The organism is Paenibacillus sp. FSL R7-277 (assembly GCF_000517965.1).
GTDB lineage: Bacteria > Bacillota > Bacilli > Paenibacillales > Paenibacillaceae > Paenibacillus_AQ > Paenibacillus_AQ silagei.
The window spans coordinates 115,344-173,014 of sequence record NZ_ASPX01000034.1 but is presented as its reverse complement, the minus strand read 5'-3'; the positions used below and the strand labels follow the sequence as shown (position 1 = coordinate 173,014).

General features: G+C 53.7%; 35 protein-coding genes and 1 tRNA gene (2 of these 36 cut by a window edge). 32 read left to right on the top strand and 4 right to left on the bottom strand.

Going from position 1 to position 57,671, the window contains the following annotated elements; all coding sequences use genetic code 11:
• The 11 genes from C173_RS12935 to C173_RS12885 form a co-directional block, all read left to right on the top strand.
• Positions 1–3,189, top strand: partial view of a hypothetical protein gene (locus C173_RS12935; protein ID WP_036725374.1) — the 3' portion only. 2,364 nt of this gene lie to the left of the window's left edge; 3,189 of the gene's 5,553 nt are visible here — the last part of the coding sequence; its start codon lies off the left edge, out of view; its stop codon occupies positions 3,187–3,189.
• A gap of 27 nt (positions 3,190–3,216) precedes the next feature.
• Positions 3,217–10,989 carry an S-layer homology domain-containing protein gene (locus C173_RS12930; RefSeq protein WP_036725371.1) on the top strand — a complete coding sequence of 2,591 codons (7,773 nt, stop codon included), beginning with the start codon at positions 3,217–3,219 and terminating at the stop codon, positions 10,987–10,989.
• A gap of 86 nt (positions 10,990–11,075) precedes the next feature.
• Complete coding sequence (locus C173_RS12925) at positions 11,076–19,802, top strand: chitobiase/beta-hexosaminidase C-terminal domain-containing protein (RefSeq protein WP_036725370.1); 8,727 nt, start codon at positions 11,076–11,078, stop codon at positions 19,800–19,802.
• Positions 19,803–19,832: 30 nt separating this feature from the next.
• On the top strand, positions 19,833–20,522 hold the full coding sequence (locus tag C173_RS12920) for a S1 family peptidase (RefSeq protein WP_036725368.1): 690 nt from the start codon (positions 19,833–19,835) through the stop codon (positions 20,520–20,522).
• Between the two features lie 166 nt (positions 20,523–20,688).
• Entirely contained in the window at positions 20,689–21,051 is a 363-nt protein-coding gene (locus tag C173_RS12915; protein ID WP_051478017.1) for a LytR/AlgR family response regulator transcription factor, read from the top strand.
• A gap of 88 nt (positions 21,052–21,139) precedes the next feature.
• Complete coding sequence (locus C173_RS12910) at positions 21,140–22,321, top strand: MalY/PatB family protein (protein ID WP_036725367.1); 1,182 nt, start codon at positions 21,140–21,142, stop codon at positions 22,319–22,321.
• Between the two features lie 148 nt (positions 22,322–22,469).
• Complete coding sequence (locus C173_RS12905) at positions 22,470–23,429, top strand: nucleoside hydrolase (protein WP_036725366.1); 960 nt, start codon at positions 22,470–22,472, stop codon at positions 23,427–23,429.
• Positions 23,430–23,570: 141 nt separating this feature from the next.
• Entirely contained in the window at positions 23,571–24,821 is a 1,251-nt protein-coding gene (locus tag C173_RS12900) for a stalk domain-containing protein (RefSeq protein ID WP_036725364.1), read from the top strand.
• Between the two features lie 171 nt (positions 24,822–24,992).
• Complete coding sequence (locus tag C173_RS12895; protein WP_036725362.1) at positions 24,993–25,946, top strand: radical SAM protein; 954 nt, start codon at positions 24,993–24,995, stop codon at positions 25,944–25,946.
• 79 nt (positions 25,947–26,025) lie between these two features.
• Positions 26,026–27,051 carry a bile acid:sodium symporter family protein gene (locus tag C173_RS12890; RefSeq protein WP_051478016.1) on the top strand — a complete coding sequence of 342 codons (1,026 nt, stop codon included), beginning with the start codon at positions 26,026–26,028 and terminating at the stop codon, positions 27,049–27,051.
• A gap of 477 nt (positions 27,052–27,528) precedes the next feature.
• Positions 27,529–29,559, top strand: coding sequence for a methyl-accepting chemotaxis protein (locus tag C173_RS12885; RefSeq protein WP_036725360.1), 2,031 nt, complete (start codon positions 27,529–27,531; stop codon positions 29,557–29,559).
• 134 nt (positions 29,560–29,693) lie between these two features.
• Here the strand turns inward: C173_RS12885 and C173_RS12880 are convergent, their stop codons facing one another.
• A complete protein-coding gene (locus tag C173_RS12880) occupies positions 29,694–30,287 on the bottom strand; it encodes an ankyrin repeat domain-containing protein (RefSeq protein ID WP_036725358.1) in 594 nt (197 codons plus the stop codon).
• Between the two features lie 365 nt (positions 30,288–30,652).
• Here C173_RS12880 and C173_RS12875 point away from each other — a divergent pair, with 365 nt between their 5' ends.
• From C173_RS12875 to C173_RS12830, 9 genes are all read left to right on the top strand, one after another.
• Positions 30,653–30,928 (top strand): CD3324 family protein, encoded by a 276-nt coding sequence (locus C173_RS12875; RefSeq protein ID WP_036725355.1) that lies wholly within the window; start codon positions 30,653–30,655, stop codon positions 30,926–30,928.
• Between the two features lie 449 nt (positions 30,929–31,377).
• The gene (locus C173_RS12865) at positions 31,378–32,379 is read left to right on the top strand and encodes a phosphotransferase enzyme family protein (RefSeq protein ID WP_051478015.1); all 1,002 of its coding nucleotides are present in this window, start codon (positions 31,378–31,380) and stop codon (positions 32,377–32,379) included.
• 129 nt (positions 32,380–32,508) lie between these two features.
• The gene (locus tag C173_RS12860; RefSeq protein ID WP_036725351.1) at positions 32,509–33,804 is read left to right on the top strand and encodes an ABC transporter substrate-binding protein; all 1,296 of its coding nucleotides are present in this window, start codon (positions 32,509–32,511) and stop codon (positions 33,802–33,804) included.
• A gap of 81 nt (positions 33,805–33,885) precedes the next feature.
• A complete protein-coding gene (locus tag C173_RS12855; protein WP_051478014.1) occupies positions 33,886–34,779 on the top strand; it encodes a carbohydrate ABC transporter permease in 894 nt (297 codons plus the stop codon).
• The gene (locus tag C173_RS12850) at positions 34,780–35,613 is read left to right on the top strand and encodes a carbohydrate ABC transporter permease (RefSeq protein WP_036725349.1); all 834 of its coding nucleotides are present in this window, start codon (positions 34,780–34,782) and stop codon (positions 35,611–35,613) included. It abuts the gene before it with no gap.
• Positions 35,614–35,635: 22 nt separating this feature from the next.
• On the top strand, positions 35,636–37,414 hold the full coding sequence (locus tag C173_RS12845; RefSeq protein WP_235191879.1) for a family 43 glycosylhydrolase: 1,779 nt from the start codon (positions 35,636–35,638) through the stop codon (positions 37,412–37,414).
• 44 nt (positions 37,415–37,458) lie between these two features.
• A complete protein-coding gene (locus C173_RS12840; RefSeq protein ID WP_036725347.1) occupies positions 37,459–38,772 on the top strand; it encodes an ABC transporter substrate-binding protein in 1,314 nt (437 codons plus the stop codon).
• Between the two features lie 26 nt (positions 38,773–38,798).
• Positions 38,799–40,610 (top strand): cache domain-containing sensor histidine kinase, encoded by a 1,812-nt coding sequence (locus C173_RS12835; RefSeq protein WP_235191878.1) that lies wholly within the window; start codon positions 38,799–38,801, stop codon positions 40,608–40,610.
• Positions 40,603–42,273 carry a response regulator gene (locus C173_RS12830; protein WP_051478013.1) on the top strand — a complete coding sequence of 557 codons (1,671 nt, stop codon included), beginning with the start codon at positions 40,603–40,605 and terminating at the stop codon, positions 42,271–42,273. The genes C173_RS12835 and C173_RS12830 overlap by 8 nt, the downstream gene beginning before the upstream one ends.
• 367 nt (positions 42,274–42,640) lie before the next feature.
• Here the strand turns inward: C173_RS12830 and C173_RS12825 are convergent, their stop codons facing one another.
• The gene (locus tag C173_RS12825; RefSeq protein ID WP_036725343.1) at positions 42,641–43,921 is read right to left on the bottom strand and encodes a histidine--tRNA ligase; all 1,281 of its coding nucleotides are present in this window, start codon (positions 43,919–43,921) and stop codon (positions 42,641–42,643) included.
• 120 nt (positions 43,922–44,041) lie between these two features.
• Between C173_RS12825 and C173_RS34980 the strand changes: the two genes are divergently transcribed.
• The 3 genes from C173_RS34980 to C173_RS12815 all read left to right on the top strand — a co-directional run bounded on the left by C173_RS34980 (position 44,042) and on the right by C173_RS12815 (position 46,404).
• Positions 44,042–44,194 carry a hypothetical protein gene (locus C173_RS34980; protein ID WP_235191877.1) on the top strand — a complete coding sequence of 51 codons (153 nt, stop codon included), beginning with the start codon at positions 44,042–44,044 and terminating at the stop codon, positions 44,192–44,194.
• Positions 44,195–44,207: 13 nt separating this feature from the next.
• The gene (locus tag C173_RS12820; RefSeq protein WP_036725340.1) at positions 44,208–44,861 is read left to right on the top strand and encodes an HD domain-containing protein; all 654 of its coding nucleotides are present in this window, start codon (positions 44,208–44,210) and stop codon (positions 44,859–44,861) included.
• A 91-nt stretch (positions 44,862–44,952) separates the two neighbouring features.
• The gene (locus tag C173_RS12815) at positions 44,953–46,404 is read left to right on the top strand and encodes a DEAD/DEAH box helicase (RefSeq protein ID WP_036725338.1); all 1,452 of its coding nucleotides are present in this window, start codon (positions 44,953–44,955) and stop codon (positions 46,402–46,404) included.
• A 66-nt stretch (positions 46,405–46,470) separates the two neighbouring features.
• Here C173_RS12815 and C173_RS12810 read toward each other — a convergent pair whose 3' ends face one another.
• A complete protein-coding gene (locus C173_RS12810) occupies positions 46,471–47,175 on the bottom strand; it encodes a hypothetical protein (RefSeq protein ID WP_036725335.1) in 705 nt (234 codons plus the stop codon).
• A 204-nt stretch (positions 47,176–47,379) separates the two neighbouring features.
• Positions 47,380–49,095 carry an ABC transporter ATP-binding protein gene (locus C173_RS12805; RefSeq protein ID WP_036725333.1) on the bottom strand — a complete coding sequence of 572 codons (1,716 nt, stop codon included), beginning with the start codon at positions 49,093–49,095 and terminating at the stop codon, positions 47,380–47,382.
• A 219-nt stretch (positions 49,096–49,314) separates the two neighbouring features.
• On the opposite strand from C173_RS12805, the gene C173_RS34975 reads away from it, so the two are divergent.
• From C173_RS34975 to C173_RS12765, 9 genes are all read left to right on the top strand, one after another.
• Positions 49,315–49,419, top strand: coding sequence for a YjcZ family sporulation protein (locus C173_RS34975; protein ID WP_209874443.1), 105 nt, complete (start codon positions 49,315–49,317; stop codon positions 49,417–49,419).
• 192 nt (positions 49,420–49,611) lie between these two features.
• Complete coding sequence (locus C173_RS12800) at positions 49,612–50,844, top strand: CynX/NimT family MFS transporter (RefSeq protein ID WP_036725331.1); 1,233 nt, start codon at positions 49,612–49,614, stop codon at positions 50,842–50,844.
• A gap of 158 nt (positions 50,845–51,002) precedes the next feature.
• The gene (locus C173_RS12795; RefSeq protein ID WP_036725329.1) at positions 51,003–52,013 is read left to right on the top strand and encodes an ABC transporter substrate-binding protein; all 1,011 of its coding nucleotides are present in this window, start codon (positions 51,003–51,005) and stop codon (positions 52,011–52,013) included.
• 124 nt (positions 52,014–52,137) lie between these two features.
• Positions 52,138–53,748 carry a helix-turn-helix domain-containing protein gene (locus tag C173_RS12790; RefSeq protein WP_036725327.1) on the top strand — a complete coding sequence of 537 codons (1,611 nt, stop codon included), beginning with the start codon at positions 52,138–52,140 and terminating at the stop codon, positions 53,746–53,748.
• Positions 53,749–53,851: 103 nt separating this feature from the next.
• Positions 53,852–53,935, top strand: a tRNA-Leu gene (locus C173_RS12785).
• Positions 53,936–54,372: 437 nt separating this feature from the next.
• Positions 54,373–54,618, top strand: coding sequence for an acyl carrier protein (locus C173_RS12780; RefSeq protein ID WP_036725325.1), 246 nt, complete (start codon positions 54,373–54,375; stop codon positions 54,616–54,618).
• Between the two features lie 12 nt (positions 54,619–54,630).
• Positions 54,631–55,959: a hypothetical protein gene (locus C173_RS12775; protein ID WP_036725323.1), complete on the top strand. Its 1,329-nt coding sequence runs from the start codon at positions 54,631–54,633 to the stop codon at positions 55,957–55,959.
• A 33-nt stretch (positions 55,960–55,992) separates the two neighbouring features.
• A complete protein-coding gene (locus C173_RS12770; protein WP_036725320.1) occupies positions 55,993–57,102 on the top strand; it encodes a hypothetical protein in 1,110 nt (369 codons plus the stop codon).
• Positions 57,056–57,671, top strand: the 5' portion of a protein-coding gene (locus C173_RS12765; protein ID WP_036725319.1) for a radical SAM protein. Its footprint extends 563 nt past the window's final position; 616 of the gene's 1,179 nt are visible here — the first part of the coding sequence; its start codon is at positions 57,056–57,058; the stop codon falls past the right edge of the window. The genes C173_RS12770 and C173_RS12765 overlap by 47 nt, the downstream gene beginning before the upstream one ends.

The window sequence follows — 57,671 nt, the reverse complement described above, 5'->3', positions numbered from 1 at the left end:
GGTGTCAAAAGTGTACAGTACCAATGGGTGAAGGACGGGGATTCTCCGGCGAGCGACAAGTGGGCGGATACGACCTACACCGGTTCAACCGTAACCCGGTCTACCTATGAGGATATTGATGAGGACGGATCATACTGGCTCTATCTGAAGGCGCTGGATCATGCGGGCAATGAGACGATTAAGACTCCGCAGGAAAGAGCGGTAGTCGTGAGTTCTGAGGCGGCCATTCCGACACAGTTCACACCGGAAGCCAATCCTAACTATGTGAAAAGTCATGATGTCACCTTCCAGATCAGCGGTGTGCATCCCGATTATGCGGGCTATGCCATCAGCGACAGCTCTCTTCGTCCAAAGGATAGTGATTTCACCGGACTGGAGGTTTCCGAGTCATCTGGCATATCTCCACTGTCTGAGAAAAGCCTGATTGAAGACGGCTCGGAACCGGCACCGACTGGTGCTCCTACAGAGCCTAGTGCCCCGGCTGAGCCAGAGGTTACAGCAAGCATCGGGCCGGTAGTCATTATGAAATTCTTGTCCTCCGGGCCGGCAGCGCCTTCGTTGACGCCGCTTGAATCGGAAGAGACTCCGGCACCGGATAACAATGCCGAGCCAGCAGCAACACCTGCTGCTTCAGCAGAAGCTACTGAACCGGCAGCGACACCAACTGGCTCAGCAGAAGCAACTGAACCGTCAGCGACGCCTGCTGCTTCGCCAGAAGCCGGCACCGATGCCAAGCTGGCAGCTAAAGGTCTTGGCGCTTCTGTAAGTGAAGCCACTTACAGCTATATTATTCCTGCTGAAAAATTAAAATTGAACGGAACGCAATACATTCATCTTATGGTGAAGCACAGCGACAAAACGTACTACTACTCGAAGGCTTATTATTTTGATAATGAAGCACCGGCAGTGTATTTCAGCCCTGATAGTGTTGCTTACCCGCTGCCGCTGCAGAAGACGAAGATTAGCGTGTCAGAGTTCTACAGCAAAACAGGACTGGTCAGCAAGTATCAATGGGTCAGACAAGATGCAGGTGCAAAAGTGCCTGACGAGTCTTCCATAGAATGGAAGGATGTTCCAGCAGGCGGCTCAGTCTCCATCGACGACAAATCGCTGGATGCAGGACAAATCTCGGAGTTCCGCTTATATGTACTCGCGGTTGACGGAGCAGGCAACAGCACGATCAAGGCAAGTGCAGGAACCTTCAAGGTCTCGGCAACGACCAAGCCGGATGCGCCGGTGTCGGATGCCAAGTCTTCTCTGATCTATCTGTCCGGTGATACAGCGGACGGCTACACAGCCATTGTGAAGCTGAGTCTCGAAACAGAGGACAAGACCGGTTATGAATATTCGGTCTCACCGGATAACGGAGTGAGCTGGCTGAACTGGAAGCCATATACGAACTTCGTAGCCGTGAAGGTTCCGACGAGTAAGGCTGAGGAGCTGCAGGTATGGGTGAAGTACAGAACGCCGGGCGGTCTGATCAGCAAACCGGCCAAGCTTGATGTCGATGGAGCTTCTACCAGCGTACAGCCGGTCTATGCGCTTGCTACGCTCAGCGTGAACAGCCCGGTCAATGCCAAGGTTGGTGCGGATATTGAGATTACGCTCCCGCCGGGTATCCGCGTAACGCCTTCGAAGATTAACCCTTCGGTGCCTGTGCGGACCGGCAATTCATTCAAGATCTACGAGAATGGCTACTACAGCTTCGATCTGACCGATCTAAGTGATCCGGACCGGACAGATACGCTGTATCTGGTTGTGAAAAATATTGACGGCACTAAGCCTGAAGGAACCGTTGAATATTCATACATGGAGAGTACGAACGGTAATGTGGTTGCCCTCCTCCAGAGCACCTCTGAGCCGGTGACGGTGGTGAACAATGGCGGCAAGACAGCCTACACCTTCACTGAGAACGGCAAGTTCGAATTCGAAATTAAGGATGCGGCCGGAAATGTCAATACGGTTGAAGCAACGGTTGCGAACATTAACAAGGAAGTGCCTAGAGTAAAAGTAGTCCGTTCCTACCAATATGGCGAGAATGGAAGCCAAACCTTCGGCACCCTGAAGGATAACAGCGGCAATGTGCTGTTCTCCACAGGCGTTACGGTTACGGTAGAGAAGGCGGATGCTTCGGCTAAAGCGTTCAACATTATCAGTCCCGATAAGAGCATTACACTCATGGAGAATGGAACGGCTTCATTCACTGTGGTGGATGTATACGGCAATACGACAGTTATCAAAGAAAAGGTAACGAATGTTCTCTCTGCGCCGCCAGTACCGGACAAAGTGGCCTATACCTTTGTAGATGCCGAAGGCAAAGCGGTTCCGGCCGATCAGATTGTGACCATCGGCGGACAGAAATATGCCAAAGGCAAAGTGAAGGTTACGCTTAGCGGCACAGTAGCTGCCCCTAACCACATGTTCTCGGGCGTAAGACCTATTTCAGACGGAGCCGCGTATACGAACCAGATCAGTAAAGCGGATGGAACGTACAGCTACTCGCGTGCTTTTGAGAGCAGCGGTTCAGCGGTCATTGCCATCTCGGATCTGCTGGGCAATGTGAACAAGGTTCCGGTGACCATTGCAGGACTTGATAACACAGCACCTGAGCTGACACTGAACAAGGAAACCGTAGGGATTGTTCAGAACAAGAAAGACTTTAACTTCCGTACGGATCTCGGCGGGTTCACCGTTTCTGATAATGTATCGGCTGAAGCTAACGTGAAAGTATCGGTCAGCGGGCTGGATCTGAGCAAGCTTGGACGCCAGCGCGTAGCTTACACAGCAGTTGATCAGGTAGGCAATAAGACGGTGGTCTATCAGGATGTGGTGGTCGTGAAGGACGGCGGATTGCTGGTCTTCGGTAACGATACCTTAATCTCGGCTTCCTCCGGCGAATCTGCGTTGTTCAATACCAACACCATTACCTTCAAGGTATCCGACTTCAATCTGATGAAGGTAGGCGGAGTAGACAAGGTCAACCAGGCTGGAACATTCGATATTCTGTATTACCCTGGTCTGTACCGCGAAGGACAGCTGAAGCTGGTGAAGCAGAAGCTGACCTATGCTGAACTGGTGAGCAGTAATTTCAAGGTCACCTTCCCGAAAACAGGCTGGTACACCATTGTGGTGAGAACCCAGGAACGTGACCGCGAATTTGCTACCTTCTTTGTCGGCAATCTGAAATAGTTGAAACAAGAACAGGGGGAATACTTGGTGAAGTTGTTGAAACGCACAGTAGCGGTAATGCTCACCTTAATCATGGTATTTCTGTCCACCTCCGAGAGCTTCCATGCTCTCGTCGAGGCGGCCAGCAGTACCAAGACAACCATGATCCAGAATGACTTTATTAAGGTCACCGTGGATAACGAAACGGGCCGCTACGGCATTCGCACTGTAGAGGGTCAACCGATCCGCAAGAACGACAATAATGTAAACCTGCTGTTCCAGGGAGATGACCCGGAGACGTCGTTCACGACGTTCCGGATCGATGGAACGGATTATATCTACGGTAATAAATACAAGTTCGACGCCAGCCACTATTCAGAGACTAGTGCACCTAAAGTGGTGGAGAATTCAAATGGCACCAAGCAGCTGGAGATGATCTGGAAGATTAAAGGCGTAGAGATCAAGCAGATTCTAATGCTCTACACCGACAGCAAGGATGCTGTGAATTCCGGGAATGTCAACATCCGTTATGAAGTGAACAACAAGAGCGGTGCGCAGGTGCAGATCGGCAGCCGGATTCTGCTGGATACGATGGTCGGCGGCAACGACGGGCCGCAGTTCCAGATTGGCACAGCCTACAAGTCACCGCTGCAGGTGGAGCGGAAGCTGGTCCACAATCCGGAGGACGATAAGGGGATTCCCTTTGAAGATAGAGCTTACTTCAAGATTCCTGCTTATTGGGTGATGCGCGACAAGCTGGATCTGACGAATCCTCAGGCAACCAATGTGGTGGCCTACGGCTTCAATAACTTTGCCGAACAGAATATTAATATTGTGGATGAAATGATCGTCGGGCACTGGAACGGCCTGGCGAATACGAAATGGGATTATAAAATTAATCCGAATCTGGACTTCACCAGAGATACCAATGATTTCGGCACAGCGGATTCTGCGGTTGCCTTCTATTGGAACCCGGAGAAGCTGGCGCCGGGAGGCTTCCAGAGCTTCGAGACTGTATATGGTCTCGGTGAGCTGACAGCCCCTGATAAAGTGTTCTCGATCCGTTATGTAGATCAGGTACAGCAACTGGCTACCGAGCCGGTTGAAGGCGGAGGAGTGCCGACGAAATATGAGAAAAACGGAGTCTTCGACGTTATAGCAGAAGTAGAGAACCTTCAGGCTTTCAATATGGAGCACTCCAAAATTGAAGTCGAGATGACCCTGGAGAGCGGCCTCAGCTTCGTCAGGCAGAATGAAAAGGGAGAAACTGTCCTGGATGCAAACGGGAATCCGGTCCTGGAGAATTCCCGCAGCAAAATGCTGGAGTTCAAAAAGTCAGCCACACCTGATGAAGCAGCTATGGGCATTGAGCCGAAGTACAAGCCGGGTGACGCGATTACCGCAACCTTCCGTGTTCAGGCTAAAGGCAGACCTTGGCCGGTTACCCGGGAGTATATGATTTCCGCGAGAAGCCCGGAAACGCAAGGCAAAATCGAAGGCGTGAAGGATGAGGGCATTAAAGCCCAGTATGAATCGACCCGCACTAATTTCATTCTTTTGCCGCCGGTGGGAGAAGCAACAGCTACGTATTCCTATGCACTAGCACCGGCAGAGCTGTACAGCACAGATGTGAAATATCTGACAGTGAATCTGTCAAATATTGAAGCTTACAATACAGGTAATGCAACGACCGCGCCGAACTTTGACCTGTACCTCAAGAATAAGGCAAACGGTAACCGGTATAAGGTCAATGTCCAGGACGCAGTGGTGATGCAGCCGACCGATGACGGATTCTCCGGCGCCATGCGGATTACGTACCGCGGCGGTGATCAGGTGGATTCAGGCGGCAATGTGGTGGAAGCCGGACTTGGGCCTGAATTGCCGCTTGGCGAGTATCAGGTGGAGATTGATTACAAAGGCGATGCCGGCGGAGATGAGGAAGTAGCGGCTCTCTATGATATGACAACTCCGCAATCGTTCCTGGTCACTGATAATAATGACACGCGTATCCGTGAAGCCGGAGTAATGGCGGTCTACAAGGAAGCTGTAGATATCAGCGGTCTTGCGAACGGCGCTACGGTAAAGGATGAGCTGCTGGATCAGCTGAACTCTCTGTTCCCGGGCAAGCCTTTCAAGGACGGTTCGTTCCTGTACAAGGCTGTTACCGAGTATAAGAAAACCAAAGCCTTGTTCGGTGCAGCGAGCAAAGCGGTGGATCCGAAGTTCGACATCAGTGAATTCATGGATGAAGAAGCGCTGAAAGAGACTCCAATGTATGCTTACAAGTTATTTGCAACGGAAGAGGACTTTGAGGAATTCAAGGAAGAAGCGGAAGCCAAGGACCCGGAATTCGACCGTGAGATTCTGGTTACCGTCCGCGGCATGATCAAGCAGGTTGGCACAGGTGACGAAGAGCAGGTCATCGTGGATACCAAGACAGAACCGGCAATTATTAATGATGCTGTAGCTTATAAAGGTAAGGACCTGTCTTTTGTACGCGGTAAGCTGGATATCTTCGGAAACACCCTTCCCGGCGATCTGCCTTTCCTGGATACCCTGTTCGTCAAGGGTGAAGGAACGCTGAGCGTAGCGAGCAGCGGGTTCGTCTTCCATAAAGGCGAATGGACACTCGACTTCTTCAACGGCTTCAACAAGTCGCTTGGAGAAGAAGACTTCGATCCGGAGAAGGAGCAAGAAGAGGACGAAGACAAGGATGACGACAAGAAGGATGAGAAAGGCAATGACGGCAACCCGGAAGATGATACACAGAACGGCAGCCTGAAATGGGCGGTTGGCGGTGTAGGTGACCGGTTGAATCCGCTGCGCCAGATTATGATTGAGGATGTGTACTTCAACAAGCAGTCTCTGTTCGGAGCACCAAGCTTCTCCATTGACGGCTTTGGCTTCTCCTTCAATGACTTCATTCTTAGAGAGAATGGGATTTCCTTCGGAGGCTCATTGTCCCTGAAGATCATTAACTCCGAGATCAAGAATGTCATCTTCAACAGTGCCGGCTTCTATGGCGTCGATGCCTCCCTGGGCTTCGATCTCAATCAGGAGATGGGCTTATTCGGACCGGATAAGAAGAAGGATGCGGATAAGAAAAAAGGTCCGGATGCTCCAAGCGGCAAAGTTACAATTAAGCACGCTGTGCAAGGCGGGGGCATAGGCAATGAATACGGCCTGGAGTTCGCAGCACAGCTGAAGAATATGATGGGCGTGGAGATTGAATTCTCGCTCAAAAAAGTAAAAGACGGCCGGATTCTTCCGGATGTGATTGCCTTCGGGGCAGAGCTTCCGCAGCCGGGTATCCTGGTGACGGGTGCAACGTACCTGACAGCCATCCGGGGAGCAGTACGTGAACTGGCGGACACTATTGCCGGCGGCACGGCAGAGGACCCGTTCCCGTTAACCATTCAAGCAGGCGTAGGCATGCGGTTCGGGATTGCTCCGGCGTATTTCTTCGGCGATGTGGACCTGACAGTGAAGCGTACCGGCCTTAAGGTGGAAGGCAGGCTGGATTTCGCTGCCAAAGCCGATGCGGAGAAAGATGACCGGCTTCCGATGCTGACTAAAGCGCTGCTCGAGGCGCAGTGGGTAACCCCATGGTTCGTGCGCGTGGAAGCAGAGATGGATATCGGCGGATGGGATATCATCATCGGGAAGGCGGGTATCTTCGTCGGACAGAATCTGGAGAAGAACCGCACTGATTTTGAAGGCTATATCAGCTCCAAAGTGCAGATTCCGAACGATGTACCGGTTGTCGGCGGCATGCCGCTGTCCAGTATGTTCCTTGGCGTCAACAATGATAAGGTCTGGGGCAGCATCGGTATTCTGCTGATCTCCTTAGGTATTACTTACTACTGGAGTGGCGGCATTGAATTCGGTACTTCGACCGATCAGCTGCCGGAAGGAATGATCCATCTGGTGGTGGATGATCCAGAGCTTGGACCTCGTCTCATGGTGATTGGTGCGGGCGTGCAGACGCTGGCCACCTCCAAGGTAGCTTCCGAGGAAGAGAATCAGGAAATTATCTACCGTGAGGTAGAAGAAGGCGTCAAATATGTCGAGAACGGATCAATCAATGTCGGTGTAGGCGGCATTACGGTCAAGAACGGTGGCAGAATCCATGAGATTCCAATGGACGGCGTAGCCGGTAATGCCATTATTGAAATGGAGTACAGCAGCAAAGAAATGCCGGAATTCAAGCTGCAGGATGCCTCAGGCAAAAATTATCCGGTGAAATTCGACAACACGAACACTGATCCTACGGCAAATGCTTTTACACAATATATTCCTGCAAGCTATAAAACGGAGAATGGGCCTAAGCTCAGCAGTGAAGTGGATATTCGCAGAGCGTATATCATTATTCCGGAGAATGAAGCCACAAAGGGCGGTACCTGGAAGCTGACAGCCGTCTCGGCGGTTGACACCAAGCTGCTCAACGTTCCTACGCTGCCTACGCTGAATGAAGTCAACCTGGCGAATGACAGCGCGAATGCGAATAAGTTCACAGCCTCCTGGAAAGTTGCCAATGCAGCCGAAGGCGATACTGTGAACCTGTATCTGGCTGAGGATGCGGTGACGAACCGCAAGGAAATGCTGAATGGTCAAGAAATTCTGCAGACGGGTGATCCAGGTATGCTGATCGCCAAGGATGTGCCGGTCGGAGCCGGCGGCTCGGTTAGCGGCGGAATTACGAGCGGCAGCAAAGTGATCGATGTCACCAATGTAACATTGATGGGCAATCCCGAGGATATCCGCGGGCTGCTCAGACAAGGCAATTACTACCTGCGGGCCGAGCTGAAATCCAGCTCGAACTTCGGGACGAAGACTTCGCCGCAACGCTTTGAAATCATCGATCCGCTGGCACCACAGAGTGTGAGTGAGGTCAAGGTTGAGCCTGCCGGCAACGGATTGTTCTCACTCTCCTTCAAGCCGGGAGCGAAGAAATCGGGACACAGCGGCTTCGAGCACAGCTACGTGGTCGATGCGAAGCTGGATGCTGAAGGCAAACTGAGTGAATATGCTCCGTTTGGAGAGCTTTTGTATACCGAACAGGAGCTTAAGCCTTACTGGAATGCATCCACAGGCACATACGAAGGTCTGTTGATTGGCGGCTGGAAGGCTGTATCTACAACAGATGAAGTCTATAAGGGCAGCCTTGAAGGCTCAGTGATTGATCTGAGCAAGGTGAAATATGTCGGCCTGGAAGTGAAGAAGAATTACGTCATCGGCGTCAGTGCCGCAACGGTTCCAACCGAGGATGCCGACAAGCATCAGAACTATCATTATGCCGAGCGGCGTGAGAGCAGCAGCACCTTGCTGCCAACTCCGAATCTGCCGGATCTGACGGTATTGAGTTCATCGGGGACGGTAGATGCCTCCTCCGGGAACTACGTGAACCTGTTAACGAATGAAACGAAGCAGAAGCTGACGCTCTCTTCCAAACAGTCCAATGTGACGGTGGAAGCATTCTATGCTGACAAATCCATTGGGACTGTAGCCCTGACGAACAAGGCCGGCGGTGGAAGTGAAGGTATACTGAATCTCGACCAGTTCCAGACGGACGGTCCGTATGCGATTGAACTGAGAGCCAGAAATACGGTGACCAAGGATATCTCAGTGACCATGCTCTATCTGACGGTAGACACGATCGCACCGGTCCTGTATCTGACGGAGCCGGTAACGGGCGAACGTACCGCACAGGGTGCCATTCGTGTAGCCGGAACGACAACTACAGGCACTACACTGGCAGCAGAGTATACGGTGAGTCAGTTACAGCCTGACGGCAAATACAAAGACAAGGTTATCTCCAAGACGCTTACGGTAGATCCGAAGACGGGAGATTTCAATGGAATGGTGGAAGTGAATTCGGAGGAGCCTTCAGTGGCGCTAAGCATTGTCGCAACTGACGGTGCCACCAATCAGAACACAGCCATTGTGGATATTACGAATGCCGGCTTCAAAGTACCGGTTGCCCTCGTTCTGAAGGGAGCGGAGACGCTGACGCCGGGTGCGGCAGGCCAAATTCAGGCCTATCTCAAGGTGTCGGATGGCAAGGACGGGAACGGCAAGCCGAAATTCAAGGAAGAGCCGATTACCGGCAAGGATCTGGCCAATCTGACTTATGAAGTTGCCGTAGGTGATGCAGTATCCCTGTCGGCACAAGGCAATGTTACTGCACTGGCTACAGGCTCCAGTCTGATTGAAGCCGAGTACAAGGTGTCTGAGGGTGTTACGCTCAAAGGCATGGCTGTGACGACTGTAGCTGTACCTGAATCGAATGATTTGGGTACTGTGCAAGCCGTATCCTCTCCGATTAACGGAGACAGCAACCATACGAAGATTACGGTGACTTCCGCCGGAGATATGACCGGACAGCAGATCGCTTACAAGGTCTTCTCGTCGAGTCCGGCAGAACTGAAAAGGGATGACAATGTAAGCTCATGGAGTCTGCTTCCACTCGATGGTATCGTGTCCGCTCATCCGGGCGCTACTGTTGTGCTGGCCAAGCGTACCTCCTTGGACAAGCTGGTTAGGGCTTCCGGTAGTGTAGCTGCATCGGTCTGGACCAGCAGCGGTTCAGGCGGTGGCGGCGGAGCTGGCGGTGGTGGCGGAGGCGGCGGTGCCGTGCCGGGAATTGTTGAAGAACAAGCTCCGGAGCAGGCAGCCGAGGTTACCGTCAACGGCCAAGCCGTGAAGACAGAGTGGAATGGACTTACAGCGATCGTACACATTACGGATAAAGAAGCTGCGGCTGGCAGTGACCTCACGGTAAGCTCCACCGATAAGAATGCCAAAGCATTCAGTATCCGTGTAGACCAGAGTGTGGTCCAGCAGCAGCTGACCGCGAAGAAGAAGATTGTGATTGAAGTTCCAATGGGACAACTGGTCATTGCTCCTGAGAATCTTGCAGGTGTAACTGCCGGACTTACCATCGGTATTGGTGCCAATAGTGATGCCGATCAGCAGGGCATGAAGGCTATCGCCGATCAGCAAGGCTTCACCCTGATGGGGGCAGGCCAAGGTGTAACGGTTAACGTTAATCTGCCGAAGAGCAGCTGGACACCGGCGCTTGCAGCCAAGATTGCCATTCCTGCGCCGCTTGCGGCCAAGGAAATTACAGCTATGGTGCTTAAGGACAAAGACGGCAACTGGACAACGGTACCGTGGAAGCTGGACAGCAGCGGTACGGCAGTGAATGTACAACTGACCGGTGAAGGCAGCCTCTTCTTCATCCGCAACCAGAAGACCTTCAAGGATATGCCTTCAGGCTGGGGCAAGGAAGGCATTGCGGCTGCATCCGCCAAGCTGTTCGTACTAGGGAAATCTGCGGAACTGTTCGATCCGGCAGGCAAAGTGACCCGGGCAGAATATCCAACCATTCTGCTGCGCGTTGCAGGTCTCATGAACAAGCAGGCAGCTTCGGCAGGCTTCAGTGATGTCAGCGGCAGCAGCTGGTATAACCGCAGTGTCTCCATTGCCGCTGAAATGGGTATTGTTACCGGACTCGAAGGCGGAAAGTATGCGCCTAAGGATACGCTGACAAGAGTTGAAGCGATGACGATGCTAGGAAGATTGCTGAATCAGGTTAATCCGGGCAGTGAACTTAGCGAGGCTGAAGTCACTTCGATCCTCAGCGGTTTCACTGACAAGGGTAAGGTTCCGGCATGGGCAAGACAAGCAGTGGCAATGAGCATCAAGAACGGCATTATTCTCGGGGAAGGCAACAAGGTGAACCCGTCCACTCCGCTTACGCGTGAGCAGGCGGCAGCCATTGCCATCCGTCTGGATCAATTCATTACAGCTAAGCAATAACAAGGATGTGCCCGTTCGCTCGTAAGCGGGCGGGCACACTCTGCTGGGAAATCCTTAAGTCACAATACTATTCAGGTGGTGTCAACATGGCTTTGAAGCGAAGATCATGGATAGGTTATCTTATAGCACTGGCGGTAATTGTCGTTGCCGCAGTTGCCGGAGGCATCATGGCCAAGGCTGATCCGCAGACCTGGGACAGCACGGCCGATACCAGTTGGTACGTGCCGACGAATGATACTTTCAAAATTAACAATGCTAGAGAGCTTGCTGGTGTAGCCAAACTCGTGAATGAAGGCACTGTAAATGGACTCAGCGGTAAAATTATGGAGATTACGGACGACCTGGACCTTTCTGCTTACCAGTGGGTGCCCATCGGTACGGCCGAGAATCCCTTCCGGGGAACTTTAATCACGGAAGGCGGATTAATCAAGAAGATTTACGGTTTGAACGTAGTGGCGAACCGTTCATACCAAGGCTTGGTAGGGAATATGCAAGGCGGTACAGTAGGCGGCCTGAGTTTTGAATCAGGCACCATCTCTGTGACCGGAGTAACCTATGATGTCTATGCCGGCTCTGCCGTAGGTAAAATGAGCGGCAGCAGCATTGTGTTTGACATTACCAACAAGATCAATATCACTTCGGACGCTTCCCCGTATCACTCCTACACGGGCGGTATTGTCGGGATGGGCGAAGGGATGATCTCGAACTCAATCAATAACGGAACCGTTACAGCGTTTGGTTCAGCCGATGTGGGAGGAATTATGGGCTATGGCGACTCCAGAGGCATCATCATCAAAAAAATAGTCAATAATGGTGCGGTTCTTGCCCAGGGGACGGACAGCTCCGTGCTTACCGCAGGCGGGATTGCAGGTCATACCACAGGACCGCTCAGTCTAAATGATGAAGACACTCCTATCATCAATACGGCGGCGGTTACCATCGCTGGCGGGAATCAGGTTGCGGCAGGCGGGATTGTCGGTAAAGTAGACAATACCATCGTGTTCTCCAACATGACTACCAATAATGGTGCAATTACCGTTAATGCAGCAACGGCAGTGAACTCGGCAGCCGGGGCGCTGGTAGGTGCGACAGGAACAGTAGCCAGCCGTGAGGTTTCCATTACATTTGTGAATACGGCGCCGGTTACCAATAACGGTGGCAAAAACGTATATACTGGCGGCATTGCCGGATATACGGGCAGCAAATTCACCTGGACGCATCCTTATGTGAATACACAAAAGATTACAGCATCAGGGTCAGAGAATGTAGCTACCGGCGGATTCGTCGGATACGCCGTAGGCGGTCTGGTTACCAGCAACGCTACAGCGGGAGTATTCGAGAATAAAGAGCTGATCTCGGTTAACGGCGGCACAGGCGTCTACACCGGCGGGATTGCCGGTTATGATGCAGGCGGGAACATCACCCAGACCTCTTCAACAGGCGAGCTGAAGGTTAAAGGGACTGCGGATGTATATACCGGCGGTACCGTGGGTTACGAAATCGGCGGAACCATTGCATCATCAGTGACCGGCAAGACGGAAGGGCAACATCTGGCAATCACTTCCGATGGTACAATCGGCGGAATCGTTGGCTATCTGGAAGGAACCTTGAATAATTCTTCTATTAAATATGCTACACTGCAGGTTACTTCGGCAGGCGGTGTTATCGGCGGGATTGCCGGTAACGCACAGGGTACAGTAAGCGGAGTTACGGCCGGAGATGCTGAATCGGCAGGCTACAGCACTTTGGTGCTTCAGGCTGCAGTAGCGGATGCGGCAGACGGGCAGGACAATATCACGTTCGGCGGACTCGTGGGTGTGAACACCAAGCCGTTGACGCTGACCGGCGGTAAGGCCTCGCGGATCAGCTTCCTGAATGAAGCCGGAAGAAGCGGGTACACCATCGGCGGCGCCGCTGGCAAGCTGACGGCGGATGCGGTCATCGGATCTGCAGCCGTGCCTGTGCAAGTGCAGGATCTCCGCACAGAGCTGAAGGCTGATAAGGTAAGCTTCGGCGGCGGCGCAGGGCATAACTCGGCTGCCCAGTTCAACGGGCACACGAATCGTATCGAGATTAAGGCTACAGGCGCTACAGTAAAAGCTGGCGGCATGCTCGGTGAGAACCATTCAGCCGCAGCCGCTCCGTTCAATCATGCGGAGAATGTTATCATCACCGCAAGCGGTGCAGATAATCAGCTTGGCGGGAATACCGGCTTCAATGCCGGACAACTGGTTAACGCTACAGTGACCCAGTTGTCTATTGAAGCCAGCGGTGTCCGTGCTGAAGCGGGCGGAATCGCCGGACATTCGGAAGGGACGGAGACTCCTGCTACACGTGCAGGGATTACGTCCGCTGTGCTGAATGTTCCCGGAGCTGACCCGATGATTACGCTGACTGCGGCGGATGCCAAAGCGGGAGCGATCGTTGGAGCAGCGGCAACGACAGATATTACAACGCCGGAAGTGAACGCGCAAGACGGTGCGCTGATGCTCATTCAGGCGCAAGCGGCGAAGCCGTCTGTCGGCGGCTTGGCAGGTACCCTTACGAACGGCAGCATCAGCAGTGACAGCAAAGTGGTCAATGTGGAGAATATGCTGATTCTGGCAGGACCAGCGGCTACAGATGCCTATGTTGGCGGGATTGTAGGCTACAATGAGTCCTCCAGGCTGGAACGTCTGGTAGGTTCAGCGGTGAGTCTGACCCTTAATGCACCGCGCGCTACTGCAGGCGGGGTGGCCGGATATAACCACGGCAGTGCTACAGGTATTATTGTGGACACTTATATCAGCGGTCTGAATCTGAAGGCTAACAACGGGGCAGTGTCCTCGTATGCCGGGGGGATTGTCGGCCTCAATGCGGCTCAGAGTATTGATCCGGTACTGAATCCTGTGACCTCGGTCAGCACGATTCAGAATACCCGGACACTGGGTACGGTCTCCGCTACATCCGCCAATGCCATTGTGGGCGGTATGGTTGGTGAGAACCGCACGCTGATTGCCAACAACAGCATTACCGATAAGATCTCGGTGATCGCAAGAGGCAATTCCTCCATCATCGGCGGTCTGGCCGGTGTGAATACAGCATCGGGAACACTCTACTACACGTATTCCAATGCGAACCTGACCATTGAAGGAACAGGTACACATGCCGGGGGATTAGCTGGCAGCAATGCCGGTGCTGTCATTGGCTCTTATGTAGATATTGATGTGACAGGAGATGCTCAAGGAACCTCGGGCGGTTCTGTTTACCTGGGCGGACTCATCGGCAGAAATACAGCCGGTACGGTGGAGCAATCGTATTCTGTTTCCAAGGTTACCGCGAAGAACGTCTACACCATTGTCGGCGGTCTGATCGGAGAACTGTCCGGCGGAACGGTCAAGAATTCCTATGTAGCGAAAAGTGTTAACGCTGCGAACGACAATTCTTATGCGGGCGGCTTCGTTGGGCGAATTACAAACGGTAAAATAAGCAACGTCTACTCAGCAGCAGAGGTTAATGTAGACGAGAAAAAGACTGCTTATGCCGGCGGCTTCGCCGGACGTTATGATAATGCAAGTAAAGAACTGCTCTATAAATCCTACTATATTAAAGATGAAGGACTGAATATCAACCGCGATCTGCCTGATTTCGCAGAGGGCAATCACCGCTGGCTGAATGTGCATGTCCGGCTGACCACCATTCTGTCAGAGACACTGAAAGACAGAACGGTATTCCCGGGCTTGTCGGGCTGGGATTTCGAGGGAGCCTGGAAATACGGCTCGCTCAGTGCGGCCTACCGTTACCCTGAAGTCAACCGCATTGCCAATACCGGCGGCGGAGACAACGGCAATAACGTGAATGCCAATATCAACTGGTACACGAAGGATAAGGATGCAATCGGCTTCGAGATCACCTCGGAGGCTGAGCTGGCCGGTCTGGCGGGAATTGTCAACGGCACCATTGCCGGTGTAGAGCAATTCAGCTTTAAGGACAGAACCGTGACTGTGATGAATCCGGTCCATATCCAATCCAAGCAATGGGTACCTATCGGTGATAAGGAAGTCAATCCTTTTGAAGGAACATTCGACGGGAAAAGCCAGCTGATCGATGGTCTGACCCTGCAGCCTGTCTATACGCATTCCGGGTTGTTCGGAATCATTGGAGCGAATGCTACAGTGCAGAACATGAATCTGGAGCCGCTCACGGTTGCCGGCAACGGCTACACCGGCGTTCTGGCCGGAACGAACCTGGGTACAGTCAAGAATGTGGACCTTAAGCTGCTGGACGGCGTGAAGGTCAGCGGCGGTATTGTCGGCGGCATCATCGGCCAGAACTCAGGCAGTGTTGCCGCTCTGCAGCTTACGCTCGACGGCGGAAGCCGGATTGAGACGGTAGCTGAAGGCGGCATCGCCGGCGGCCTTATCGGCGACAACACAGCGGATATTACAGCTGACACTTATGTCATCCACGATAAGGATGGCAGCATCGGCAGCGCGGCTGACCATGCCGTTATCGGCGGAATTATCGGGGTGCAGAATGGTAATGTGACGGGCCTGGCCCTTGAAGTGAACTCAAGATACCGGATCTCTTCAACAGGAATGGAAGCCACTGTTGGCGGACTGATTGGACATTACCAGACAGGTCAAGCTGAAGGGCTGACCGTGAGCTTTGCAGACGGAACCCTGGAAGCGCGGGGGCTTGGCTCCATCCTGGGCGGAATGATCGGTCAATCCGATCAAGGGAACAGCATCCGCAATGTTACAGTTACCGGTCCTGGAAGCGGTGTGCAGCTGACAGCTAATGGTACGGCTGGCGGTGTTGTGGGCGCGAAGGAAGGCAGACTCGGCGGAATGCTGACCCGTTCTGTGGATAACGGCAGCAGCTTCGATATTGAACATGCAGCAGTATCAGGCGTGAAGCTGGCTACAACAGGCGACAGCTTGAAGGCTGTGCTCGGCGGGATTGCCGGATCAGCTTCCCGGACGGCGATCAATGACGCCAAGTTCAAGGCTTCTCTTACGGCCGCTGGTGAAGTAATCACTGCCGGAGGGATTATTGGAGATAGCGATAATTCCATCATCTACAATGCAGATTCGTCACCTGAGCTTCAAGCGGCAGCGAAGAGCGGTGAGGTTGCCGTCGGCGGGATCGCCGGAACAATCTCAGCGGACGATATCAATCAAGGCTTTGATTTTGGCAAGGCGTACCCGCTGTATAAAGGGATTTACATTGCCAAGGTTCATGACGGCCAGATTACCGTCACCGGAACAGACCATCGTGCTGACCTGTATGCAGGCGGTCTGACCGGCAAGAATACGGATGCCTCCATCTATAGCTCCGAGGTTGCCTCCGGTCTGAAGGTAACCGGCGGCAATACCGTGAGTGCAGGCGGAGTTGCCGGATACAGTAACGGTATCATTGTGGATACCATTGTCAGAAGCGGTGTGAACGCAGATAACAGCAGAGTAATCAATGCCGGCGGGCTTGTCGGCTGGGGAGACGGCGGCGAGATTCATTACAGTAAGGTGATCTCCGGCTCCGGCCAGTCCATCAACGTCGGATCAGCAGTTACTCTGGGTGAATCAGTACCGAATACACGCGTTGGCGGAGTGATCGGTATGGCCGATCATGTCCTGATTACGAATACCCATACGGATATTCCGGTAGTGATCACAGATACCAATCAGGATAACACGATGTATGCAGGCGGCTTTGCCGGACTCCTGGGTGAGAACGGTACACTTGCCGGACAGATTCAGAAGTCTTATGCCACAGGCAAGCTGAATGTCAGCGGCAGATTAGGCTCCTATGTCGGCGGATTCGCCGGGTCTGTAGATCATTACTCGATCACAGATTCCTATGCCTCCGGTGACATCAGCAATACCGGCTTTGACACACGCAGCGGCGGGTTCGCAGCCTCCGTGGAGAGAAGCGGCAGCATCAGCAAGTCTTATGCTTTGCAGAATAAGCTGTCTACCGTCGGAGTGAAATCTTCAACCCGCTCCTATAACGGCGGCTTCGCCGGTTATAATGACGGAACGTTAACCAGTGTCTATGCCAATGTACCGCAGATTACCGTGGCGGTTGCGGGGGACAATGTCTCCAAAGGCGCACTGGTCGGCTATAACTTCCGGGACGGCAAAATCATTAGCTCATCCTACACAGGCACATTGGCTGCTGTAGGGCGTAACACAGGCGCGGCTGCAGCAGCCGTAAGTACAGCAGCAGTTGATCCGCTGACTTCAGGACTGTGGCGTATCGATTATGATACTACCTTCCTGAACGACTTGAAGGATGGGGCCATTACTGTACAGACTCCGCTGCAGCTCGCGGGGGCAGTCATGTTCTATAACGAGACAGGGTTGAATTATTACAAGCTGTTCAACAGAACAGCTGAGAACAAGCCGGAGCTGGCAACAATCCTGCTTGGGGCGGATATTGATCTTGCCGGCCGCTTCTGGACCGCGTTCGACAGCTTTACAGGTGTGTTCGACGGCCAAGGCCATACGATAAACGGATTGTCTCTGAAAGCCTCCGGCCAGCAGACCGCCGGATTCATCAAGGATAACCGTGGCCAGCTCCTGAATGTGAACTTTACCGGAGCGGAACTCTCCGGCGCAGTGAATTCAGGTGTCGCTGCCGGGATCAACCACACTGGTGCAGTGATCCGGAATGTGAAGGTCAGCGGCTCCGTGGCGGGAAGTGCTGCCGCAGGCGGGGCAGCTGGTGTGAATCAGGGCACTCTGGAGAAGGTCACGAATGAAGGAGTGAAGCTTGCCGGAGCAGGCCGGATTGGCGGAATTGCCGGAAGCAACGCTGGTGTGATTCACCAGGCTGTATCGAAGGGCAACATTGATGTATCATCTGCACTGGCCGCAGGCGGAATTGCCGGTGAGAACAGTGCAGAAGGCTCCATCACTGAATCGCTTGTCTATGGCGATATCCGTGTAGCTTCAGCCCAGGCGATCGCTGGCGGGATCAGCGGACTGAATGCTGGAGAGATCAAGAACAGCTACTCTGCCGCAACGGTCCTCGCCGAAGGCATGTCTACTGCATGGGCTGGCGGTATTGCCGGTCTGGCAGAGAGCGGGTCGATTATTACTTCCCTGAACACCGGAGAAGTGAAGGCTGGAGTGAAGGGCAAGATTCAACCGCTGCAAGCCTTCTTCGGCGGGATTGCCGGACAGAAATCGGACAATGCCACGATCAGCGGCTCCTTGTTCAACAGACAAATGCTGAAGGATAATATTGCGTACTACAATCTGAATGGCCAGGCAGTATCCGGCAATAACAGCAGTGCCATGGGGCTGCCGGGTGCAGAGCTTACTGGCGCGAATCTGCCGGCAGGCCTGGATGCCGGAATCTGGACAGCCCGGAACACATTCTATCCGCTGCCTCAGGCCTTTAACGGAACAAATGAAGGGACTCTGGCTTCAGCCGCTGTTATCCTGAACTCGCAGGATCTGATTAACCGCGTGGGTTCGGCATTCCACATGAGCAGCGGCGGAGCACTCTCCTGGAGCGCTGATCCGTCCAAGGCTGTAGTGAACGGTACAACCGGCAGCCTGATATCAGGTGGCAGTGCAGTGCTGAAGGCAACCGCTGGAGGACAGAGCAGAAGTATTGCTATTAATACCGCTGCATTCCAGTACCCGAGCGCAGCAGTTGCACCAACTGCAACTCCTGCAGATAAGAATTTCACTACTGAAGTGAAGGTGGAGCTGGCAACAGGCGAGCAGGGAGGAAGCATATACTATACACTGGACGATACAACACCTACAGAGACCTCCCAGCTGTACAGCGGACCTATCGATCTTAAGAGCACAACAACGGTTAGAGCCATTACGATTGTATCCGGCAAAGAGTACAGCCCGGTTGCAGCCTGGACCTGGACGCTTGTAGTCCCTAATCCGAGCCCTAATCCAAACCCTGGTACCGGCAATGGCGGCGGTGGCGGTGGCGGTCCAATTGCTCCGCTTCCAAGCCCGACACCTGCACCGGCAGCTCCGTCGATCACAGCGGTCGCTGGAACATCGACAGTAACTGGTGACAGTGAAGCTCCGGTCAAGATCGCTAAGAACAGCAAGCTTGCGCTGAAGGCTCCAGAAGGGCAGACGATCTATTACACAACGGACGGTAGCATTCCGACTGTCAAGAGCACGAAGTACACCGGTGAGCTGCTGATTACCAAGAGCATGACGGTCAAAGCCATTACGGACAAAGACGATAAAGTCATTACCATCGAGTATGCGGTGGAGAATGCGAAGTACAGCCTGAAGAGTAACAGCGGTGAGATCAAGTATATGGCAGCCTATCCGAACGGTCTGTTCATGCCGAACGCAGCCATCACCAGGTATGAGCTGATCCAGTCGCTTGCACCGCTGCTTGACATGGAAGAAGTGAATGTAGGCAATCTGTTCAATGATGTCAATGCCGAGAATGAAGGACTGACCGGATTCTTCGCATCGGCCGGCATTATTGAGGGCTTCCCGGATGGCGGATTCGGCGGAACGAAGGGCTTAACCAGAGCCGAGTTCTCCAAAATCATGACAACTGTGCTGAAGCTTGATGTAACTGAGACAGGCGTAACGAAGCAGAAGGATCTGAAGGGACACTGGGCAGAAAAATATGTCAATGCCCTGTCGCAGGCAGGTTATGTGCAAGGCTTCCCTGACGGAACCTTCAAGCCGGGAACACCGATTACCCGTGCGCAGGCCGTAGTGCTGATTAACCGGATTGCCGGCACGAAGAAGCTGACGGTAACGGCTGTACAATTCAAGGATCTTCCGGCTACCCACTGGGCTTATAAAGACATCATGTCGGTTGTGAAATAACAGAAATTCATAAGTGAAGGAGATCGGCGGATGAAAACAAAGCTGCTTGCCGTAAGCCTGGTCCTCTCATTGATCTCGGCGATACTCTTCTATTCCGGCCCCACCAGTGCGGATACACCTGAGACGTACAACGCTGAACAGAGCTATGGAATAGCGAGTAAGGCGATCTTTTATCTGCGGGTGCTGAAAAGCGACGGTACTGCAAGCTCCACCGGAACAGGAGTGATCCTGTCTCCGGCCGGTACTGCAGCAACGGCGTATCATGTGGTCAAAAACGCACAGCGCATTGAAGGAGTCATGGCGGATGGAACGGTGATCAGTCCGATTAAAGTCACGAAGTCCGACGAGTTGAAGGATGTGGCCATTCTTGAACTGCCAACTCCTGCTGCGATGAAGCAAAAGGATAATGCCTATGCTTTTCTGCCGCTGCGGGGGGACAAGCTGAGACATGGTGAAGCGGTGTATGCCCTGGGCTATCCGCTCAAGAATACAGCGATCATCACGGAGGGGATTGTGAACACTCCGGCAGCCGACATTAACGGCAGAAGCCGGATTCTGACCTCGGCCCAGGTGGCAAGCGGAATGTCCGGTGGTCCTCTGCTGGATACGCATGGCGAGCTGGCGGGTATTATCTCCGGTTCCCTGCGGACGATGACTAACATTCATTTGATTGTGAATACGGAGGATCTGCGCAGCCTGCTGCCAGCTTCCTTCAACTAAAAGCAATACCAGAAGCAGCTTACACTTGAGGCTGCAATATAATACCGACTATGGCTGTCCTCAGGCGTTTCTTGGCAAACGCGGGGACAGCACTTTTTTTACAAACAAGAATGTATAAGCAGCTCGATGATCGTAATTCACCCCTATGGAAGGAGGAGGAACCCATGTGATTACGGCCTATTTGCTGGATGTGAACCAGAACGATCTATTCAAGCTGTCATCGATGCTTCAGCATACTGGCAAGGTGAATGTGATCGGCATGTCTGCTTATCCCGACAATGTTGTGGACCAGATTGTCCTGCTGCAGCCCGATGTGCTGTTTCTGGATCTTCAGCTGCCCGGCCATCAAGGAGTCGTTGTAGCCGAGCTGGTGAAGAAAAGGCTGCCGGATATTCAGATTGTGGTGGTCACAGAGACGAAGCAGCATGCCCTGTGGGCCTTCGACCAGGACATTGTGGATTATGTGCTGAAGCCGCTGGAGGAGGTCCGGCTGGGCCAGTCTCTGGAACGGCTGCGCAAGGGGAGCTGAAGCAGGCTGGCGGACGGAATCAGGGATGCCGGATGTTGTCTGCCCATGGTACAATGTACGGACAAGTAGAAAGGATGGGTGATTTTAGTTGAAGTATGATTTTAACCGTATCATTGACCGCCGCAATACCCGTTCCTACAAATGGGACCAGTCCGAGAAGCTGTTCGGAGACAAGGAGATTCTTCCGCTGTGGGTAGCAGATATGGACTTTGCAAGCCCTCCTGCGGTACAGGAAGCGATTCTGCGCCGCGTACAGTCAGGAATATACGGCTATAGCGTGACGGGCGACTCTTACAAAAAGGCGATTACCGGCTGGTACCGCAGACGCCATGACTGGGAGATTCAGGAGGAGTGGATCTCGGATTCTCCGGGGATTGTAACCTCACTCAGCCTGTCGGTGGAGCTGTTCAGCTCGCCGGGAGATCAGGTGATTCTGCAGTCGCCGGTCTACTATCCTTTCTATGATGTGATCCGGATGAATGACCGCAAGGTGGCGGTGAATCCGCTGAAGCTGGAAGCAGGCCGTTATGTCATGGATTACGTTCAGCTGGAAGAGCTGATGGCCGGCGGCGCGAAGCTGTTGCTGCTGTGTAATCCGCATAATCCGGGAGGCAGAGTGTGGGAACGGGAGGAATTGCTGCTTCTGGGCGAGCTATGCCTGCGGTACGGGGTAACCGTGATCTCGGATGAGATTCATTGCGATATGATCATGCCCGGACACAAGCATATTCCGTTCGCTTCCCTGTCACCAGAATTGTCAGACATTACGCTGACTACACTGGCGGCTACCAAAACCTTTAATCTGCCGGGGCTGCAGACCTCGTATATCGTCACCTCCAGCCCGGAGCTGAAACGGAAGTTCGACTATAAGATTAAGACGCTCAGCCTGCATATGTCGGCGTTCTTCTCGCCGGAGGCTGTGGAAGCGGCGTATAACGAAGGCGGAGAATGGCTGGATGAGCTGATCCTGCATATTAACGGCAATGCTGACTACGCCATCTCCTACCTGGCCGAGCATCTTCCGCAGGTGAAGCCGATGCAGCTGGAAGCCACCTATCTGCTGTGGATCGACTGCCGGGCGCTCGGACTCGATGCGGACGGGCTCAAGCAACTGATGTACCGCGAGGCTAAAGTAGCATTCAACGAAGGGTCTGTGTTCGGTGCGGAAGGCCAGGGTCATCTGCGGATCAATCTCGCCTGCCCGCGCTCCCTGCTGACTGAAGCGCTGGAGCGGTTCGTCAAGGCTGCGGCTACTTATGTGAAGAATTAAGGCTTAATAAAGAATCCGCTGGCTTATGAAGCTGGCGGATTCTTTGTTGTGTGGAAACCATATTGAGCCGCAGGTAGCCCCATGTTAAGATGAGCAGTGCGACTAAGCCGAGAGAGCAAAGTAAATATAGAGAGTGGGAGAGATAGAGATGAGCAGCAGCAATACGACCCGGATAATTATAGATTGTGATACAGGAATAGACGACGCACTGGCCATATTGTACGCGCTCCGGGCACCGGATGTTGTGGTAGAGGGGATTACGACGGTGTTCGGCAACATCGATGTGCAGCAGGCGGCGGATAACACGCTGCGCCTGCTTGAGCTTGCGGCTCCGGGCTATGAAATCCCGGTAGCGCTCGGAGCTTCCCGGGCGCTGGTACGCGAGCTGACCGGCTTCTCCACCCATGTTCACGGGGAGAACGGCATTGGCGGCGTTCAGCTGCCGCCCTCCCGGCAGGTGCCGGTTCAAGAGACGGGAGCAGAGTTCATTGCGCGGATGGCGGATACGAATCCGGGAGAACTGGTACTGGTGACGCTCGGACGGCTGACGAACCTGTCGCTGGCACTGGATCTGGACCCGCAGCTGACCTCCAAGCTGAAGAAGGTAGTGGTTATGGGCGGTACGGTATATAAGCCGGGCAACGTCACACCGGTGGCCGAGGCCAATCTGTGGGGCGACCCGGAAGCGGCTGACCGAGTATTCACTTCAGGGCTGCCTGTAATGATGATCGGGCTGGATGTGACTCTGCAGACGCGGATCACTTCAGAGCATGTGGAACTGCTGAAACGGCATGGACGGGAAGAGAATAAGGCGGTCTTCGAGTTTATGGAAGAGTCGCTTGCGTATTATTTTAAATTTTACCGCGAGGCGAACTATCTGATTAACAGCGCTCCGCTGCATGATCCGCTGGCCCTCATGGCTGCTCTGCAGCCGGATCTTGTAACCTGCCGCCGGATGAAGGTCCGTGTAGAGCATCAGGGGGCGTTCACCTCCGGTATGGTCGTAGCAGACTTGCGGGCACAGCCCAAAGAAGGCGAGTTCATCGAAGTGGCTGTAGAGGTGGATGCTGAACGGGCGGTGGGTGTCTTTTTAAGCGTATTTATGTAGATGTTAAGTCAACCCCGGACGGGTGAATCTGCAATGGTTACAATACCTTCATTTGCTATATTTATCTAGTTTGCTAGAATAGTAGGGGATGTAAGGTTGAGAGATTCACAATCTATCTAAGAGAATGGGGAACTAACTTATATGAAGCATTTGGCCAAAATAGTATTATGCGCAGCGATCTCACTCGGCAGCCTCTCGGCACTTCCGGCAAGTGCGGTCCATGCGGCACCTGCGGGTGTCAGTATCATGCTGGACGGTTATCCGCTGCCGTTCCCGGTGGAGCCGGTGATGATGAACGGAACGACTATGGTGCCCTTCCGCGCCATCTCTGAAGCCCTGGGGATTCAGGTGGAATGGAATCAGAAGGCCCGCAAAATCACGGCCACCCGGAAGGACGCAGCCAGCGCCGCTCCAACCGTCGTGGTCCTGACCCTTGGCAGCAAAAATGCCGTGGTGAACGGAACAGTGGTGAAGCTGGAGGTCGCACCGCAGGACATCCGCGGAACCACGATGCTGCCGCTTAAGTTCTTCAGCCAGCAGTTCGGAGCGGCAGCCTCCTGGGAGCAGGCGTCCAAGACCGTATCCATAACTTCCCCGAAGCGGGATATGTATACCTTGGGCTTCTACGCACAGAAGGCCTACAGTGAGGTCTCGCTTATTCCAAGCTTCGATGCGGTTGCCTTTGGCTGGGCAAGGATCGACAAGGACGGTCAGTTCACAACCACCGGTAAGGATTTCTGGTGGCCGGAGGCTGCAGGTGATGTAACGCCGGAATCGATTGTGCAGAATGCGGCAGCGGGAGGGACCGCTCCCTACCTGATGGTCTATTCCAGTGACTCGTCACTGGAGCTGAGCAAGAATCTGGAGGACGCGCAGCTCCAGCAGCAGACGATCGCCAGTATTGTCGATTTGGCCACGCAGAAGGGCTTCAAGGGCATTGGACTGGATCTGGAAGGGCTGGGACTGACGGGGGATAAGGCGCTGGTGCAGAGCCAATATAACGCTTTTGTCAAAAATCTCTCTACAGCCGCCCGCGCCGCCAGCCTCAAGCTGACCGTCATTCTGCATCCGCTGAACAGCTCTTACAAGGGGTATGATTACAAGACGCTAGGGACACTTGCCGACGATTTGGTTATCATGGCTTACGCCTATGAAGGGGAGACCGGGCCGGAGCCGATGAATAAGGTCGATGAGAGCATCCGGCTGGCGCTTGATCAGGTCAGCAAGGACAAGCTGATTCTCGGGATATCGGTCTACAGTGAGAACGAAGCCTCCGTCAATGCCAAGATCGGCCTGGCTAAGCGGTACGGCCTTAAGGGGATTGCGATCTGGCGTCTGGGGATCATCGGCCAGCCGGTGCTGAACCGGATGGGAGAAGCTGTCGAGCTATAGCAGGTACATCTATCTTAATGAAGACTGCTGTATGGTGAGCCTATAACCGTGCAGCAGTCTTTTTGCAAAGATCAAATATCAAATGTCACATTAACCTCGCGGGCAAACCTGTATAATTCTATAGTTGACCTTAGAACAGATGGATTGAACAACCAAGGAGGACTATAGAAGATGAGCACGAAATATAAAGCGTTGGAACTGGATAAGCCGATGACTTACGAGCTGGAAGGGCTGGAAGTCGGCGTGACCTCGAACTGCAATTTCCGCTGTGATTACTGCTGCGCTTACAATAGAAATGACGGCCAGACCCTTGACGGTAAGGAGGTCATCCGCATTCTGGAGGAGCTGCCTAATCTGAAGCGTGTCCGGCTCTCGGGCGGCGAGGTTACGCTGAAATTCCAGGATTGTGTGGAGATTGTGGCGTACTGCTCTTCGCGCGGCATTCAGACCCAGCTCAACTCGAACGGCAGTCTGCTGAATGAGGAGCGGATCGGGCAGCTGGTGGACGCAGGTCTGACGACGATTCATATTTCTTTTAATTTCACCACGGCTGAAGGCTTCTCGCGGTATTATAATATTCATCCGAGTGTCTATCACAAAATCAGAGAGAACATCACTATGTTCGCCAAAACCAATGTCAATGTGGTGCTGGAGACACTTCTGTTCAATGAGACGCAGGATCATATGCAGGAGATCAGCGAGCATGTCTATTCGATGGGCGTAAGAACGCATGAAATTCAGAATAGTATTATCATGGGACATACCGGCTGGAAAGCGATTGCCGCCCGCGAGCAGTTGAAGAATGCCGTCAATGAGCTGATTGCGCGGAAGCCGGAGGATACCACTCTCTACTTCACTTGTATGGACCGGTTCATGGAGGCGATGGGCTTCGAGGAGCAGCCGGGCGTTTACTTCCCGCATTGTATCGAAGGGATGAAGCAGCTTCATCTGCACGGCAACGGCGACATTCTGATCTCCGAGCTGTGCCATCCGGTCATTATCGGCAATATTTATAACGGAACGTCACTTAAGGACTTGTACAGCAATATGCCGGCACCGTTGTCGGACTATCTGGAGAAACGGCCTTGCCCGGCGCTGGACGCCTTGTTCCCGCAAGGGGTATAGTTCCCTTACCGGACCTTGCAGCAGAGACAGTCAGTGCAGCAGAGTATAATGGCATAGTTCACACAGGGGGTTGAAATACATGCTTGGTGCAGTAAGACGCGGATTAGTATCTTCCAATACAGTGCTGGAGCGGATCATGCCGCTGCTTACACCCGCAGCCATCGTGGTTGGCGTACTGAATGAGGCGTCGCTGCTTCCGTTAACGTGGCTGGTGCCCTGGATCTTCGCCGGGATGACGCTGATCGGCAGCCTGAAGTCAAGCTTCCGGGATCTGTTCACCGTGCTTGCCAGGCCGCAGAAGCTGCTCATCCTGCTCATTATTCTGCATATCGTCATGCCGTTGATCGGCTGGCTGGCAGCGATGCTGTTTTTTCCAGGCGATCCTTATACGGTTACCGGTTATGTGCTGCTCTTCGCCATTCCGACCGGAGTGGTCAGTGTAGTCTGGGTATCGATGCATGGCGGGAATATCGCCCTGACTCTGGCGCTGATCCTGATCGATACGCTGCTGTCGCCATTGATTGTACCAGCTACGCTGTATCTCCTGATGGGGGCAAGCGTGCAGATGGACGCCGGCGAGATGATGCGGGGCCTGCTCTGGATGGTCGTCCTGCCTTCCGTAGCAGGGATGCTGCTGAATCAATTCACTAAAGGCAAGATCAGCACTGTCTGCGGGCCTCCGCTGGCCCCGTTTGTCAAGGTGGGCTTGTTCACCGTGGTCTCCATTAATGGGGCCAGCATTGCCCGGTATCTGAAGCATCCGGACGGCCAGCTTGCTCTGATCATTGCTGTAACCTTCGTTACTGTTGCCCTCGGCTATGTTATTGGAGCCGTAGTCTCGCGCCGCCTGCACTATGATCATGCGAATGCTGTAGCCGTTCAGTTCAACTCCGGTATGCGCAATCTCAGTGCGGGAGCGGTGCTGGCGGTGCGGTATTTTCCGCCGGCAGTGGCCCTGCCTGTAATCTCCGGGATGCTGTTCCAGCAGATTCTGGCTGCCTGCTCCGGCATGTTCCTCCGCAGCAGGGCCAGACGCCTGCAGCAGGCCCGTTCGGCAGCAGTGCTGCCGGGTGCCTCAGCTTCGCCGGACAGCCTGGGCATGTAGTAGAATACCAACTTCATAGGCGGAATGCGAACCCGCTTTTCCTTACTTATCCGCTGAGTGCGGTTGTTAAGGAGGGCGGTTTTTTTACTATGTAAGAAAATAGATATATTATGTTATCATTCGACAAAAATCGATATTTTTTCTGAAAATACAACATTCCATTATTCATTACGTTCGAGGAAAATCCGATAATTATTGTAATAAAGTTAGCATTTTGGCTGATTAGAAGCTATATAAGCAGCACTCAAGAAATAAACGAAAAGCAAAAAGAAGCGGAGGGGAAATTTGGAACTGTAGGAGCGATAGCGTCCGCCTTTGTCAACGGATTTCAACCGCGAACAGCGGATAAATTGAAGAAATCTGTTGACAACAGCGGCCGGAAGTCCAAATGTTCACCGCAGTGACGACCTAGCTTCGAGTTAAAACAAGGTGCTTTTTATAAGTGGATAAGAAAAGGGCGGAAGGAAGTAGAAGAAGATGAAGATTCGTATGAAGCTATCGGTTATGATGATTGTCGTTACACTGATTTCTACAGCATTAATGGGGATTTTTACGTACACCAAATCCACAGGCACCATCATGAACCTGACCGAATCTTCCATGGCGCAGGTAGGCACGGATAAGGCACAGACCATCGGCGCAATGATCGACAAGGAGAAGCGGAACATACAGCTGGTTGCGGGGGAGAGTGAGATCACCGAGCTGCTGCTTCAGGCTGCAAATGGTGGCTCAGTGGAGGAAGCGCTACGTGACCAGATCAATGTCAAGCTTCAGGGCCAGGTGAAGGATGCGGGCAACCTGGAACATATGTTTGTAGTTGATCTGAAGGGAACGGCGGTGGCGGATAGCGATACCAAGCTGGTAGGCGCCAATTTCAGCGATAGAAATTATACGAAGAATGTGCTGAAGTCCGGCCAGCCTGCCATCAGTGACACCCTGAAATCCAAGTCTACAGGGGCATTTGTGCTGGTTTTTGCCCATCCGGTGATGAGCGGGGGCAAGATGATCGGGTTCGTCGGCTCGGCCGTGAATGCGAACAGTCTGATCACATATCTGGCGGATGCCAAGGTGACGGGTGCCCCTTCGTCGTATGCCTACCTGGTGGATGAAACGGGGAATATTCTGTACCATCCCGACGAGAAGAAGATTGGTTCGGTCGTAGAGAACGTATCCATCAAAGCTGTCGTCGAGCGGGTGAAGGCGGGGGAGAGCGTTGCCGATGGCATTGTGGAATATACCTTCAACGGGGCCAAGAAAAAAGCGGCCTACACCGTGCTCCCCGAGACGAAGTGGACCCTGGTGCTGACCGGAGATGTGGAAGAGGTGCTACAGCCGGTTAGCGAAATGACGAACTTCATTATGCTGCTCGGCCTGGGAAGCCTGCTGCTCACTCTGCTGATCGGGACTACGGTGGCTACCCGGATCTCCTCGCCGATCATCAAGCTCACGGAGCTGGTGAACCGCACGGCAGAGCTGGATCTCAAATATGATAACCAATATGAATATTTGACTAAAAATAAAGATGAGACAGGAACCATCGCCAAGGCTATGTTCCGTACCCGTGCGGCGCTGCGTGAGATGGCGGGCAGTCTGATTGCGATCTCCACCAAGGTACTGGACAATGCCGAGACGCTGGAGAAGCTGTCGAACGAGGTCAGAGAGAATGCGCATGACAATTCAGCCACGACAGAGGAGCTGTCCGCAGGGATGGAGGAGACGGCGGCTTCTACCGAAGAGATGACGGCGGCTATTCACGAGACCCTGAGCAATGTCAGAATGATCAGTGCTAAGGTAAAAGAAGGCGCGGATGTATCGGGCCAGATTACGCAGCGGGCCCTGGAGCTTCAGCATGATGCAGTGACATCCACCGAGAATGCGAAGCAGATCTACAGCTCGGTCCGCAGCGAGATGCAGCAGGCGATCGAGCAATCGGGAGCGATCAGCGAGATCAACGTATTGGCTGATACGATTCTCTCTATTACCAGCCAGACCAATCTTCTGGCCCTGAATGCAGCGATTGAAGCTGCACGGGCGGGTGAAGCGGGCCGGGGCTTTGCTGTGGTGGCCGGTGAAATCCGCAAGCTGGCGGAGAAGTCCTCCGAGACGGCTTCAGGCATTCAGGAGGTTGTCAAAAATGTATATGCCTCTGTGGAGCAGATGACCCGGCATTCCGAGGCGGTGCTGACCTTCATTGACCGCAATGTGCTGGGCGATTATGAGCGCCTGACCGAGGTCAGCCAGCAGTACAACGATGATGCTGCTACGATTAATGAGCTGATGAATCAGTTCGAGACGGCAGCCGATCACCTGAACGAGACCGTCTCCAGTATCGCCGTCGCTGTCAATGAAGTAGCGGCTACCGTGAACGAGGGAGCGGTCGGAGTGCAGGATATCGCCGAGAAGACGGCGGAGATTGTGGAGAAGACCCTTCATGAAGCCGCCATGGCCGATGAGAATACGCAGAGCGCCAAAGAGATGCAGCAGCTGGTAGAGAAATTCAAAATCTAGGCCGGTTTCAGCAGATCTTTACCTGCCCTTCATCTTATTTTAAGCTTAGGGGGGTATAGTACTTACATACCCCCCTTTAATATAACTTTTGGCCCCGCCGGACGCTGGCGGGGTCCCTTTTTTATTCCAGCTGTTTAAAAGCGGCTTGCCGTCTCCAGCATAGCGGCCATTTCTGTATAGCCCTGCGACTGGGCATGCGCCAGCGGTGTGACACCCTCGCGGTCGGCGATGGCTGGATCGGCTCCGTGCGTCAGCAGCAGCTTGACGATTGTCTGATGCCGCTCCCCGCCGTCGCCGAGGATGACGGCCTCCAGCAGAGCGGTCCACCCCAGATTGTTGATATGGTCGATGTCGACATCCGAATGCTCCAGCAGATACTTGACGACCTCGACATGCCCTCGATCTGCGGCGGGGATCAGCGCAGTCCCGCCATAGCGGTTGGTCAGCGTCGTATCCGCTCCCGCCTCAACCGCCATTTTCACAATGTTCAGATATCCGGATGCTCCGGCATATAGCAGCACATTATTAAGCATACTGTCGCGAATGTTGATATCGGCACCTTGGGCAATAAGCGCCTCGACCGTCCCGGCATGGTTGCCATAGGCCGCGGCGACCACCGCCGTTCGGCCGCTTTCGTCCTGCGCCTGAATATCCGCTCCGGCCTCCAGCAGCCGCAACACCTCAGCGGTATCCCCGCGCTCCGCCGCTGCGATTAATTGTTTATTCATGATTATGACCTCATCTCCCCTGCCGCCTCATCTAGGATACTAAGAATGGCAATTGGTTCTACCTTATTTATTGGTATTATGGACAAATCTATGATGAAATGTCAAAGTCACGAGTAAACAGCATTTGCGCAAAAGCCGTGGCGTCCGGTATGCTATATGTAAGTAATATACTGGGAGGAGGAAACTTCATGAGCAGATTAATGCTCAGCTCTGCGCAGAGTCTACGGACCCACACACAGCGGTTAATGTGCAGAGCGGATAGCAATACTCCGCTGTAACGATTCACCAGTTCCTCTGTGAACACCTGTCCGATAGACTCTGCTGCCTTGATAAGTTGAAACAACTTAAAAGGAGCGGAGCAAGTAATGAAATATGTAAATGCAGATGTGGTATTGCCGCAGCAGCTGCTGCAGGAGATTCAGAAATACATGCAGGGCGGGATGCTGTATATCCCGAAGCCTGAGGGACAGCACAAGCGGTGGGGTGAGAATTCAGGCGGCAGATCCTACTTAAGCGCCCGGAACCAGTCCATTCGTGAGCATTATGCCAGCGGATTGAGCGTAACTGAGCTGGCGGAGCAATTCTGCCTGTCAGCCGACAGCATCAAGAAGATTGTGTATGGAAGCAAGCAGAGAAAGTAGAGGTCTAAGGCCGCGTGACGCAGCTATTTCTGCTTGTGAGATTCAGCCACGAGCTGGCTTCGATTGCACTATATACACTAGATTCCTTCAAAACCTCCCGAAAAATAGCATCTGCTGCACTCTGTACAGTAGAATTTTGCGCAGGCGGCCTTTTGGAGTATATATGCAGAAATCTAGTGTATGAAATACAGCAGAATGAGTTATTGGACCCATTCAATCATAATCTATTGCAGAAAATACAATCGCAGCGTCCACAATCGTCCACACAAGCTGATCTCCTCAAGATGATTCACCCTGAACAGTAGGGCTGTCCCAAGAAGTCGCGTTATGACTCTTGGAGCAGCCTCTTTGTTTTGTGCAAAAGTCAGGTTATACCTGTCTATTATCTATGTCCGCTGCCTCCGCCAACCCTATAATGAATGCAGACATCCATATGAGGGGGCAGGAAGATGAAATTAGAAACAGCAGCAAGGGATATAGTACTGCGGGCGCTTAAGGCATATGAGTTGGATTGGACAAAAGTTGAATATATTAAGCAGTCCGACAGTATCACGTTCAAGGTAGAGACGGAAACTGCGGGCAAGCTGCTGCTGCGGATACATGGCGAACGGTGCAACCGGTCTGAAATTCTGTCGGAGCTGGAATGGCTCAGCCATCTCAGTCAGAAAGCGAAGCTGGTTGTCCCCGTGGGGCTGCCCAATTCAAGCGGCAGATATATCCTTGAGGCTGGCAATGAAGCTGGCAATGAACCTTACGGTGGAGCGCAGGAGCTCAACTATATTACCCTGATGCGCTGGGTCGAAGGTGAACATGCATCGGGCAATCTGACAGATGAGCAGCTCCACGCTGTAGGCGTGATGCTGGCCAGGATGCATGAAGCGGGCGAACAGTTTGTACCATCCGCTGAGTTCACCCGACCGGCTTGGGGAGCGGAGAGCTTCCGCAAGGAATGGGATAAGCTGGAGAAGCATCTTTCGGCTCTGGTCCTAGAAGCGGGGTGGAAGCTCTATCAGGCTGCCGCCGCCAGAATCCCGGGTGAACTCGAGGCCATGACGCCAGACCCCGGCAGCTATGGCCTGATCCATGGTGACCTGCACTTTGGGAATGTGGTGTTCGCTGACGGCCAGCCCCGGGCGATTGATTTCGGCCTCTGCGGCTACGGCTTCTACCTGTATGATCTGGCCGCCGCTCTGCTGGAGCTGTCCACGGAGCAACGCAGGAGCCTAATTCGAGGCTACAGCAGTGTCCGTGCGCTGGAGCCGGATTATGAACGGAAGCTGGAATGCTTCTTTGTCAAGATCATGATCGGAAACTATAGCCACCACATCTCTAATCCCGATGAACTGCCCAGCTTGCGCGAAGAACAGCCGTATGCGCTGGCCTATCTAAAGGAATATTTGGCGGACTCCCGCTTTTTGTTCAAGAGAATCGAACCTGTGCAAGTAGAATGAAGCTGTGCAATCTGTAAATATGTCCACTGAACCTAGTCTGAGGACATTTATTACCCTCCCCTGCGGCGGTAACATAAAGACATCAAAGAGCAGTCAGCTTTGAATCACCGGTCAAAGGGGAGTATACAGATGAAGCGATCTATGCAAAAGGGAGCATCACTATTACTGATGGTTATGATGCTGGCACTGGTTGTAACCGCTTGCGGCGGTAACAATGCGAAGAATAAAGGCGCGAACGGCGGAGAGGCCACACAGGGGGCGGACAGCGGCAGCGGTAAAAAGACAGAGCTTCTGTTCTGGTCACCCTTCTCCGGCTCGGATGGCCCGTTCATGAAGAAAATTGTTGATAAATACAACAGCTCCCAGGATCAATACAAAGTGAATTTCGTGATCCAGCCGAATGGCGAATATTACAAACAGCTTGATGTAGCGCTCAGTACCGGCAAGGAACAGCCGGACCTGATGATTATGCATGTCGATCAGGTGCCGACGTACCAGAGCAAGGAGCAACTGCAGCCTGTGGATGAGCTGGCGGCCGCGGCCGGGATCAACCCGGCTGATTTTGCCGAAGCTCCGGTGAAATATGCCACGATCGACAACAAGCTGTATACGATCCCGCTGGACATTCATCCGGTCGTTATGTATTACAACAAGGATCTGTTCGAGAAGGCGGGCATCACTGCGCCTCCAGCGAACCGTGCCGAATTCGACGCCGCTGTACTGAAGCTGACGGACAAATCCAAGGGGGTCTATGGATACGTGGTGCCGACCCTCTGGCCGCAGCAGTTCATCTTCCCGTCCCTCGTCTGGCAGAATGGCGGGGAACTCTGGAACGGAACGGATGTAGCCTACAATTCACCTGAAGCGGTTGAAATGGTACAGTGGCTGCGCGATATGGTAGACAAGGGGGTCTCCCCGGCCAATGTTCAGCAGGATGGTGAGAATACCCTGTTCCTGCAGGGCAAGAACGCCATCCAGTTCAACGGGCCGTGGATGAAATCCCAGTTCGATGAAGCCGGGCTGAATTATGGCGTCGCTGTCATGCCGCAGATCGGCAAGGTGAAGCAGGCTATTTATGCAGGCTCGCATGGCTTCGTCGTTCCCAAGGCCGTGACAGACAGCATGAAGCTGGCCGGTATCGGCGATTTCCTGAAATATGTCTCCGGCAACTCACTGGACTGGGCGGAATCCGGGCAGGCGGTAGCTTCCAAGACCGTGATGGACAGCGCCGAATTCAAGGCGATGGAGTTCCAGAGTACGGTATCCCAGAGCTTCTCCTCCGTACAGTTCGCACCGAATGTGCTGAATTGGGGGACCATTATCGAGCCGGTATGGGGAGAGCTGAGCAGTGCCCTTCTTGGCAAAAAATCACCGCAGCAGGCGATGGATGATGCTGTAGCCAAATCCCGTCAGGCGATGAAATAGGGGTCCGTGGAGCGGATCATTCGGTTGGCATGGCGGGGAGCGGGAGCTTCCCGCTTTTCCTTATCCTAAGGAGGAATCACTTTGAAAACCCTGTGGACTTCACGTTTGACCTCATTTCTGTTCGTGCTGCCCTATCTGGCTGCCTTCGCGCTGTTTCTGCTCTTCCCGATTCTGTATGGCTTTATCATCAGTCTGCAGGACTTCGAGCTGCTGTCTGCCGCCCACCCCTTTGTGGGGCTGCGCAATTACATGACCATTTTCACCCCGGGGACCTATGAGAACAGTATTTTCTTCCGCGGGCTGTGGACCACCCTCCAGTTTGTCCTGTACTCTGTTCCGCTGCTGATCGTTACGGGACTGGGGATGGCGATGCTGGTTAATGCGCTGCCGGCGAAGCTCCGGGGTCTGTTCCGGACCTTCTATTTCCTGCCCTACGCGCTGTCAGCTTCCGTGATGGCTGTCATCTGGCTGATGATGTTCGATACGAACGCCGGGTTCATTAACAGTCTGCTGCAAAAGCTGGGCTTAACCGGCATCCCCTGGCTGACCGCTACGCCATGGGCATGGATTGCGCTGGTGCTTACGACACTCTGGTGGACGATCGGCTTCAATATGATTATTTTTGTGAATGCGCTCAATGAGGTGCCGGAGGATTATTATGAGGCGGCTTCCATGGACGGGGCGAATGCCTGGATGCGGTTCGTGTCGATTACTTTGCCTTCGATCCGGCCGGTTATGCTGTTCGTGATGATCACCTCAACCATTGCCTCCTTCAATATTTACGCCCAGCCGTTCCTGCTGACGCGCGGGGGGCCGGGAGATACCACCCGGGTGCTGCTGATCAATGTGCTGGACCAGGCGTTCGTGCGCAAGGATATCGGTTCGGCTTCGGCGATGGCGATTCTGATGGCGCTGCTGATCATGCTGGTGTCTATCGTACAGTTCCGTCTTACGAACCGGAAGGAGAAGGTATAGATGGGAAAAGCCAAAAAAACAGGCCTGCTGCTGCTGGCCATCCTGATTGCGCTGTTCGTGCTGCTGCCGCTGGTCTGGATGCTGTCGACGGCGTTCAAAAATGATTTTGAAGCCCTCTCCGGGCGGATGAACTTCCTGCCGAAGAAACCGACGCTTGATAATTTCGTCCAGGGGCTGAGCGGGGAGCTGATGAATACCCCGATTCTGCGCTGGATTGTCAATTCCCTGTCGGTGGGGATTGCGGGCACAGCGATCGTACTGCTGATCGATTCCATGGCGGCGTTTGCCCTGGCCCGTCTGCCGGATCTGCCGCTGCGCCGCACGCTGCTGGCGATGTTCATTGCTTCGCTGATGATTCCAGGCGTACTGACCTTTCTGCCGATGTACATCGAATTCAATACACTCGGTCTGATCAACACGTATCAGGCGCTGATCCTCCCGGCTACCGCCGGGGCATTCGGGGTATTCCTGCTGTACCAGTTCTTTGTCTCCTTCCCGAAGGAGATCGAGGAAGCGGCCCGGATCGACGGGGTGAACAAATGGAATCTGTATCGGAGAATTCTGCTGCCTTCAGCGGTTTCGATCATGACGACACTGGGGATTTTCACCTTTATGGGGATTTATAATGATTTTGTCTGGCCGCTGTACGCGACCACCTCTCCGGAGATGCGGACGATCACCGCAGGGATTGCCATGATGGCCACCGGCAGCTATACCCAGAGCTATGGTAAATTAATGGCCATGACCACCATCGCGGCGCTGCCGGTGCTGATCCTGTTCATTGCCGGCCAGAAGTCGTTCGTTAGGGCGATTACCAGCTCGGGAGTGAAATAGCGGAAGACGGGGAGGGAAGCAGATGAGCATGAAACCTGATACACAGCAGAAGGCATGGGCAGGCAAAAATTCACGTACAATAATCTACTCCCTTGCGGCGCTTCTGTTCTTTATACTCGCAGGAGGTGCATACTTGTTGCTGAAGCCCAATAACGGCGTTAAGGATGAAGTCTACAAGGGGCATGGGGGAACATTCAAGAACACGCTGGCCGAGATCGATACGCCTGATCCGAGTGTGATCTACAAGGATGGATATTATTATATGACCTTCACCCATAACGGAACGGATATTATGGTGATGAAGTCGCTCACCCTGGATTTCCGCCAGGCGGAGCGGAAGGTCGTATGGTACCCGCCGGCGGAGACAGCCTATTCGGCGAATCTCTGGGCCCCCGAGCTGCAGTATATCCGGGGAAGCTGGTATATCTATTTTGCTGCAGATGACGGACAGAACGAGAACCACCGGATGTATGTGCTGCAAGCGGACAGCGGTGATCCGCTGGGCAGCTATACCTTCAAGGGCCAGGTCACTGACAGCAGTAATAAATGGGCGATCGACGGGCTGGCGATGGAGGTGGACGGGGAGCTGTATTTCGTCTGGTCCGGCTGGGAAGGGGAGGCAAACGCTGCGCAGAATACCTATATTGCTCCTATGAGTGACCCGCTGACGATCAGCGGACCGCGGGTGCTGCTGAGCGAGCCGCTGCTTCCCTGGGAGCAGGCCGGAGGCCCGCCTTATATTAATGAGGGCCAGTCCGTCCTTCATCATAACGGCCGTGTCTTCATTGTATATTCCGGTGCGGGAAGCTGGACTCCGTACTACAGCCTGGGGTTGCTTGCGCTGAAGCCGGGCGGCAACCCGCTGGAGGCGGCAGACTGGACCAAGGCGGAACAGCCGCTGCTGGCCATGGATGAAGCCGCCGGAGTCTACGGTCCGGGGCATAATTCATTCACGGTCTCGCCGGACGGAAGTGAGCAGTGGATCGTCTATCATGCCACGACAGGGGCGGAGGACGGCTGGAACAACCGCAAGGCACGGGCCCAGCCGGTTAGCTGGGATGCTGACGGCCTGCCGGTCTTCGGCAAGCCGCTTCCGCTGAGTGAGGCCATCCCGGTTCCTGCAGGCATGGGCGTGCTCCAGGCGGAAGCGGCCCTGCGCAGCGGGAACAAGCTGGAATTCCCGTCCCTGCCGTCCACGGTGGACAGCATGCTCCCGCTGCTGGTGCATTATGTGAATCCGGGAGGAGAACCGGCCGGGGCGGCAGTCTCGGTGAATGGCGGGCCGGCGGCGGTGCTTCCACTGCCGCCATCCGGTGAGGGCCAGACCGGCTATGCTTATCTGAGCCTGCCGTTCACAGCCGGGAAGAATACAGTAGCCATAGAGCTGCCCGAGGGTGCTGTGACGGAGGTGAAAGCGATTGAAATTCCGCGATATGAAGGCGAGGTCCAGGCTATGGAGGGGAACGCGGCGGCAGAGGATAATCCCTATGCCTCGGGCGGGGCAGCGGCTGTCTTAAGCGGCAGCGGAGCTGCGCTGAAGTTCAGCCATCTTCAGGTCCCGCACAGCGGAACCTATACGGTGCTGGTGGCGGTGATGAATGCTTCGCTGGACGCGAAGCTGGAGCTGGCGGTGAACGGAGGTGCGAAGACGGCCTATTCCCCCCTCCCGCAGGAACGCAATCAGCTTTCCCTCTGGCAGCTGGAGCTGAAATTACAGAGGGGGGCGAACGAGATCATGCTTTTTGACAGACAAGGCAGCTTCAGTATAGATTATATGGATATATGGCAGAAGAGTGAATGAGCCGGCAGATTCATAGACGGGAAGCAAGACGGGGGCTTACTCATATGAGAGATACGAGCTGCAAGACCGGATACAGACGGAATAAACTGATTACGCTTTCAATTATGCTGATTGCCCTGCTGTTGCTGGGAGGGTGCAGCGCAGAGAGGGAGGAGCCGCCGCAGGCACCTGTTGTCCAGCCGGTGATTCTCGAATACTGGACCCCGTTCAGCGGGGGAGACAATATCTTCATGACCGGGCTGGTGGAGCAGTTCAACAAGGAACATCAGGATATCCGGGTCGATCAGATCAACTCCCGGCTGGATGATTACTATTCCCGGCTGCGGACAGCCATTCTGTCCGGCAATGCGCCGGATCTGGCCATTATTCATGCGACCAATCTCCCGCAGTTCGTGCAGAACGGTTATATAGAGCCTCTTGACGGATTGGCTGCGGAGACGGGCCTGGACTGGAATCAGTTCAGCACCAAAATTGCCGAATCCACCGTCTACGGAGGTGCACATTACGCGGTACCTCTGGATACGCATACCCTGGTGCTCTACTATAATAAGAAATATTTAAGAGCGGCCGGGCTGCTGGATGCAGCGGATAAACCGGTGATCGGCCGGGGAGAGCAGGGCTTTACCGCTTTTCTGCACAAGCTGAAGCAATCCGTTCCGCCCGGTGTCGCACCGCTGGCTCTGCCCAGCACACGGATTGATTCCGTGTGGCTATGGTGGAGCCTGTACAATCAGATCGAGGGTGGTGGTGTCTTTTACAATCCGGACGGCACACAGGCGGTCTTCAATAACAAGGCATCGCTGCAGGCACTGGAGTTCGTCAACAGTCTGTACCAGCGGGAGCTGATTCCGCCGGGGATCAATGATGCCTTCAAGCTGTTCTATGACGGGGAGGCGGCGGTGCTGATTACCGGGGTATGGGGTACGGGCGCTTTTGAGAAGGCTGAGAAGCTGGAGCTAGGGGTTGTGCCGGTTCCGGTCATTTATGATCATCCGGCCGTCTGGGGAGATTCGCATACGCTGGCGATTCCGGCCCAAAGTGAGATGAGTACGGAGAAACGGAAGGCGGCGATGGCTTTTGCCCGTTGGGCCGTTGAGCACGGGGTGATGTGGGCGGAGGCGGGCCATGTCCCGAGCTCCCGGAAGGTCGTGGAGAGCGGGGCGTATTCTGCGCTGAAATTCCGCAGTGACTATGCGAATACCGCCAACTCCGTAGTCTATTGGCCGCGGAATATGAAGCAGTGGAGTATTAATGAAGAGATCATCCGGCAGTTTGAGCGGATGATCTACAAGGAGCAAAGTCCGGCGCAGGCTCTGCAGCAGGCGGTGGACAGCATCAACCTTCAACTGAAGAAATGACTGTAAGGGAGCAAGGGGGAATGCGGTTGAAATCCTTTCGCGGCTGGTTCAGGAACCTGGCGCTTGCGCGCAAGCTTATTCTTATCAATGTCGTGTTCATTGTGCTTCCGCTGGGACTGATGGGCTATTTCGCCTTTGCCCGTTTCACCGAAACGACCGAGCGCAAGGTAGGCGATTACCAGCTCCAGACACTGAAGCAGCTTACCCTGAATATCGATACCTATATGAATGAGCTGAACCGGCTGACCGTGATGCCCTATCAATATCCCAAGGTGACCGATTATCTGGCTACGAAGCGTGCCCCCGGCGAACCCCTGACGCTGGATGAGATCAGCGGACTCAACAGCTTCGTCACCCAGGTGTTTCTGAACGGCCGGGTCGATATTCTGGGCGTATCCCTGTATGGTACGGGCGGAGCTTCCTATGTGGTCATGCCGGAGAGCCAGTATGTCACGACTTACAAGCTGGATGAGAATGTAAGCTGGCTGAATAAGTTCAAGGGGCATTATGGACAGCCAGTCTATGTGGCCACGCATGATTTAAGGTCCAGCGGCGGAAATGTATATCAGGCCTTCTCCATCGTAAGGGAGCTGCGCAGCTTCGATGACGGAGCCACGCTCGGGTACATTGTCATTGATGTGGACCCCAAGTTCATCCGTGAGATTCTGTCGAAGGTAACGCTGGACCCCCAGGAGCTGCTGTACATTACGGATGATTCCGGCAACCTGGTTACCGGCAAGGATCACGGAATTCCGCAGGGAGTAGCTGATGGTTCCTTCGGCAGAACGGGCGAAGGGGTCAGCCATGTGAAGTCCGGGGGCGAAGGGCTGCTGGTCGCGCATGTCACCTCAGAGGTGACTGGCTGGACGACCGTGGGCGTTGTGCCGGTGTCCGGTCTGATGAAGGATACCGAGGTGCTGCGCACGTATCTTATTCTCATTGGCGTGATCTGTGTAGGCCTAGCCTTGCTGCTGTATGTGTTCATCGCCTACCGGATCACCCAGCCGCTGCGCAAGCTGAGCCGGCTGATGCGCAGTGTTGAGCGCGGCGATCTGAGTCAGGCTTTTCCGGTGAGCGGGACGGATGAGGTGGGGCTGCTGGGCCATTCGTTTAACGGCATGATTGCCAAGCTCAGCGAGCTGGGTTATCTGCTCTATGAGACGGAAATCCGCGAGAAGGATGCGCAGATTGCCGCGCTGCAGAGCAAGATCAATCCGCATTTTCTGTACAATACACTGGGCTCAATCAGTATGTATGCCGAGCTTGAGGGCAGCCCGGAGATTATAACCATGTCTAACAACCTGAGTAAGCTGCTGCGTTACAGTCTGAGCGGGCGCAAGGAGCATGTGACGCTGCAGGATGAGTTGGACCATGTAAGCGGCTATATGGCCATCCAGCAGATGCGCTATGAGGAACGGATTCAATTCACGATGAATATTGAGCCCTCCCTGCTGGACTGCGAGGTCATTCCGCTGATGATCCAGCCGCTGGTCGAGAATGCCATTAATCATGCGCTGGACCAGGGGGTGGGCAGGGGCGTGATTACATTGACCGCAGGCAGCAGCAATCAGGTGCTTACAATTACGGTCGAGGATGACGGCATCGGCATGAATGCGGAGGCGCTGGAGGCGCTCCGGCAGCATCTGCGGAATACGGAGGAGCTCGGGGGGCGCTCCGGCAACGGGCTGCTGAATGTCCACCGCCGGATCGTGCTGCATTACGGGGAGGAATACGGCCTCTCACTGGAGAGTATGCCGTATCAGGGCTTCAAGGCCGTGCTGAAGCTGCCGGTCATTCATCATCAGGGCAGAGCAAGGGAGGATGACGGGGTTGCCTAGAATATTGATTGTGGACGATGAATCGGTCTTCCGCAAAGGACTGCGCAAAATGATCACCAGCCTGGATAGCAACTGGGAGGTGGTTGGTGAAGCCAGCGACGGCTATGATGCACTCGACAAGCTGGCCGAGCTGTCTCCGGAGGTGCTGCTCACCGATATCCGCATGCCGCGGATGGACGGTATCCAGCTGCAGCAATTGGCTGCGGGACGCTTCAAGGATCTGATGACCATCGTGGTCAGCGGTTATGATGAATTCTCTTATGTGCAGCAGTCCATGCGCCAGGGGGCGAAGGACTATCTGATGAAGCCGGTGGAACGCCAGGAGCTGGGCCGTGTGCTGGAGCGGCTGGGGCAGGAGCTGGCCGAGCGTCACACGCAGTCTGCGCGAAGCGATCAGCCGTGGCAGGCGCAGCCTGTGCTGAAACGGCATGTGGCCGGTCATCTGGCGGACAGTCTGCTGAAAGGCAAGACAGCGGACAGCGACTTGCGGCTGCTGCGTGAGCTGGGCTTCGCCTTCGGTCATCCCTATTTCATCTGCATGGTCATCAAGCTGGATAAGCATTCCGTGGAGAAGGAGCGTTATCAGCGGGGAGATGCATCGTTGTTCCTCCTGTATATCCAGCAGGTCGTCCAGGAGATGATCGATCGTCAGGCCGTAGGGATAAGCTTCGTGCAGTCGGATACCGAGGTGGTTGCCCTGCTGAATACAGCAGACCCGCAGCATTCCCTGTCAGCGCCGGGAGCACTGGGGGACCTGATCCGCAGGCAGATCCGTTCCTTGTCCAATCTGACGGTGACGATCGGGGTCAGCAATCCGGCAGAAGGGCTGCCGGGAATCCCCAGAGCCTACAACGAGGCCGGAATTGCCCTCCTGTATCGGTTGATTGAAGGCGGTGACAAGCTGCTGGATTATGCCAAAATGAAGCAGCGCCCCAACGAAGGCAGCGGCCCCCTGAAGTGGTCCTGGGAGATCCTGGAGAAGTCGATTACCGGCGGAAGAGAGGCCGGCATCGGCCCTATTGTGGAGCAAATGATCGAGGAGCTGTGCAGCACGGCCGAATCACCCGAGAGCATTCACCAGCAAATCTGCAAGCTGCTGCTGTATTATTATGAATTGTCGGAGGAGCTTGGGGTTACCGAATCATGGCTGGGCTCGAAGGATATCCGCACCATCCTGTTCGAGGTGTGCAGCCTCTCTTCACGGCAGGAGCTTGCCGAGCAATGCCGTGGGCTGCTGCTCACCCTGACCGGCTGCATTGCCGAATCCAGAGAGATGAAGGATATCGATCCGGTCACTGTGGCCCAGCGCTACATTTCGCAGCATTATCATCATCCGCTGAGTCTCAAGGAGGTAGCGGATAAAGTATATTTGAACCCGGTGTATTTCAGCAATCTGTTCAAGCAGAAGACCGGCGTCACCTTTAGCGAATTTGTCACGCATATCCGCATGGAGGAGGCCCGCCGGAAGCTGGCCTTCACCGGGGAGAAGATCAGCAGAATCGCTGAGGAGACGGGCTTCGGCAACGTGCGTCACTTCAACCGTGTGTTCAAGAATTACAGCGGTCTATCGCCCAAAGCGTACAGGGACAGCTCGCGGAGGGTACAGACTGCTTCTATGGATGGCCTGAAGTGGCCAGCTGACGGACGTAGAGCAGGAGATTAAGGGCCTGCCGGCCTGCGACTGCACAGCGGAGCGCCGCTTGCGCTGATCCGCGCGATTGTGGAGCTAATGAAAATGGTGCATAAATTGCAACAATGTGTGTTAACCTGGGGCCTAGCTGATAGAAATCCTGCACAAATTACAACAATGTGCGCTCAGCAGAGGCTAATTTGAGGGGAATCCTGCAATAAATGCAACAATCCGCGTTATCTCGAGCCGAACTGACGGGAATCCTGCAATTAATACAACAATCAGCTATCGGCATCCGTAATCTGAAACTGGCGAGGGAGCATGCATAACCACACTCGCCTGTCCGGTGAGAAGCCGGGCCTGGAGCCAGTGTGTTAGCCCGGGGCTGTCTCATCCAGAATCACAACGCAATCGAACGAACAGCCTCCGCCGCTGTAACCAGCTGCTCGCTCCCCAGCTCCATATCCTTCAGCCGCAGCTTCTGCTCAGCGGCTTCGCTCTCTCCGACCATAATCACATAGCGGATGCCCTTGGCGCTGGCTGTGGCCAGCGTTTTTTTGAGCTTGCGCATGCCGGTGTCCACCGTGACCCGGATGCCTGCCGAACGCAGCGCAGCAGCAGCAACCAGCGCCTGCGGCATATACCCGCCGATCGGAACGATCAGAACGCCGGAACGCTCCGCCGCTGCCTGCTCCCGGCGTTCGCCCAGCAGGGCCATGATCGACTCCATGCCGAAGGAGATCCCCACGGTAGGGTATTCGATATCATCACGCCCCACGAGCTTGCCGATGATCGCGTCATATCTGCCCCCGCCGCCCAGGCTTGAGGGATAGCTGCCTGAAGCATCGAAGATTTCATAGACTGTCCCCGTGTAGAATGACAGCCCGCGTGACAGAAATGGATCGAAGACGCACATGTCCGCAAGTCCAACCGCATCAATCAGCTGCTGCAAGGCCTGCACTTCGAGCGTCCCCGGCAGCCCTTCAAGCTTATACCGCTCCACCAGTTCCTTGAATCCCGGGTTCTTCAGCTCCAGGAGCTCTGAGATCAGTGTAACCGTCTGAGCGGTTAGCTGCTTGTCCGTCAGCTCTGCCAACACCCCGCCGCTGCCGATCTTAGCCAGCTTGTCGAGGGTCAGCATCACCGAGAGCTGTTCCTCTGCCGGAACCCCGACCGCCCCGAGAATCTCACCCAGGAAGCGGCGGTTGTTCCACTTCAGCACAACCGGAATCGCAAGGCGGCGGAACGCCTCTGCGGCGAGCTGCATCAGCTCCGCTTCCGCCTGCGGGCCGGCAATACCGACGACATCGGCGTCACATTGCAGGAATTCGCGCAGGCGGCCTTTTTTGACCGGACCATCCCGGAACACCTTCCCGATCTCATATCGCCGGTAGGGGAATTCAATGCCCGGATTTAAGGCAATCACCTTGGCAAAAGGGATCGTCAGATCGTAACGCAGCCCCAGCCTGCGCCCGCCCTGATCGGCCAGCTGGTACATTTCGCGCAGAATCTCATCGCCCCCGGCGTATTTGGAGGTCAGCAGCTCCAGCTCATTCAGCAGGGTTGTATCCATCGATTCGAAGCCGTACAGCTCGAACAACTCCTGCAGCGTAGTGCGCACCTTCTGACGGATGGCCTGTTCCCGGCCGAAGTAATCGTAAGTTCCTTTAATATTTTGCATACAGCACAGCTCCTTTAGATGTGAATTCCGGTAAAATAAAAAACGCGCCGGACCCCATGGTCCTGCGCGCTTATCTATGCCGCAGGGAGGTCGAACGCGAAATGCGTTAGCCCTCCCTGAATGAATTCAGGTGTGCTAACGCTGCTTGTGATGATGAAGCTGATTCGTTATGATGGACAAGCGGTTCATGCGAATCAATTCCCTTCCGGCTGGATTACAGCATATTATAGCGGATCAGGAGCAACCGCGCAAGACCTGCATTATTTTCCATAAAGGAGCAATCATAATGAATCATACAGAGCTGATTACAGCAGCAGAGAACTTCGCGAAGGAGCAACTCGGCCAGGATACCACCGGCCATGACTGGTTCCATACTAACCGGGTGCGGAATACTGCGGCGCTGATCGCAAGAATGGAAGGGGCGAGTGTGGTCATCTGCACGATCGCTGCCTTGCTGCATGATGTAGCAGACGAGAAGCTGAACCCCTCCAAGGAGGCGGGGCTGCTCAAAGTACAAACATGGCTCACCGCACATCTGCCGGATGAAGCTGCTTGCAGGCATATTATGGAGATCATCGGGACAATGTCCTTCAGCGGCGGCGGGGGCGAGCCCATGTCAACGCTGGAAGGGCAGGTGGTCCAGGATGCGGACCGTCTGGATGCGCTCGGGGCGATCGGCATCACGCGGACGATGGTTTTCTCCGGTGCGAAGGGCCGTCCGGTCTATGATCCGGAGATTCCCCCGCGTGACGAATCGCTGAAGAAGGAATACCGCGATTATTCCAAGGGTACGGCGGTCAATCATTTTTATGAGAAGCTGCTGAAGCTGAAGGACCTCATGAACACCCCGTACGGCAAGCAATTGGCGGAGGAGCGGCACCGGTTCATGCTGATTTTTCTGGAGCAATTCGATAAGGAATGGAATCAGGGGGCGGAGTAGGTGTTATAATGGAATAATGCGCAAGATGGATGGAACGCGGGCTGGCCCCGCCTGAACCGGAACAATCAGCATAGAAGAGGTAGAATATAATATGAGTGAAGAACAAGTACAGTTTAGTGATTATGGTCTGAATGAGGAGATTATCCGCGCGCTGGAGGTTCTGAAGTATGTGGACCCCACCGAGGTACAGCGGAAGGTCATTCCTGTGGCGCTGAAGGCGCAGGATCTGATCGTCAAGTCTCAGACCGGCAGCGGCAAAACCGCAGCCTTTGCCATCCCGCTCTGCGAGCTTGCCGATTGGGCGGAGAACAAACCCCAGGCGCTCGTGCTGACCCCTACCCGGGAGCTGGCCCAGCAGGTGAGAGAGGATATTACGAACATCGGGCGCTTCAAGCGGATCAAGGCGGTAGCCTTGTTCGGCAAGCAGCCTTTTGCCCCTCAGAAGCTGGAGCTGACCCAGAAGACGCATGTCGTTGTAGGCACGCCGGGCCGTGTATTCGACCATATTGAGCGCGGTACGCTGAACCTGAGCCGGATACAATATCTGGTGATTGACGAAGCGGACGAAATGCTCAGCATGGGCTTCATCGAGCAGATCGAGAAGATCATTAAGCAGCTGCCCAAGGAACGTGTAACGATGCTGTTCTCGGCGACACTGCCGGAAGTGATCAAGAATCTGTGCCGGAAGTATATGACGGACCCGGTGGATATTGAGATTGAAGCCAGCGGAATTACGACAGCATCGATTGAACATGCCTTGATTGAGGTTGTACAAGCTGCCAAGTTCGGACTGCTCAGCGACCTGCTGACGGTGGAGAACTCGGATAGCTGTATTATTTTTTGCCGGACCCAGGAGCAGGTGAATGCCCTCTTCCGCGGGATGGCCGACCTCGAATATCCGGTGGACAAGATTCACGGCGGTATGGAGCAGGACGAGCGGTTTGAGGTGATGAATGCTTTTAAGCGGGGCCAGTTCCGTTATCTGATCGCCACCGACGTTGCAGCCAGAGGGATTGATATCGAGAACATCACCCATGTTATTAACTACGATATTCCGCTGGAAAAAGAGAGCTACGTCCACCGCACCGGACGGACTGCCCGCGCAGGCAAAAGCGGCAAAGCGATCACCTTCGTGACGCCGAATGAACACAAATGGGTCAGAGAAATCGAAGGCTATATCGGCTTCAGCCTGCCGGAGATGAAGGCTCCTTCGGACGATGCCGTAGCCTACGCCAAACCGGCCTTCGATCTGAAGCTGGGCAAGCAGCAGGTCCGCAAAGCCGGCAAAACCGAGGTCATGAACCAGGACATCATGAAGCTCTATTTCAATGGCGGCAAGAAAAAGAAGCTCCGCGCGGTGGACTTCGTCGGCACCATTGCGAAGCTTGAGGGCATTTCGGCTGAGGACATCGGGATCATCACGATTCAGGATAACGTGACCTACGTCGATATTCTGAACGGTAAGGGATCACTCGTGCTCCAGGCGATGAAGGAGACTACCGTGAAGGGCAAGCTGCTGAAGTGCCATATCGCTAAAAAATAAAAGGATGCTGTCTCATTGGCGATCACGACATTGGGGCAGCTTTTTTTTGACATTATGACAGATTGTCTAAGGCTGAATTAGTGTGCGGATTTCTTTGTCTACAATTCGGGTGTCCCCGGGCGAAAAAAATACTTCGACTCCATCATCGGCAAGAGAAAAAGCGTAGGCAATCGGCTGATCGGTGTAGTAGACTACTTTATAGTATTCTGGATCTCCTTCCTTATTTTGAGGGGTATAGTTTTGTGTGTTTTTCCCGCTTTCCAGCAGGTGAATGAACCGTTTGGCTTCACTGTCGGATAAAGTCCTGTAAGGCTTCACATTCTCCAGACGAAATAATTCAATTCGTTCTATTTTGTCTTTATTTATGTCTTTATAAGATTGCCGTACGTTTTTAGTGAAATCATCCTCTACATAGATGCGGTAGCCCCCAATGCTTGCTTCATCCATAGCAGCAATGACTTCATTGGTCTTAAAGCCTTCAACACGGTATAACGGGGTTCCCTTTTCTAAAAAGGCAGCATCCCCATCCTTTATCCGGTAATCCGGATTAGTGACAACATCCGCGACTTTAAAATCCACTTTACCAACAATCTCAGTAGTGACCTGACTTGGATTCTTAATTACGCGGTCCCAAGATCCGGAGTATGAAACTCCATTTATCTTAACAAAATCTACCCAATCAATTTCAGAGCTTCCCTTTATCCGATCCCCTTTCGAGCAGCCGGACAAGAGTACAACAACCGTTAACACGATGAGCATTTTAATTCTCATAGCATGGCCCCGCTTTCTTCAGAATCATAATAGATTAAGGAAATCCAGTAATTGTATTCTTAGACGAAAATATTCATCGGAGGTTGCAGCAGCCAAGCCAGCCAACGCAAAAAAACTTGCGAAATACAGCCAATGGCTGCATCCCGCAAGGGTATTCATGTGCAATGTCTTAAATTAATGCTGTTCCACATCAGGAGTATGCCCCTAGGCATTGTACTGCGCCTGATACAGGCGGCTGTACGTGCCTCCGGCGTTCACCAGCTCCTCGTGGCGGCCTTCCTCGGAGATGCCGTCCTCGCTGACAACAACGATCCGGTCAGCGTTCTTGATCGTCGTCAGGCGGTGGGCAATGACCAGCGTGGTGCGGCCCACCGACAGGTCGGCCAGTGACTGCTGGATTGCTGCTTCTGTCTCGGTATCGAGCGCAGAGGTCGCTTCATCCAGGATCAGAATCGGCGGATTCTTCAGGAACATCCGCGCGATGGCCAGGCGCTGCTTCTGTCCGCCGGACAGCTTGACGCCGCGTTCGCCGATCACAGTGTCCATGCCATTCGGCAGGCTGTTAATCAGCTCCTCCAGGCGGGCCTGACGGGCAGCCTGCCAGATTTCCGGCAGCCCTGCATCAAGCTTGCCGTAGGCAATATTCTCACGGATCGTGCCGGAGAAGAGGAACACGTCCTGCTGTACGATCCCGATCTGCTTGCGCAGCGAGCTGAGCTTCATATCCCGGATGTCGATCCCGTCGATGGAGATCGCGCCGCCGGTCACATCGTAGAACCGGGGGAGCAGGCTGCAGATGGTTGTTTTCCCCGCACCGGAGGGTCCGACGAAGGCAATCGTCTCACCGGCGTTAACGCTCAGGCTAATATCCTCCAGCACCTTGCGGTCGTCTTCATAGCCGAAGCTGACATTGCTGAAGCTGATATCCCCGCGAAGCGGGCCAACCGCTACTGCATCCGGTTTGTCAGCGATATCCGGCTCGGTATCAATGACTTCCAGATAACGTTTGAAGCCGGCAATCCCCTTCGGATAACTCTCGATTACAGCATTAATCTTCTCAATCGGCCGGAAGAAGACGTTGGACAGCAGAATGAAAGCGACGAATTCCCCGATTTCCAGCTCTCCCTGAATGAAGAACCACGCCCCGCAGACCATCACTACAATAGTGATCAGACGGGTCATCATATAGCTGACCGACGAGCTTTTGGCCATCAGCTTGTACGCCATCAGCTTGGTCTCGCGGAACTTCTGGTTGTCCACAGCGAACAGCTCTTTCTCGAATTCTTCATTGGCAAAAGACTGGACCACGCGGATGCCGCCGACATTATCTTCAATCCGAGCATTGAAGTTTCCTACGTTGCCGAATAGACGGTGATAGGTTTCAGTCATGCTGCGTCCGAAGTGGATAATGACCCAGGCCATAATCGGCACGATGATGAAGGTGATCACGGCCAGCTGAAGATTGATATCGGCCATCAGCACAAATGCACCGACCAGCGTCATGACGGCAATGAACACATCCTCCGGCCCGTGATGCGCGACTTCCCCGATATCGTTCAGGTCATTGGTTATTCTGCCGAGCAGGTGACCTGTTTTATTGTTGTCGAAGAACCGGAAGCTGAGCTTCTGGATATGATCGAACATTTTTTTTCGCATATTGGTTTCAATATTAATGCCCAGCATATGCCCCCAGTAGGTAACCACGTAGTTCATTGCTGTATTGAGCGCATAGATCCCGAGCAGGGCAACGCAGGCAATCAGAATCAGCGGCCAATCCTGGCCCGGCAGCAGATCATCAATGAATTTATTGACAGCCACCGGAAAAGCAAGCTCCAGCAGACCGGCACCCACCGCACAGGTGAAATCAAGGATAAACAGCTTCTTGTAAGGACGGTAATAGGAGAAAAAACGACGCAGCATCTCTTGTTCACTCTTTTCTGTAATATGTTATGTATCTGGTTATTGAGATTGATTCTCAACTGAACCTATGTTTAGGATACTAAAGCGGGTTACACGTTTTGTCAACGGTGAGAACATTTAAATTAGAAATATACTGCGGAATTCATTGCCGTTTAACCCATACCGAAAAGCGGTTTTATACATATTTTAACAGTATACGGGCATAAAGGAGGAGTTAACATGAGCGAAAATATTGGGGGATACGGCGGAGTCTTCACTTCAACTGGAGCGATTCTGGTTCTATTCATCCTGCTCGTCATCATCACTAAATCCTTCTGTCTCTAATTCTGTTTCACTTGTTGCCCTGCCGCCGGCCCTGAGACCGGCGGTTTTCTTCTGCCTAGGAGGCTGCTCCATCAAGCGATATGGTATAATGAAATAATGCGCCTTGGTTGAAGGGCGTAATACATATAGCGGCTGTATTCCCTGACAAGCCCCGGGCTTGACGGGTGCTTTGCTGCGACCTGGAGGTACAACATGAAGCTCGGCCGTGAAAATAACAAGAGGACAAGCCCGGCCTTGTCCTCATCTGCTGCGGATATCCGCAGCAGATGGATGCTCGTCACCGGAATCATCTGTGTGGCCGCTGCCCTGCGCGCCCCGTTCACTTCCGTCGGACCTCTGCTGGAGATGATCCGGGATGACCTGGGGGTGTCGAATACTCTGGCGGGAGCGATTACGACTTTACCTTTACTGGCTTTTGCCCTGCTGTCACCGTTTGCGCCCCGGCTGGCCCGCAAGCTGGGATTGCCCAATATCCTGGTGCTGGCCATGCTCACGCTGTCCATGGGAATTCTGGTTCGTTCGGCTTCCGGCACGGTAACCTTCTTCGCAGGTACGGCGATGATCGGTCTGTCGATTGCCGTCTGTAATGTGCTGCTGCCGGGACTGATCAAGGGGAAATTTCCGCACCGCATCGGTCTGATGACCGGAATCTATACCGTGTCCATGAACATATGTGCAGCGGCTGCTTCGGGGCTGAGTGTTCCCTTGGCCACCCGTGCGGGGCTGGGGTGGAGAGGGACGCTGGCGCTCTGGTTCATGATTGCTGCACTGGCTACGATTTTCTGGATTCCGCAGCTGAAGAGTCTGGGGTCAGGGCAGGCAGGCACTGCATCCCCTTCAGCGGCAAGGGTCTGGCGCTCCCCGCTCGCCTGGCAGGTTACGCTGTTCATGGGGCTGCAATCCCTGCTCTATTATGTGCTGATTGCCTGGTTCTCGGTGATCCTAGGTGAGCGGGGGATGTCTGCCGGCCATGCCGGCTGGATTCTCTCGCTGATGCAGCTGGCCCAGCTGCCGTTCACCTTCTTCGTGCCCCTCTGGGTGGGAAGGATGAAGAGCCAGCGGCTGCCGGTGGTGATAACTTCGGTTCTGTTTATCACGGGCATCCTTGGCGTCTGGCTGGGCAGTACCGCACTGATGGCATTATGGGCTATCTGCATAGGGATTGCCGGGGGCTTCGCCTTCGGTCTGGCGATGATGTTTTTCAGCCTGCGCACCCGGACCACACAAGAAGCCAGCGAGCTGTCAGGGATGGCTCAGTCTGCCGGATATTTGCTGGCGGCGGCGGGACCTGCACTGTTTGGCCTGCTGCATGATGCTGCGGGGAGCTGGAATGTACCGCTTGCGCTGCTTGCCTTAGCAAGCGTACTGCTGTTCGCAGCCGGTATGGGAGCCGGACGCGACAGATATGTGGGAGACCGGTTATAAACGATGGGCTCCGTCAGCTTGGCGGGGTCAAACTATAAGTTTGTATAAGATTTTCGCTGAGAAAGTGCATTGAAAGCTGATCCTGGCATGCTACTATTGTGTTTAAGATCATCTGAGAATGATTATCAATGAAATTAGACACAGGAGTGAAGAGAGACATGAACAATTGGGGCCTGAAAATCATTTGGACCGCTGTACTTATCCTGGCAATGTCAGCTATCGCGGCCTGCGGAACGAATAACAAGGCTGCGGACAGCAAGGAAGTCCAGACAGGAAATGCGGCAGCTGCCAGTGCAGCTCCTGCAGAGACTGGCGGAGCGGCAGCTTCAGAAGGGGCAACACGGACGGTAACCGGGGAATTCGGGGAGGTGGAGATTCCGGCGAACCCTCAGCGGGTAGCGGGAATCTACGTGGAAGATTACTTGAAGGCGCTTGGCGTCACCCCGGTGGTGCAGTGGTACCATCCCAGCTGGGGCAAGCAGGATTATCTGAATCTGGATGTGCCTGAATTTGATATCAGCGGCAGCATAGAAGCGCTGCTCGATAAGAAACCGGATCTGATCATTACCGATGGCGGTGCAGATGCCGCTAAGGTTGAGCAGTATTCCCTGGTAGCCCCAACCTACCGCCTGCCGGAGAGCGTATTGCAGGATTCAAGGCTAATCCTTACAGCGGTTGCAGACGCGCTCGGTATTCCTGAGAAGGGGAAGGCTGTACTGGCCGAATATGACCAGAAGGTAGCAGACGGCAAAGCCGCATTGCAGCAGGCCTTGGGACAAGAGAAGGTGGCTGTGATCCGGCTTAATGTGGCAGACAAAACCGTTGCTCTTTTTGGAGTCAAAAACCGTTTTACCGGTGTGCTCTATAATCAATTCGGTCTGACACCTGTCCCTATGGCCGCTGAGATGACGGAATTTCAGTCGATCATCTCCGAAGAAGTGATCCCCGAGCTTGAAGCGGATCATATCATTGTGTTCCCTGACAACGGGAATTGGGATACTGCGGCCAACCAGGAGGCGATCCAAATTCTCGATGCCCCTCTGTGGAAGAACCTGCCTGCGGTCAAGAACGGAAACATTTACAGGATGGAGCGTTCGCACTGGCAATCAGGGGGGATTACGGCCAACCAGATGAAGCTGGATGATCTGCTTAAGGTAATGGTGAAGTAATTCAGCGTTAAGCGACGGTGAGTCTATAAGCGAGAAGAAGGTCTATCCGCAAGGTTGATAGATCTTCTTTTTTGTTTTACACTGGAGTATATGATAATGATTCTCAGTCAGGAGGGGCGGCAGAATGACCGAACAGTTGCAGGAACACACCAGGAGAAGGCTGCTCCACAGCCTGATGAATATAGAAGCGGTGACCCGGTCCCCATCCGGGAATGAACAGATCGAAGTCTATCCGGAGCATACCTTAATTATTGTGTCCGAAGGGCAGGGGTGGCTGAAGGCAGAAGACAGAAGGTACTTTTTGGACAAAGGGGCCGGGTTCCTGATCGAAGCCGGATCACTGAACCGGATTCAGGCCGGCGAGCAGGGGATCAGCTGGTACCGGATGGAGTTCGCGCTGATTCCCGCAGGGCACGTCAAGCTTGGCACCGGAGATAAGGGGCAGGAGGAACATGCAGAATATTTGCTCTGCCCGGGATATCTGGATTGCCGGCCGTTCTCCCAGTGTGCCCTGCTGCTGAATTCCATCTATTATAGCTTCCGGCGCCCGGAGGATGTGGAATGGTTCGCGGCCCAGACCCGGTTCCAGGAGCTGCTGCTGTTGATTATGCGGGCGAATACTCCGGTACTGAAGGCTAAGGATGACCGTGAGGCCGTGCAAGCCTCGATCCGCTATATGGAAGAGCATTGCAGTGAACCGTTATCTGTCGATCAGCTGGCTGAGATTGCAGGGATCGGGCGTGCGCGTTATACGCAGATTTTCAAAGAAATTACGGGCCGGATGCCCTTGGAGCACCTGAACGGTCTGCGTATTGAACGGGCACAGCAGCAGCTTCTGCTGACCCGGGACCGGCTGCATGAGGTGGCCCTGGCTGCAGGCTACAGCAATGAGTATTATTTCAACCGGCGCTTCAAAAGAACAGTAGGGGTGACTCCCGGACAATACAGAAGCCTCCATCAGGAGGGCGTCCGGGTATTTGCCCCTTTTCTGGAGGATTATCTGCTGGCACTCGGCATTACTCCGGTCGTGCAGTATTGCCATGCCAAGTGGGGCAAGCAGGAATACCTCGGGCTGGATCAGGTTCCGGCGTTCGATATCTCCAGCGGAGACTGGCAAGGACTCATCCGTTACAGTCCTGAGCTGATTATGCTGGATGACGGCTTCCAGCGCTGGCAGCTGGGGGAATGCAGCCGTGTCGCCCCGCTGTTCCGGCTCCCGTTCCACCAGGAGGACTGGCGTGCCACGCTCCGCAGCGCAGGTGCAGTCTTCGGGAGAACGGGTCGGGTGCAGGAGGTCATCAGCGAATATGAACAGCAAGCCCGTCAGGCCAGGCGGCTGCTCAGCCGCAGCGTCCGGGGGCAGACAGTGGCACTGCTGCGGATTTCTGCCCATGGCATTGCCCTGTATGGCAGTGAGCATCTGGGATATGCAGCGGGTGTCCTCTATGAAGATCTGGGGCTGGGGCGGCATCCCCTGGTACGGCAGCTCACCCGTGGACAGAAGTGCGTGAGCCTGAGCCCTGAAGAGCTGTCCGGCCTGAACGCAGATCATTTGTTCATTACGTTCGACCGGCAGGAAGGTGAGGGGCGGGAACTGCTCGATACCCCAATCTGGAGAAGCCTGCCTGCGGTGCGTAACCGCTGCGTGTACGAGGTGGATTTCATGGCCTGGATGAATTACGGTGTCCTGTCGCATCAGCGGAAGATCACGGATGTGCTGAAGGTATTGGCTTAAGGCACACCTCCCTACAGAAATACACACAAAAAAAGCTTGCAATTCCCGGCCAAAGAGAGTATATTCTTAATTACGGTGATTGAATCACTGTAATACATAATATGCGGTCATGGCGGAATTGGCAGACGCGCTGGCTTCAGGTGCCAGTGATAGCAATATCGTGGAGGTTCGAGTCCTCTTGACCGCATCATAGCTTACAATACAGGTTCTTGCTTGGCATTTATGCCAGCAGGGACCTGTTTTTGTTTGTCTATTTTTTAAGATCCTTTTTAGGTTGAACTTGAAAATAGAAAGACAGGGAAAAGTGGCGGAGGGGAATTTTGGAACTGTAGGAGCGATAGCGTCCGCCTTTGTCTGCGGATTTCCACCACGAACAGCGGTATACAATCAAGAAATCTGCAGACAACAGCGGCCGGAGGGCCAAACATTCTCTGGAGTCACGGCAATCCCATACTAGTAAAACTACAAGTTTAATCTATATAGTTCTTTTCCCACTGTAATCAATCCAATAAAAATCCTATACATATCATAAAAATGTGAGTTAGAAGCCGGAACCCTGAGGCTGTATCATAACTAGTAAGCAATCTGTTTAATTAAAATTCATGATGCGAGGAGAACGGTGATATGCTGGATACCATTGTGCGGATCTTGAGTGAAATTAAGAACAATCCAGAGCTGTTGCTCACTGCCACTGAAACCACCGATATAGTGAATGATGTAGGTCTGGATTCCCTGCAGATGATTAATTTCATTCTCCGGATCGAAGACGAATTTGAAATTGAGTTTGATTTTGATCATTTTGCCTATGAGGATTTCCAGTCGATCGGGGATTTCATGGGGTTCATCACAGCCACGCAAACCGCTTCTTAAGGGGGCTTCATTATGAAGCCAACCGTGGTTCTAGGCACCTTTGATTCCGAGGCGTGGTGGCGGAGTCCGAATAGATCTATGCTTCCTTCTATGAGCAGCAGCCAAGCAGTGACGATGGGCATGGATGAATTGTTGTTTCCGTTATGCAAGGAGCAGGACATTCTGTTCACCCGGCAGCCCATGGACGAGCAGCTTAGAAGCTATTTATCGCAGCTCGGCTATACCTTCACCCATGTTCATTGCAGAAATCCCGTTCATGCAGATGACTACAGAATGCATGTGTTCGATCTTCTAATGGCTGATGCAAGCTACTACCAGCAGCTACTCCCGCAAGAGGCTCTGATCTCTCCCTATTCTATACTGTCCGATACCAGTGAGTTAGTGCGCAGGTTCAATGTCGGTAATCAGTTTCCCTCCTTAGATACAGTTCGAGCTGTGAATTCAAAGATCTATTCTCATGAACTAAGACAAAGATTGGGCATTCGCAATATGTCCTCTATAGCTGACAGCTCGGAGGAACTGCTGGCCCTGGGCTCGGAGCTGCTACGGACTGGACAAGTGCTGGTGAAGGACCCTCTGGGTGTCTCAGGCCGGGGCAATATGTTGATTTCGGGCGATAGAATGCTGAAGAGAATTGCGGCCTATCTGCAAGAGCAAGAGAATCGAGGCAAACAAACACAATTCATTATTGAACCCCTGCTTGATAAAACGGAGGATTTCTCCTGTCAGCTGTTCATAACAGAGCAGGGGGAAGTGGAGTTGTTCTCTGTTCAACGAATGGTAAACGAAGCCTTCTCTTATGTAGGCTCCTATCCTGCCGGTTCCGGGTTTACCCGGTCTCTCCGGGACAATGATTATTACAGCATTATGGAAGAAGCCTGCAAGGACTTGTTCATGGCAGGCTATCACGGAGAGGTATGTATAGATTCCATGCTGCTGGCAAGCGGTGAGCTGGTGCCCATCGTTGAGATTAATGCCAGAAAGTCCATGGGGCTGATTAATCATCATCTCAATAACTATTTACAGCAGTATTCCTTGTCCAGCTTTTTGACCTTTATCTCGGCAGGCTGCTCTACGGAAGTTACCATGCTTCATATTATCGAGGCTCTAGGTGCCAACAAATTGTTGTTTACGCAAGAGAACAGGCATGGAATTATACCGCTGGGTGCAAACACGCTGTTCGGCTCCGGTAATACCGCATTCGCTGAGGCGGAGTCTGAATGGCGGAAGGGGAAGCTTTATGTAGCTGCTTCCTATGCCTCTGATGTGAGTGAAGCATTAACTCTAGTCCAGCGGGTGAAGGACGTCTTGAAGTCTCTGGCGATTAAGATTTATAACTGACCCGTCTTTATTGTGAAAAGAGGGAGCTGACCAATGATTACCCTTTTATGCTCATCTGTCGCTTTGGGGGTATATACGCCCGCGGTCCTGTTACGTGAGGAGCTAAGCGGGTACTATGAGGCCGATCTGGAAGTGCTGGAAAGACTGTATCCGCCCGAGACAAGACTGAAATTAACCGAGAACAAGAAGGTTTTCTCTAAGAGGTTTGAAGTAGCCAAGCTGGGTCACAGAATGATCAGGGATATCACGCCGAATCTGGACCCGCAGCTGGTAACCCGGCTTCTAGGCAAGTGGGCTGAAGAGAACCGGAGGGTATTTATGGTTTTCTCGGGGTTTTGGATGCCCATTCTGGAAGAGTACGCGAAGAGTTACCGTAAGGATGTCCATGTGGAGCTGATTCATATGGATGCGGTCATATCCCCTTCGTGGAAGCTGTATTCCAACAATATCCGAAATGATCTATTTACAGTGAACGATGTCTGGCTTTTTGACGGGGCGGCTGGGCGGGTGAATTACACTATTTCCATGGGTCATGCTGCCCCTAAGGACTATAAGGAACGTGACAACCGGCTCGTCATCCATGGCGGCGGCTGGGGAATGGGGACCTACAAGGAGACGGCAGCAGAGCTGAATCACTCCCTGGATTTGAACATCGTCATTCATGAGCTCACGGATGATCAGGCCTATGGAGCCGGCCACCGTTACTACATGGTGAAGCCGGGCTGGTCGCCCTGGATGAAGAATGAAGAGAATGAATATACCCTGCCGCCGTTCGGCGAAGTGATCCATCAGCGCTTTAACGAGGATACCGGGGTGAAGCATAGCTTCTATCAGCTGATCTGTAACTCGAAGGCTATTATTAGCAAGCCGGGCGGAGGAACCCTGCTGGATTCGCTGGAATCCTTCACGCCGGTTATTTTCCTGGAGCCGCTGGGTGAGCATGAAGCCTGCAACGCCGAGCTATGGGAGCGGCTGGGTTTTGGCATAAGGTATGAGCACTGGATGAGTATGGGCTGTCCGCTTGAGATTTTGGAGGCATGTAGTGAGAACTTAAGAAGCTATAAAACTCAGGTGTTAAATTATGGGAGGTGCTTTCATGAGACAGCCGCAAACATCGGTAGTGCTCGACCGGGATTCCTTTGAACGGTTAAAGAAAACCATTAAGCATATGTCGGTCACGCACAAACAGGTTCATCTCAATCCTACGTATTCTACGAATCTTCCGGTCGAGGTCGGGCTTAAATTAACCAATGGCTGCAATCTGCGCTGCAAGCATTGCTTTGAATGGAACGCTGAGGGGTATCACCGGGATCTGGGCAGAGCCGAGCAGAGGGAAGAGCTTGATTTCGCTGTGATTGAAAAAGTGTTCCGGCAAACCAAAGAAACGAACGCCAATATGTTCCTTTGGGGAGGAGAGCCTCTGTACTACAGCCGGTTCAATGAACTGGCCGACCTGCTGGAGCAGGACCCCAGGTGGACGGTGTTATGCACCAACGGCATTCAAATCATCGAGAAGCTGGATTCCATCCTCAAAATGTCCAAAAGTCTGGTCTGTCTGATCAGTCTGGAAGGCTTCGAAGCGGAGAACGATGCGATCCGGGGAAAGGGCACCTTCAGGAAGGTGATGGCGGGCATTGATAAGCTGCTGGAGCTGGAGAAGGAAGGAATCTACCAGGGGAAAATCTCCATCCATCTGACCATTAGCGATGTCA

Excerpts from the sequence above, each read along its gene's own strand:
- C173_RS12875 (WP_036725355.1), top strand. The coding sequence starts at position 30,653 with ATGAAATATGTAAATGCAGATGTGGTATTGCCGCAGCAGCTGCTGCAG.
- C173_RS12825 (WP_036725343.1), bottom strand. The coding sequence starts at position 43,921 with ATGCAAAATATTAAAGGAACTTACGATTACTTCGGCCGGGAACAGGCC.
- C173_RS12880 (WP_036725358.1), bottom strand. The coding sequence starts at position 30,287 with ATGAATAAACAATTAATCGCAGCGGCGGAGCGCGGGGATACCGCTGAG.
- C173_RS12770 (WP_036725320.1), top strand. The coding sequence starts at position 55,993 with ATGATTACCCTTTTATGCTCATCTGTCGCTTTGGGGGTATATACGCCC.
- C173_RS12845 (WP_235191879.1), top strand. The coding sequence starts at position 35,636 with ATGAGCATGAAACCTGATACACAGCAGAAGGCATGGGCAGGCAAAAAT.
- C173_RS12900 (WP_036725364.1), top strand. The coding sequence starts at position 23,571 with ATGAAGCATTTGGCCAAAATAGTATTATGCGCAGCGATCTCACTCGGC.
- C173_RS12780 (WP_036725325.1), top strand. The coding sequence starts at position 54,373 with ATGCTGGATACCATTGTGCGGATCTTGAGTGAAATTAAGAACAATCCA.
- C173_RS12895 (WP_036725362.1), top strand. The coding sequence starts at position 24,993 with ATGAGCACGAAATATAAAGCGTTGGAACTGGATAAGCCGATGACTTAC.
- C173_RS12800 (WP_036725331.1), top strand. The coding sequence starts at position 49,612 with ATGAAGCTCGGCCGTGAAAATAACAAGAGGACAAGCCCGGCCTTGTCC.
- C173_RS12860 (WP_036725351.1), top strand. The coding sequence starts at position 32,509 with ATGAAGCGATCTATGCAAAAGGGAGCATCACTATTACTGATGGTTATG.
- C173_RS34980 (WP_235191877.1), top strand. The coding sequence starts at position 44,042 with ATGAATTCAGGTGTGCTAACGCTGCTTGTGATGATGAAGCTGATTCGT.
- C173_RS12850 (WP_036725349.1), top strand. The coding sequence starts at position 34,780 with ATGGGAAAAGCCAAAAAAACAGGCCTGCTGCTGCTGGCCATCCTGATT.
- C173_RS12840 (WP_036725347.1), top strand. The coding sequence starts at position 37,459 with ATGAGAGATACGAGCTGCAAGACCGGATACAGACGGAATAAACTGATT.
- C173_RS12920 (WP_036725368.1), top strand. The coding sequence starts at position 19,833 with ATGAAAACAAAGCTGCTTGCCGTAAGCCTGGTCCTCTCATTGATCTCG.
- C173_RS12795 (WP_036725329.1), top strand. The coding sequence starts at position 51,003 with ATGAACAATTGGGGCCTGAAAATCATTTGGACCGCTGTACTTATCCTG.
- C173_RS12810 (WP_036725335.1), bottom strand. The coding sequence starts at position 47,175 with ATGAGAATTAAAATGCTCATCGTGTTAACGGTTGTTGTACTCTTGTCC.
- C173_RS12815 (WP_036725338.1), top strand. The coding sequence starts at position 44,953 with ATGAGTGAAGAACAAGTACAGTTTAGTGATTATGGTCTGAATGAGGAG.
- C173_RS34975 (WP_209874443.1), top strand. The coding sequence starts at position 49,315 with ATGAGCGAAAATATTGGGGGATACGGCGGAGTCTTCACTTCAACTGGA.
- C173_RS12865 (WP_051478015.1), top strand. The coding sequence starts at position 31,378 with ATGAAATTAGAAACAGCAGCAAGGGATATAGTACTGCGGGCGCTTAAG.
- C173_RS12890 (WP_051478016.1), top strand. The coding sequence starts at position 26,026 with ATGCTTGGTGCAGTAAGACGCGGATTAGTATCTTCCAATACAGTGCTG.
- C173_RS12790 (WP_036725327.1), top strand. The coding sequence starts at position 52,138 with ATGACCGAACAGTTGCAGGAACACACCAGGAGAAGGCTGCTCCACAGC.
- C173_RS12775 (WP_036725323.1), top strand. The coding sequence starts at position 54,631 with ATGAAGCCAACCGTGGTTCTAGGCACCTTTGATTCCGAGGCGTGGTGG.
- C173_RS12925 (WP_036725370.1), top strand. The coding sequence starts at position 11,076 with ATGGCTTTGAAGCGAAGATCATGGATAGGTTATCTTATAGCACTGGCG.
- C173_RS12885 (WP_036725360.1), top strand. The coding sequence starts at position 27,529 with ATGAAGATTCGTATGAAGCTATCGGTTATGATGATTGTCGTTACACTG.
- C173_RS12820 (WP_036725340.1), top strand. The coding sequence starts at position 44,208 with ATGAATCATACAGAGCTGATTACAGCAGCAGAGAACTTCGCGAAGGAG.
- C173_RS12805 (WP_036725333.1), bottom strand. The coding sequence starts at position 49,095 with ATGCTGCGTCGTTTTTTCTCCTATTACCGTCCTTACAAGAAGCTGTTT.
- C173_RS12905 (WP_036725366.1), top strand. The coding sequence starts at position 22,470 with ATGAGCAGCAGCAATACGACCCGGATAATTATAGATTGTGATACAGGA.